Source organism: Burkholderia sp. Ax-1720 (assembly GCF_011753035.1).
Lineage (GTDB): Bacteria > Pseudomonadota > Gammaproteobacteria > Burkholderiales > Burkholderiaceae > Burkholderia > Burkholderia gladioli.
The window spans coordinates 1-54,742 of sequence record NZ_VWWK01000004.1 but is presented as its reverse complement, the minus strand read 5'-3'; the positions used below and the strand labels follow the sequence as shown (position 1 = coordinate 54,742).

Sequence of the window (54,742 nt, the reverse complement as noted above, 5' to 3'; positions counted from 1 at the left end):
CGCGCGCTGATGGCGCAGCGCAATGGCGACGGCACGATCCGCGTTTATGCGGTGTTGCGTGTGGAGGAAAGCTGGCGCGCGCGCGACACCTATGACTGGCAGGACGATGCGCGCGTGCGTCGGGACCTGCTCGCGCAATTTTCCGGCTGGTCGCCAACGCTTGCCGGCTTGCTGGCGAATGCCGAACCGGGTTTCGAGCGCTGGCCGCTCTACTGCATGCCGGCCGCGCAGCAGTGGCTGCCGGCGACCGGCGCAACCCTGCTCGGCGATGCCGCGCACATCATGCCGCCCTTCACCGGACGCGGCGCGAATCACGCCATGCTCGACGCGTTCGAACTCGCGCAACGGCTGGGCTCGGATCGTTTCGCCTCGATCGAGGCCGCGCTGGCCGATTACGAAAGCGCGATGCTGGCGCGGATGGCGCCGGAAATCGAGGCGACGCTGGCATCTCAGGACCTGATGATCGCGCCCGATGCGCCGGCCGGCATCGTGGCCTATCTGCGTGGGCAGACCGGCGAGTGAAGACGAGCTGCCCGCCAGGGCGCCCCGTCTAATCCCGCCGCGCTTTTCTCTCCCGTGTCGCCGCGTTCTTGCGCGGCGCTTTCGGTTCGGCGCCGCGCGCCAGCAGCGCATCGCCGTGGATCTCGGCCCAGTCGCGCAGCGAGCGGAACACGGGCAGCAGGGCCAGCGAGGCCGCGGTCAACGCATATTCCACGCGCGGCGGCACCTCGGCGTGGACGGTGCGCGTCAGCAGCCCGTTGGCTTCGAGGTCGCGCAACTGCACCGTCAGCATGTGCTGGGTGATGCCGGGCAGGGCGCGGCGCAGATCGCTGAAGCGCAGCTTGCCGTCGAGCAGCGCGCAGAGAATGCCGATCTTCCACTTGCCGGCCACCGCTTCGATGCTGGCCTGGAAACGCGCGATGGTCCGGGCCTGCGGTACGCAGGTATCCGGGCAATCCGTGCCTTCCAGCCGCTCAATGGTCTGGTTTTCCATACTCGGTATCTTGAAACATCGTACTTGCGGGAATTCGCCCGACATCGAGAATGGATGCTAGCAGCTCGCGTACTTCATGTATCGCGGCATCGAAACGGGACCACAGGGAGCGTGATGAATCGGGTGCTGGTGACAGGCGGATCGGGATTTCTGGGCGCGCACGCGATCGTGCAGTTGTTGCGCGAGGGATATCGGGTAAGGGCGACGATTCGGGATCCTGATCGAGCCTCGATGGTGAGGGCGATGATCGCGGCGGGCGGCGCGCAAAGCGACGAAGGGCTGGAATTCGCCGTCACGGATCTGATGCGCGACGAGGGTTGGGCCGAGGCGATGCGCGAGTGCGAATACGTGCTGCACATCGCCTCGCCGTTCCCGGGCGGCCCACCGCGCGACGAGGACGAGCTGGTCCGGCCCGCTCGCGACGGCAGCCTGCGTGTGCTGCGCGCCGCGCGCGAGGCGGGCGTTAAGCGCGTGGTGCTGACCTCCTCGTTCGCGGCGATCGGCTACGGGCACGGCGCGCGCGAGGCGATTTGCACCGAACGCGACTGGACCGACCTGGCCGGCCCCGACGTCACGCCCTACATCCGCTCGAAGACGCTGGCCGAGCGCGCGGCCTGGGATTTCATCGAGACCGAGGGCGGGGCGCTGGAGCTGGCGGTGGTGAATCCCGTGGGGATCTTCGGCCCGGTACTGGGCGCGGATTATTCGAGTTCGATCGGCTTGCTGAAGGCGCTGCTCGATGGTGCGATGCCGGCGGTGCCGAGGCTGGCGTTCGGCGTGGTCGACGTGCGCGATGCCGCCGACCTGCATCTGCGGGCGATGCGCGATCCGCGGGCGAACGGGCAGCGCTTCATCGCGGTATCGGGGCCGGTGCTGAGCCTGCATGAGGTGGCCGGGATCCTGCGGCGCCGGCTCGGCGCGGCCGCGGGCAGGGTGCCGCGACATCGCCTGCCGGATCTCGCGGTGCGCGCGCTCGGCGTGGTGTCGCCCGCGATGCGGGCCATGGCGCCGCAACTCGGTATCGTGCGTCGCGCCAGCGGCGACAAGGCGCGTGAATGGCTGGGCTGGGCACCTCGCCCGGCGCAGGAGGCGCTGGTGGCGAGCGCGCAAAGCCTGATCCGCTTCGATCTGTTGAAGCGGCGGCCTTGAACCACGAGTCGCGATGGGGCGCGCGATCGACGCCGACCACGCAACCGATTCAGCGCACGCGAATTCCCGCCATGATGATGTCCACCAATTGGCGCGCCGATTTCTCCCAGCCCGGCTCGCTCGACACGGTGCCCACGCCGGCGATGGCGCGCAGCACGTCGATCGGCGCCAGCCCGAGGCGGATCTCGCCGCTCGCCGTGGCGCGGTCGACGAGATCCTGCAGCGCCCCGAGGATGCAGGTGGCCGAATCCGCGTAAAGCGCGCCGACGCCGCCCGTCACCGAGTTCAGCACCTCGGCCATGCCGTGCTTGGTCGCCATGTAGTCGACGAACAGCAGCAGCCACTGGCGCAGCGCCTCGGCCGGCGCGTGCGTGTCGGCCAGCCGCGTGGCGGCCTCGGCCATCTGCGTCGTCTCGTTGCGATAGAGGCCCGAGATCAAGGCGTCGCGCGTCGGGAAGTGGCGGTACAGCGTGCCGATCCCGACCCCGGCTGTGCGGGCGATCTCGTCGAGGCTCGCGCTCGAGCCCTTGGCCGCGAACACGGTCTTGGCCGCCTCGATCAGCCGCTGGCGATTGCGTTCGCCGTCGGCGCGCGGCTTGCGGGCCGGCACGCCGTTTTCCTTGTCCTGGGTCACCCTCGAAAATTCCCGTTGATAAGCGGAGATATCCTCCGTATATTTATGCGGAGGATCGATCCGCTTATTTTACGCGACGCGGGTGCCGGCGCCGGCACCTGGGCGTCGACACGATCAGGAGCTCTGCAGATGTCCCAAGTATTCGGAGAATTCAGCACCACCGACGACGTGCTGGCCGGCGTCGACCTGCGCGGCAAGCGCGCCCTCGTAACCGGCGTGTCGGCCGGGCTGGGCGTGGAAACCGCGCGTGCGCTGGTCGCGCACGGCGCGCAGGTGGTGGGCGCCGCGCGCGACCTGGCCAAGGCGCGCTCGGCCACCGAGGTGGTGCGCGCGGCCGCGGCCGGCAACGGTGGCGGGTTCGAGCTGCTCGAACTCGACCTGGCCTCGCTGGCCAGCGTGCGTGCCGCGGCCGACGCGCTGCTCGCCGACGGCCGGCCGTTCGACCTGGTGATCGCCAACGCTGGCGTGATGGCCTCGCCCTTCGGGCATACCGCCGATGGTTTCGAGACCCAGTTCGGCACCAACCACCTCGGCCATTTCGTCTTCATCAACCGCATCGCGTCCTTGCTGGCGCCAGGCGCGCGCGTGGTCAACGTGGCCTCGTCGGGGCACCGCATGGCGCCGTTCTCGCTCGACGACCTCGGCTTCGAGCGCACGCCCTACGATCCCTGGGTGGCCTATGCGCGCTCGAAGACGGCCAATATCCTGTTCGCCGTCGAGTTCGATCGCCGCCACAAGGCGCGCGGCGTGCGCGCGGTGGCGATCCATCCGGGCGGCATCATGACCGAACTGGCGCGCCATCTGCCGGACGACGCGCTCGAGGGCATGCTCACCCAGATCAATGCCGACCTGGCCGCGCAAGGCCAGCCCCCGTTCCGCTTCAAGACCGTGCCGCAAGGCGCGGCCACCTCGGTCTGGGCCGGCGTGGTGGCCCCGGCCGACGAGGTGGGCGGGCGCTACGCCGAGAACTGCGGCTTGTCGAGCGTGACCGATGCCGAGCTGAATCCGGCGGCGCCCGGCGTGCGCGCTTACGCGCTCGACCCGGAGCTCGCCAAGGCGCTTTGGGAGAAGAGCGAGCAGATGGTGGGCGAGCGCTTCTGAGCGGAATGGGCGGTGCGATTCGGTAAATATACGGGCGTAGACAAAATCAGCGTCTTGCTCTTATAGTCTGCGCCTGCAGATAGTGGTCGCACCGCCCTTGATGCCAGCGATCAGGACTCCGATGCGCCGGCCGAGCCAGTGTCGCGGATGACGATCGAGATGCTGGCCGGCAAGCGGCATGCGATCCCGTTCGGCGATCGCGGGCCGGGGCTCGCCGGCCGTGATGGCGTTTTTCCTGGCATCGGAGGTGCCGCAATGAAACTCTTGCTGACGGGGGCGACCGGCTTTGCCGGCGGCCAGGTGCTGCGCCAGGCCCTCGACGATCCGACCATCGAGTCGGTCACCGTCTTGACGCGGCGCGCGCTCGACCTCGAGCACCCGAAGCTCAGGCAGGTGCTGCGCGACGATTTCCTCGATTATTCCGATCTCGACCTGGCCGGTTTCGGCGCCTGCGTCTGGTGCCTGGGCGTGTCGCAATCACAGGTGCGCGAGGATGCCTATGTGCGCATCACGCACGACTACGCGCTGGCCGCGGCGCGCGCGCTGTTCGCCGCGAATCCGGCACTGCGCTTCTGTTTCCTGAGCGGGCGCGGCGCCGATCCGGAAGAACGGCAGCGCGCGCTGTACCGGCGCATCAAGGGACGCACCGAACGTTCGCTGGGCGCCCTGGCCGGGAAGGTCTACGTGTTTCGTCCTGCCTATATCCGGCCGACCGCGATCAGCGGGCCGCGCCAGGACATCGGGCGCTGGCTCGCGCCGATCGGCACCGTCATCTCGTGGTTCGGGCCCGGGCTCAGCGTCGATTGCGAGCAGCTCGCCGCTTGCCTGCTCGACGTCGCCAAGTATGGCGCGCGCGAGACGCTGTTCGAGAATCTGGCGATCCGCGACTGGAGTACGTCGCAAGCAAACGAAGCCCGGCCCGGTGCAGCCGGCGGCGGGCGCACCTGAACCGCCTGACCGGATCATCGCGATCGACATCCGGCGCCGCCGTCCTGGCCGGCGCCGCCATCATTGCGCCGGACGTGCCCGGCGCTCGTCCCGCCTCTTGATTACCTTGCTTTCCCGCACCAATCGCGACGCTCCAGCAGCGATTCCGGAACCGCATTATGCTGGCGGGCGAACGCCGCGGAGCCGGCGGATCCATCCCATCTCCAGGAGCCCTCATGTCCGTTTCCCTGTATGACATCTCGATCCCCGTGCTGGTGCGCGGCCTGCGCACGCTGTCGAAGCTGCTCGACAAGGGCGAGGCCCATGCGCGCGAGCAGGGCCTCGATCCCGCGGCGCTGATCGGCACGCGCCTGTTCGAGGACATGCTGCCGCTGAGCAGCCAGGTGCAGCTCGCCAGCGACGCCGCCAAGGGCTGCGTGGCGCGCCTGGCCGGCATCGAGATTCCCTCGTTTCCGGACAACGAGCAGAGCTTCGCCGAACTGCAGGAGCGGATCGCCAAGACCATCGCCTTCGCCGAATCGGTCGACGTGGCGAAGTTCGAGGGCAGCGAGACGCGCACCGTGAGCCTGCCGCTGCGCAGCGGCCCGATCGAGTTCACGGGCCTGGGCTACGTGACCAACTTCGTGCTGCCGAACTTCTATTTCCACGTGACCACGGCCTACGACATCATGCGTCACAAGGGCGTGCCGCTCAGCAAGCTGCACTACCTGAACCTGCGCTGAGCTCGCCGGCGCGAGGGCGGCGCGGGCGCGGCATGTCCCGCCCGCGTCGCCCGAGGCGCAGCGTGAACGGCCGGACGCACCCCCTACATCTCGATCAGGAAGATCCATGCTGAATACCCGCAAGCTGGGCCGCCAGGGCCTCGAAGTCTCGATGATCGGCCTGGGCTGCATGGGCATGAGCCAGTCCTACGGCAAGCCCGACGACGCCGAATCGATCGCCACCCTGCATCGCGCGATCGAGCTGGGCTGCACCTTCCTCGACACCGCCGAGGTCTATGGGCCCTACAGCAACGAGGAACTGCTCGGCCGGGCGCTGCAGGGGCGGCGCGAGGCGGTGACGATCGCCACCAAGTTCGGCTTCCGGATCGGCGCCGACGGCCGCCCGGCCGGCACCGACAGCCGGCCCGAACATATCCGCGAGGTGGTCGAGGCCTCGCTCAAGCGGCTGCGCACCGACCGCATCGACCTGCTCTACCAGCATCGCGTCGATCCGGCCGTGCCGGTCGAGGAGATGGCCGGCGCGGTGGGCGAGCTGATCGCCGCCGGCAAGGTGCGCTATTTCGGCATGTCCGAGGCGGGCGAGGAGGCGATCCGACGCGCCCACGCGGTGCAGCCCGTCTCGGCGCTGCAAAGCGAATACTCGATCTGGGAGCGCAACCTGGAAGGCACGGTGCTGCCGGTGCTGCGCGAGCTCGGCATCGGCCTGGTGCCGTTCAGCCCGCTCGGCCGCGGTTTCCTGACGGGGCAGGTGAAGTCGCGCGCCGAGATCGGCGAGGGCGACTATCGCGCCACCAACGATCCGCGTTTCCAGGGCGGCAACTTCGACGCCAACCTGCGCATCGCCGAGGCCGTCCAGGCGATCGCGGCCGCGCGCGGCGTGAGCGCGGCCCAGGTGGCGCTGGCCTGGGTGCTGCGCGCCGGCGACGACGTCGTGCCGATTCCGGGCACCAAGCGCCGCCGCTATCTGGAAGACAATCTCGGCGCGGCGACGCTGGCGCTCGGCGACGAGGAGGTGGCGCGACTCGACGCGGTGCTGGCCGAGATCGGCGTGGCCGGCGAGCGTTACCTGCCGGCCGGGCTGGCGCTGGTCAATCGCTGAAGCCGAGCAGGTCGCGTGCCGCCTGCCGGCACGCGATCACGCCGAAAACGTGCCGGCCGGGCAGGTCACGGGGCCGGAACGAGCCGAAAGCGGGCCGAAAGCGGGCTCGAAGCAGAGCGGGAGCGCGACGCGCGCGAGACGCGAAAACTCGGCTCAAAAACGGACCGTGGTCCCGCAGGCGCCGCCGGCCCAGCCATTGGTGCCGGCGCCGCTGCAGAACACGCCGCAGCCGCCCAGGCCGAGCAGCAGCGCGGCGGCGGCCAGCCATCGCAGTCCTATCCTGACGGTGTGCATCCTGGTGATCCTTCCCTCGAAATCGAATGGAGAAACCGGCGCCCGGCAAGGGCCACCGGACGATCCGATCGAGCATAACGGTTTTCCTCGATACGCGATTTCGATAGTCGAGCATTTGCTCCAGAGGGCTGGCACTTGCCCAATCCCCTGTTAGAATCGCGAGGCCGCTTTGCCTTGAATTGCTCGAATGAGACTGCTTGATGCCCTGGTCGAACAACGTATCGCTGCCGCTGCCGCGCGCGGGGAGTTCGACGAAATCCCGGTCAACGATGCCCCGCCGGAGCTGGACGACGATTTGCGCGTCCCGGCCGAAGTGCGGATCGCCAACCGGATCCTGAAGACTGCGGGTTTCGTGCCGCCCGCGGTCGAGCAGTTGCGGGCCCTGTGCAACCTGCAGGACGAAATGCGCGCGGTCAGCGACCGTGCGACACGTTGCCGCTTGCAAGCCAAGATGCTCGCGCTCGACATGGCCCTCGAATCGCTGCGCGGCGGCCCGCTGGTCGTGCCGCGCGAATACTGCCGCCGCATTGCCGAACGCCTGTCCGAGCGCGTGCTCGACGATGGCGCCGGCGAAGCGGGAACCGCGTGAACCTGCCTGCCTCCGCCGATCTCCCCGATCCGTCCGATTTGCCCGACTCGTCCGACTCGTTCGACTCGTCTGTTTCCGACGCCGCGCGGCATCCCGATCCGGCCGCCGAGCGCGACCGGCGCTATATGCGCATGGCGCTGGCCGCGGCCGAAGAGGCGCGCGCGGCCGGCGAGGTGCCGGTCGGCGCCGTGATCGTGCGCGGCGACGAGGTGATCGCGCGCGGCTTCAATCATCCGATCGGCGGACACGATCCGTCCGCGCACGCCGAGATGGCGGCCCTGCGCGCGGCCGCCCAGGCGCTCGGCAACTATCGCCTGCCCGGCTGCGAACTGTATGTGACGCTCGAGCCCTGCCTGATGTGCTCCGGCGCGATCATGCATGCGCGGATCGCGCGCGTGGTCTATGGCGCGCCGGACCCGAAGACGGGCGCCTGCGGCGGCGTGGTCGATGCCTTCGCCAACCCGCAGCTGAACCACCACACCAGCGTGACGGGCGGCGTGCTCGCCGAGGAGTGCGGCGATGCGCTGCGCAGCTTCTTCGCCGAGCGCCGTCGCGCGGCCCGCGAAGCGCGGCGCGCGGCCAATGCCGCCGCGGCGCTTCCCGAACCTGGCGAGGCGGCTGGGCAGGGCGTCGCGCCGGATTCCGACGACCTGCCGCCCGCGAACTGAACCAGTCGCCGTGACGCGGTTCTAATCGGGCTGACCCCCATTACCGATACGCGACCGATGGCCCACTCCACACTCAAGCCGCGCAGCATCCGCCTGCTCGGCCCTTCCGGCTACCCGCACGATCCCGACGCGATCCGCCGCGCGCTCGAGCGCTTCGGCGCGCAGGGGCACCAGGTGCAGAACGTCGAGGCGACCGAGCGCCGCCACCTGCGCTTCGCCGGCAGCGACGCCGAGCGCGCGGCCGACCTGAACCGCCTGGCCGATCCCTCGCAGCCTCTGCCCGACATCGGCCTGGCGGTGCGCGGCGGTTACGGCGCGGCGCGAATCCTGCCGCATCTCGACTACCGCGGGCTCGAACGCCTGCGCGACCAGCCGATCGCGCTGTGCGGCCACAGCGACTTCACCGCGATCCAGCTCGCGCTGCTCGCCAGGTCGGGCGTCAAGAGCTTCGGCGGGCCGATGCTGTCGGCCGACTTCGGCGCCGAGACGCCGAGCGAATTCACCATGACGCAGTTCTGGTCGACGCTCTCCCAGCGCACGACCACGATCGTCTCCGAGGTGCCGCAGCAGCAGGGCGCGAACGTCTCGGGCACGCTCTGGGGCGGCAACCTGGCGATCCTGGCCTCGCTGGCCGGCACGCCCTACATGCCGCGCATCGAGGGCGGCATCCTGTTCATCGAGGACGTCAACGAACAGCCGTTCCGCATCGAGCGGATGATCTACACCCTGCATTTCGCCGGGCTGCTGGCCGGCCAGCAGGCGCTGGTGCTCGGCCAGTTCACCGGCGCGCGCGCCTTCGACTACGACAACGGCTACGACATGCAGGCCGTGATCGAGCAGGTGCGCGAGGTGGTGGGCATTCCGGTGATCACGGGGCTGCAGTTCGGCCACGTGCCCGACATGGTGAGCCTGCCGGTGGGCGGCCAGGCACAACTGGTCGCCAACGAACACGGCTTCCGTCTGACCGTCTCCGACTATCCGACCCTGGCCGGATAGGGCGGCGTCGCCGGATTCGATCGGCACGAGGCGGGAAACCGCCTTTTTTTGCGTCCTGATATGCAACTAACGGTCGAATAATTTGGCTGCTGCCAAATTTGTCGTGCCCAATTCAGGCGCATTATTGTTGACAAAAAATTAGGGCAGTCGAGACTGAAAGTCTTGATCGATCTGGCGCTATCCCTCACCAGTGCGCGATTTGGTGCCATGTGCACCGAAAGCAAGCACGTCGATGAACGAGAATTGTGCAAAATCGGCGGGATGGATTGTTGACAATATTTATGTCCGCCCTAGGATGCTGAACATAACGAGATGGCAAACATGACGAAGAAGGAAAGCGTGGCGTCGACGACGACGCCGGAAGCGATCGCTGAACGGATCCGCACGGCGATCCTCGAGCATCGGCTCGCGCCGGGCGCGAAGCTGACCGAGGCGCAGCTCTGCGAGGTGTTCGGCGTCAAGCGCGGGCCGATCCGGCAGGCGCTGGCGCTGCTCGCCACCGACCGGCTGGTCGACCTGGAGCCGAACCGCGGCGCCTTCGTGGCCAGCCCGACGCTGCAGGACGTGCACGAGGTGTTCGAGCTGCGGCGGATCATCGAGCTGGCGGTGATGGAGCGGTTGGCGACGGGACCGGGCGCGAAGCGCCTGAAGGGCGTCGCCGCGATGATCGAGCGCGAGCGCGACGCCTTCGAGCGGCGCGATTTCGCCGCCTGGATCCGGCTCTCGGGCGAGTTCCACGTGGCGCTCGCCGGGCTGACCGGCAACACCACGCTGTGCGACTGCCTGAACGGGCTGGTGGCGCGCTCGACGCTGATGTCGGCGCTGTATGAATCGCACGGTCGCAATGCCTGCTCGTTCGACGACCACGTCGAGATCGTCGCCGCGCTCGAGGCCGGCGACGCGGCGAAGGCGGCGCGGCTGATGGCGCATCACCTGCAGCACGTGGAATTGAGAATGCTCGACCGGCCCGCGCAGGGCACGGTGGATTTGCGCGACGTGTTCGGCGGCGCGGGCTGAGCCCCGCGCGCCGCGCCCGCGCCGATGGACTGACGGAATGCTGACGGCAGCCTCCCCCTGGCTGCCGCACGCGGGCGTGGCCTGACCTCGATGTCCGGCCGCGATTTCAATGACGATCGCGCGGCTCGACCGCGGCAGGCAAGGAGATGTCATGGCTCAGTTCACCATCGCGCCAGGAAGCAGCCCGTATCACGAGGACGGAACCGACGGCGGCGAGCCCGCCGTGCCGGCCGGCTACAGCGAACGTCTCTACAACGAGGATCTCGCGCCGCTCGCGCAGCAGGGCTGGGGCGCCTACAACATCTTCGCGTTCTGGATGTCGGACGTGCACTCGGTGGGCGGCTACGTGTTCGCCGGCAGCCTGTTCGCGCTGGGCCTGACGAGCTGGCAGGTGCTGGTGTCGCTGATCGTGGGCATCGGCATCGTCAACGCGCTCTGCAACCTGATCGCAAAACCCAGCCAGCAGCTCGGCGTGCCGTATCCGGTGGCCTGTCGCGCCACCTTCGGCGTGCTCGGCGCGAACGTGCCGGCGGTAATCCGCGGCCTGATCGCGGTGGCCTGGTACGGCATCCAGACCTACCTGGCCTCCAGCGCGCTGGTGATCGTGGTGCTCAAGTTCGTGCCGCAGTGGATGCCCTACGCGGACGTCCATCATTACGGCTTCCTCGGCCTCTCGGCGCTCGGCTGGGCCGGTTTCATGCTGCTCTGGGTGCTGCAGGCGCTGGTGTTCTGGAACGGCATGGAGACCATCAAGAAGTTCATCGACTTCGCGGGGCCGGCCGTCTACGTGGTGATGTTCGTGCTGGCCGGCTACATGGTCTGGCGCGCGGGCTGGCGCAACATCGGCCTGAACCTCGGCGGCGTGCGCTACCACGGCGCCGAGGCGCTGCCGGTGATGATCACGGCGATCGCGCTGGTGGTGTCCTACTTCTCCGGGCCGATGCTGAACTTCGGCGACTTCTCCCGCTACTGCGGCAGCTACCGCGCCGTCAAGCGCGGCAACTTCTGGGGGCTGCCGGTCAACTTCCTGGCCTTCTCGCTGGTGACCGTGATCACCACCGCCGCCACGCTGCCGGTGTTCGGAGAACTGATCACCGACCCGGTGGCCACGGTGGGCCGCATCGATCATCCGACCGCGGTGATCCTCGGCGCGCTGACCTTCACGATCGCCACCATCGGCATCAACATCGTCGCGAACTTCGTGTCGCCGGCCTTCGACTTCTCGAACGTGGCGCCGCGCCTGATCAGCTGGCGCGCCGGCGGCATGCTCGCTGCCGTCGCCTCGATCTTCATCACGCCCTGGAACCTGTTCAACAACCCGGCGGTGATCCACTACACGCTCGACATCCTCGGCAGTTTCATCGGGCCGCTTTATGGCGTGCTGATCGTCGACTTCTACCTGGTCAAGCGCGGCGCGCTCAAGCGCGACGATCTCTACACGCTGGCGGAGACGGGGGCCTACTGGTATCGCGGCGGCGTGAACCGGCGCGCGGTGTACTCGCTGCTGCCGGCCGCGGCGATCGCGATCGCCTGCGTGATGGTGCCGGCGCTCTCGGGGCTGGCGAATTTCTCGTGGTTCGTCGGCGCGCTGCTGGCCGGCCTGACCTACCGCATCGTGGCGAAATGAGCGCCGGCCCGCGCCGGCCGCAGGCGCGGGCAAGCAGGACCAGCACTACGAGCACGACAAGCAGGACCAGCAATCAGGAGACGACATGAAGATCAAGCTCATCAACCCGAACACCACGCAGCGCATGACCGAGGCGATGGGGCGCTGCGCGCGCGAGGTGGCCAACGCGGGCACGGCCGTGGTGGCGGTCAGCCCGACCATGGGGCCGCCCTCGATCGAGAGCCATTACGACGACGCGCTCGCGGTGCCGGGGCTGCTGGCCGAGATCGCGGCCGGCGAACGCGATGGCTTCGACGGCTACGTGATCGCCTGCTTCGGCGATCCGGGCCTGTACGCGGCGCGCGAGATCGCGCGCGGGCCGGTGATCGGCATCGCCGAGGCCGCGATGCACGCGGCCAGCGTGCTGGCGCCGGGCTTCTCGGTGGTGACCACGCTCTCGCGCACGCGCGGCCTGGCCTGGCACCTGGCCGAGCGCTACGGCATGCAGCGTTTCTGTCGCAACGTGCGCGCCACCGACGTGGCCGTGCTCGAACTCGACCGGCCCGGCTCCTCGGCGCGCCGCCTGATCGTCGAGGAATGCCGCCGCGCGCTCGACGAGGACGGCGCCGAGGCGATCGTGCTCGGCTGCGCCGGCATGGCGGAGTTCGCGCATGAAGTGGAGCAGGCGATCGGCGCCCCGGTGGTGGAGGGCGTGACGGCCGCGCTCAAGTGGGTCGAGGCGCTGGTCGCGCTGCGGCTGGCCACGGCCAAGCGCGGCGAGTACGCGCGCCCGCTCGAGAAGCGCTACGACGGCGAATTCGCGCGTTTCGGCCCCGATGAGGAGGGCCTGCCGGCCGGGGTTCCAGGCGCGGCCGGCAGTGCCGCGAGCGGCCAGGCGGCCGCCCCGCGCGGCGCGGCCGCCACCACGGCCTAGCGCATGCGGCGGGCGCACATACACCGGACGTGACCCGCACTATCCGTTTGGCTGTATGGGCGCTCCCAGGCCTTTTCGCTACACTGGCCCAACCCTCGCATCGGCGCGCCGCGCCGCCTGATCCGCCGCTGATTCATCGCCTGATCCGCCGCCGATTTGCTGCCGGTTCGCCGATGCGAGCACCCTCAAACCCGGGTCTTCATTCGCATCCAACCATGTCACATGATTCCCACTATCCGCGCGACCTGATCGGCTATGGCCGGCACCCGGTGCAGGCCAACTGGCCGGGCCGCGCGCGCGTCGCCGTGCAATTCGTGCTCAATTACGAGGAAGGCGGCGAGAACTGCGTGCTGCACGGCGATGCCGGCTCCGAGCAGTTCCTCTCCGAGATCGTCGGCGCGGCTTCCTACCCGGCGCGCCACATGAGCATGGAGTCGATCTACGAATACGGCTCGCGCGCCGGCGTCTGGCGCATCCTGCGCGAGTTCGAGAGGCGCGGCCTGCCGCTCACGGTGTTCGGCGTGGGCATGGCGATCGAGCGGCACCCGGAGCTGGGGCGCGCCTTCGTCGAACTCGGCCACGAGATTGCCTGCCACGGCTGGCGCTGGATCCACTACCAGGACATGTCGCCCGAGCGCGAGGCCGAGCACATGCGGCTCGGCATGGAGGCGATCGAGCGCGTCACGGGCGTGCGCCCGCTGGGCTGGTACACCGGGCGCGACAGCCCGAACACGCATCGCCTGGTGGCCGAATACGGCGGTTTCCTGTACGACTCCGATCACTACGGCGACGACCTGCCGTTCTGGATGGAGGTGCCCGTCACGGGCGGGGCGAGCCGGCCGCAACTGATCGTGCCGTACACGCTCGACACCAACGACATGCGCTTCGCGACGCCGCAGGGCTTCAACACCGCCGATCACTTCTTCCATTACCTGCGCGACGCCTTCGACGTGCTCTACGAAGAGGGCGACGAGGCACCGAAGATGATGTCGATCGGCATGCATTGCCGGCTGCTCGGGCGGCCGGGGCGGTTCCGAGCGCTGCAGCGCTTCCTCGATCACATCGAGCAGCACGACCGCGTCTGGGTCACGCGCCGCGTCGATATCGCGCGCCACTGGCGCGAACATCATCCGTATTCCACCACCAACCGAGGCGACGAGGCGGCATGAAGGCGATGCAATACACCTTGGCAGAACTGAACGAAATGGCGGAGGACGCGTTCGTCGCCGCCTTGTCGGGAATCTTCGAACATTCGCCCTGGGTGGCCGAGGCGGCGGCGGCGGGGCGCCCCTATGCCAGCATCGCGGCGCTGCACGCGGCGATGTCGGGCGTGGTCGACGCGGCCGGCGGCGAGCGCCAGCTCGCGCTGGTCAATGCCCACCCGGAGCTGGCCGGCAAGGCGGCGGTACGCGGCGAGCTGACGGCCGAGTCGACGCGCGAGCAGAGCGGCGCGGGTCTCGACCAGTGCAGCCAGGCCGAGTTCGACAAGCTGCAGTCGCTCAATCGCGCCTATCGCGAGAAATTCGGTTTCCCCTTCATCCTGGCCGTGCGCGGCTACGACCGTCACGGCATCATCGCGAACTTCGAATCGCGCGTGGCGAACACGCGCGAGCAGGAGCTGCGCGCGAGCCTCGACCAGATCGCCCGGATCGCGCGGTTCCGGCTCGACGACCTGATCGACGCCTGAGTTTCGACCCGCGGCGCACGGCTCGGGCCGCGCGCCGCGGCGCTCCAGTCGCGCCCGTTTCGGCGGGCGCCGCTCTTTTCACGAACTTCCCATAAGGACCTCATCATGGCCATTCCGCTGCTCGATCCCAACGCTCCCGAATTCACGCGTCGCTACGTGAACCTGGCCGATCCGCGTCTGGGGGCGCAGGCACTCGAGGCGAGCGACGACTTCTTCGCGCCGAAGGAGCGGATGCTGAACCCGGAGCCGGCCGTGTTCATCCCGGGCAAGTACGACGATCACGGCAAGTGGATGGACGGCTGGGAGACGCGCCGCAAGCGCACCACCGGCTACGACTGGTGCCTGGTGAAGCTGGCGCGCCCCGGCGTGATCAAGGGGCTCGACCTCGACACCAGCCATTTCACCGGCAATTTCCCGCCGGCCGCCTCGGTGCAAGCCTGCTACCTGCCCGACGGCACGCCGAACCAGAGCACGCACTGGGTCGAGATCGTGCCGTCCACCACGCTGCAGGGCAATAGCCACCATTACGTGGCGGTCGACGACAGCACGCCCTACACGCACCTGCGCGTGAACATCTATCCGGACGGCGGGATCGCGCGGCTGCGCGTCTATGGGCAGCCGAAGCTCGACTGGGAAGGCGCGAGCCGCAGCGAGCTGTTCGATCTGGCCGCGATGGAGAACGGCGGTCACGTGATTGCCGCCAACAACCAGCACTTCGGGCTGGCCTCGTCCATCCTGCTGCCGGGCCGCGGCGTGAACATGGGCGACGGCTGGGAGACGCGGCGCCGGCGCGAGCCGGGCAACGACTGGGCGATCATCGCGCTGGCACGCCCGGGCGTGATCCGCAAGGTCGAGGTCGACACCGCGCACTTCAAAGGCAACTATCCCGATCGTTGCTCGATCCAGGCGGCCCACGTAACGGGCGGCACCGACAGCTCGCTGGTCACGCAGGCGATGTTCTGGCCGGTCCTGCTCGGCGAGCAGAAGCTGCAGATGGACAAGCAGCATTATTTCGAATCGGAACTGGCCGCGCTCGGCCTCGTCACGCACGTGCGCCTGAACATCATCCCGGACGGCGGCGTCTCGCGTCTGCGCATCTGGGGCACGCTCGGCCAATGAAGACGCTGACCATCGAAGCGCTGACGCGCGCCGCGTTCGCGCCCTTCGGCGACGTGATCGAGACCGAGGGCGCCAGGCAGATCCCGATCAATCTCGGCACCACGATCCGCTTCCACGATCTGGCCCGGGTGGATGTCGCCGAGCAGGGCGGCCACACGCTCGTCAACCTGTTCCGCGGCCAGCCGCGCGCGTTGCCCTTCGAGGTGAAGATGCTCGAACGGCATCCGCTCGGCAGCCAGGCCTTCCTGCCCTTGTCGGAGCGGCCTTACCTGGTGGTGGTCGCGCCGGCCGGCGAACTCGATCCGGCGCGGATTCGTGCCTTCGTCTCGAACGGCTGGCAGGGCGTGAACTACGCGAAGGGCGTCTGGCACCATCCGCTGATCGCGCTGGGCGAGGTCAGCGATTTCGTGGTGGTCGATCGCGGCGGAGAAGGCTCGAACCTGAACGAGCAGATGCTCGAGGAATCGCTGTGGCTGACCGAGGAGGCGCTGCATCACGTCGCTGCCTGAGCATGGCGAGGGCGGGCGAGCGAGCCTGGGAGAAACGGGGTGGCAACAAGCAGCGCAGAGGCCTTGCGGACCGAAGGGTTCGCAAGGCCTTTTTGTTGGCGTCGACCTTCGACAGGCGAGCCGCCGCCGGGATGCGATACAGTTTCCTGCCGGATATCGATGCGGTCAGGCAATGGCGAGCAAAAAGGACAGGGAATGAGCGACGACGTACGAACCAGGACGATTTCAAGGGGAACGCCGGAATCCGCGGCGATGGTGGCGAGCGTCAAGCGCGCGATGGCGATCACGGCGGAGCTCAACCGATTGACGTTCGACGATGCGGATGCGGTCCGCGCCCTGTTCCGCGAACTGATCGGCAAGCCGGTCGACGCCAGTTTTTCATTGATTCCGCCGTTCTATTCGACCGGTGGCACCGATATCCGTGTCGGCCGCCAGGTCTTCATCAACCAGAATTGCACCTTCTATGACCTCGGCGGCATCGACATCGGCGACCAGGTGATGATCGGCCCCAATGTCAGCATCCTCACCTCAGGCCATCCCGTCGAGCCCTCGCGGCGGCGCAGCGGCGTGGTGGCCAAGCCGGTGGTGATCGAGAACAACGTCTGGATCGGCGCCGGCGCGATCATTCTCGGCGGCGTGACGATTGGAGAGAACTCGGTGGTCGCCGCGGGCGCGGTCGTCACGCGCGATGTGCCTCGCGATACGCTGGCGGGCGGAAACCCGGCGCGCGTGATTCGCTCGATCGCCGAATAAGCGCATCGCGCGAGCCGCTTCGGACATCGTCGTCCGCCGGCATCCAGGAAGCACGGAACAAAAAAGGGCTCGCGAATCCGCGAGCCCTTCCTTTTCAAGCCGTCCAAGCGACCGGCTGCCTACTTCGCCGCCCCCGCCTCGAACCACGCCGCGATCTTGGTGCGCTCGTCGTCGGTCATGTGCGTGACATTGCCGATCGGCATCGCCTTCAGTTGCACGGCCTGCTGGTAGATGCGCTGCGCGTTCTGCGCGATCTGCTCGGGTGTGTCGAACATCACGCCGGCCGGCGCGCTGCCCATCATGGTCGGCTTGGCCGAGTGGCAGGCCACGCAGCGCTGCTGCAGTACCGGCTCGATATCCTTGATCGAGAGCTTGGGCAGGTTGGCCGCCTCGGCCTGCGGCGCGACCGGGCGCGGCATGGTCCAGACCAGGGCCAGCAGCATCAGCGCGACGCCGCCCAGCGGCAGGTACCAGAGCTGCTGGCCGCGGTGGCGCATCACGAAGAACTGTCGGATCAGCGCACCGGCCAGCATGATGATCACCAGCACGATCCAGTTGTACTGGTTGGCGTAGGTCATCGCGTAGTGGTTCGACAGCATCGCGAACACCACCGGCAGCGTGAAGTAGGTGTTGTGCACCGAGCGCTGCTTGCCGCGCTTGCCGTAGATCGGGTTCGGCGTCTCGCCCTTGAGCATCTTGTCGACCATCTTGCGCTGGCCGGGGATGATCACGAAGAACACGTTGGCCGACATGATGGTGGCGAGCATCGCGCCGACGATCAGGTAGGCCGCGCGGCCCGAGAAGACATGGCAGGCCAGCCAGGCCGCCAGCACCACGTAGAGGCCGACGAAGGCGCCGAGCAGGCGGTCGCGGTTGCCGAGCAGGCGGCAGGCGCAGTCATAGACGATCCAGCCCGCCATCAGGAAGCCGAGCGCGGCCGACACGGCCACCACCGGCCCCATGTCGAGCACGTTGCGGTCGATCAGGTAGGTGTTCGGCGCGAGCAGGTAGAGCACGAAGAACAGGCCGAAGCCGGACATCCAGGTGGTGTAGGAAGGCCACTTCGACCAGTGCAGGTCCTCCGGCATCTCGGGCGGCGCGACCGTGTACTTCTGCATGTTGTAGAAGCCGCCGCCGTGCACGTGCCAGAGCTCGCCGAACACGCCGCGCTGGCGCTGGTTCGGATCCTTGGGCGGCTTGAGGCTGTTGTCGAGGGCGACGAAGTAGAACGATTCGCCGATCCAGGCGATCGCGCAGATGACGTGCAACCAGCGAATCGCGAGATTCAGCCAGTCGGTGATGAAACCTTCCATGAAACTCCTCCAGACAGACTCGAGTCCTTGTTATCGAATGTGGGGCGGGCAGGGCCGATGCGTTGTCAGCTGCCGCGATAGGTGCTGTAGGACCAGGGCGAGACCAGCAGCGGCACGTGGTAGTGCGCGTCGGGGTCGGCCACGCCGAAGCGCAGCACCACGCGGTCGACGAAGCGCGGCGCCGGCAGCTCGACGCCCAGCGCGGCGAAATAATCGCCGGCATGGAACACCAGTTCGTATTCGCCGGCGAGCAGGGCCTCGCCTTCGAGCAGCGGGCGGTCGCAGCGGCCGTCGCTATTGGTGGTGGCGGTGAGCAGCGCGCGGCGCGTGTCGCCGTCGATCGCATGCAGTTCGATGCGGATATCGGCACCGGGGCGGCCGTGCGCGGTGTCGAGTACGTGGGTAGTCAGCTTTCCCATTCGCTTGGTCCTTGTGTGAATGCGAAGAGTAAACGCGGCCTCGATCCAGGGATGGCGGCGGATCGAGGCTCCACGTCGGTGGCTACATACCCGTCGGCGGATCGAAGCGAGCGCCGAGTCGTCATTTTAAGAATGCCGGGGACGCGAATCGGCGCGCGATAGCGAAGATAAGCCGTCGCGCATGAGCGGCGGGGCCATGCCGGCCGGTCGATTCGCTGGCCGGCGCATCGGATCCAACTTATCCCATCATATTGCCGGCGTGAAGCGCGGTATTCGACGACAAGCCTTGCGTTCGGGACGCGCCTGCGCGATGCTCGACCAGTTCGCACGCGGCCAGGCCGCGCGGCGAGCCCCGAAGACGGCGAGCAAGCCGGGTAACCGGGCCACGGGCGTTCGACAGGACGCGGCGGCACGGTTTCCGGCGCCGCCGCTCCCGGTCGGATGCCGCCAGGCCGCCCAGGCGGCGCCACCGAACGGAGAACCACCATGCAGGACCCGATCGCGCGCCATGCCGCGCAAGCTTCCTCCTCCTTCCATTCCAACACCGGCCGTCCCGGCCGCACGTTGCTGGTACGCCATGCCGAGGTGCTGGTGACGATGGACGGCGAACGGCGCGAAATCCGCGACGGCGGCCTCTACGTCGAGGACAACCGGATCGTCGCGGTCGGCCCGACCGACACGCTGCCCGAGACGGCCGACGAGGTGCTCGACCTGCGCGGCCACCTGGTGATCCCGGGCCTGGTCAATACCCATCACCACATGTACCAGAGCCTTACGCGCGCCGTGCCGGCCGCGCAGGACGCCGAGCTGTTCGGCTGGCTGACGAACCTGTACCGGATCTGGGAGAACCTGACCCCGGAGATGATCGAGGTCTCGACGCTGACGGCGATGGCGGAATTGCTGCTCTCGGGCTGCACCACCTCGAGCGACCACCTCTATCTCTATCCGAACGGTGCCCGGCTCGACGACAGCATCGGCGCCGCGCAGCGGATCGGCCTGCGCTTTCATGCCAGCCGCGGCAGCATGAGCGTCGGCCAGCGCGACGGCGGCCTGCCGCCCGATTCGGTGGTCGAGCGCGAGGACGCGATCCTCGCCGACACGCAGCGCCTGATCGAGACCTGGCACGACGAGGCACGCTACGCGATGCTGCGCATCGTGGTGGCGCCGTGCTCGCCGTTCTCGGTGAGTCGCGACCTGATGCGCGAATCGGCGAAGCTCGCACGCGCGCATCGCGTCTCGCTGCACACGCACCTGGCCGAGAACGTCAACGACGTCGCCTACAGCCGCGAGAAATTCGGCATGACGCCGGCCGAATATGCCGAGGATCTCGGCTGGGTCGGCCCCGATGTCTGGCACGCGCACTGCGTGCAGCTCGACGAGGCCGGCATCGCCTTGTTCGCGCGCACCGGCACGGGCGTCGCGCATTGCCCGTGCTCGAACATGCGGCTCGCCTCGGGCATCGCGCCGGTGCGCCGGATGCGGCTGGCCGGCGTGCCGGTCGGGCTCGGCGTGGATGGTTCGGCCTCGAACGACGGCGCGCAGATGGTGGCCGAGGTGCGCCAGGCATTGCTGTTGCAGCGGGTTGGATTCGGGCCGGATGCGATGACGGCGCGCGAGGCGCTGGAGATCGCCACGCTCGGCGGCGCGCGCGTGCTCGGCCGCGACGACATCGGCGCGCTGGCGCCGGGCATGGCCGCCGATTTCGTCGCCTACGACCTGCGCCAGCCCTTGTTCGCCGGCGCGCTGCACGACCCGGTCGCCGCGCTGGTGTTCTGCGCGCCGTCGCAGGTGGCCTGGAGCGTCGTGAACGGGCGGGTGCTGGTGCGCGAGGGGCAGCTCGCGACGGTCGATCTCGGGCCGCTGGTGGAGCATCACAACCGGCTCGCGCGGCAGTTGCTGGAAGCGGCGCGCTAAGGCGGGTTCGGACAAGGCTCGCGGCGCGCACCGCGCTCTGCGTGGCCGGCGACGCGCCGAGGCGCCGCCAGCCGCGCAGGCGCTTCAAGCGTCGATCAACGTGCGGGTGGCCTCGGCCACCAGGCTGCGCAGCCAGCGCACCTCGTCCGAGTAATGGCAGCGTTCGTGCCAGAGCTGGTAGTACTGCATCGGCGGGAAATCGAGCGGGGCGGGCACCACCGACAGCGGCAGGAATTTCGCGTAATGGTCGGCGAACAGCCGCGTGGTGGTGAAGATCAGGTCCGACTTCACCAGCACATAGGGCGCCAGGTTGAAGTAGGGCAGCGTGACGACCACGTGCCGCTTGAGCCGCTCGCGCGCCAGGTGCACGTCGATCGCGCCGCGCTGGCCGACCGAGTAGGGCGTGGGCGCCAGGTGCGGCGCGTTCAGGTACTGGTCGAGCGTGAGCCCGCCGCGCTTGGCGAACGGATGCGTGTTGCTCATCAGGCAGACGATCTTGTCGACGAACAGGTTCGACAGGTGGAGCTGCTCGGGCGGCTCGGGCCAGTTGCCGATCACGATGTCGAGCTTGCCGTCCTCCAGCGCCAGCTCGTAGTCGAAGGCGGGGCCGAGCGAATGGAATTCGAGCGTCGCGTTCGGCGCCGCGTGGCGGAAGCGCTCCACCACGGTCGGCACGAACAGCACGTTCAGGTAGTCGGGGCAGCCGATCCGGTAGCAGCGGATCGAGGTGGCGGGATCGAAGTTGTGCTGCTGGAACTTGATGCGCTCGATCTCGCGCAGCGCGTTCTGCACCGGCTCGAGCAGGCGCAGCCCGTATTCGGTCGGGACCATGCCCGACTTGCCGCGCACCAGCAGCGGATCGCCGGTGATGTCGCGCAGCCGTCGCAACGCGGCGCTGATCGCCGGCTGCGACTGGTTCAGCTTGACCGCCGCGCGCGTCACGCTGCGCTCCATCAGCAGCGTGTGCAGGACGCGCAGCAGGTAGGTGTCGATCGCCTCGCGTTGTTGGCTCATGTTTTCTCCGGGTTATATATCTTCAGGCTGATCGATTGATCATGGGGATATATGATTTTTAATATGGACAGAAATGAGCGTCAAGCGGGCGTAAACCGCAGTAGAGCGGGGTTTCGAGATATTTGAAGGGGAATAACGCCGTGGCGGGATCGTTGACGGCGGTGCGATCCGCAAGCGCGGCACCTCGCTGTCGAGGTGTCGCGCGCAAGACCGCAGTGGCGAAGCAGCGGGGTTCAGTCGTCGAGGCGGATGCCAACCTTCAGCGTGACCTGCCAATGCATGACCTGGTCGCCCTCGATATGGCCACGCGTTTCGATCACCTCGAACCAGTTCAGGCCATGCAGTGTCCTGGCGGCCTTGGCGATGGCGTTGCGGATGGCATCGTCGCTCGATTTCTGCGACGAACCGGTGAGTTCGATCAGCTTGTAGACATGGTCGCTCATGATTCCTCCGGAGTCAGTGGACGCATGCGCGAGAGCCGGCAGCGCTGCCGAGTGCCCGCGCATCTAGGAGTGATCGGTATGATGGGCGCCGAGTTCAATTCGATTGCGGGGAACGACGTGGAAGCAGGATTTTGCGGGCCGGGACTGATGGGCGCGCCGATGATTCGGCACTGGCTGCGCGCGGGGCACCAGGTGCAGGTCTGGAATCGCACGCGTGCCAGGGCCGAGGTGCTGGCGGCCGAGGGCGCCAGCGTGGCGGATACGCCGCGCGAGATGGCCGGGCGGGTCGAGACGGTGATGCTGTGCGTGCTCGACGCGGCCGCGGTCGGCGAGGTGGTGTTCGGCGCGCATGGGCTGCTGTCCGGCGAACCGGAGCGGCGGCGCCTGCGCCGGATCGTCGATCATTCCTCGATTCCGCCGGCCGCCACGCGCGACTACGCGGCGCGCGCCGCGCAAGCGGGGGTGGCCTGGATCGACGCGCCGGTCTCGGGTGGCGTGCCGGGCGCGCAGGCCGGTACGCTCGCGGTGATGGCGGGTGGCCCGGCCGACGAGGTCGAGGCGGTTCGTCCGCTGATCGCCGCCTATGCCTCGCGGCTCACGCATCTGGGCGAGGCCGGCGCGGGACAGACGGCCAAGCTCTGCAACCAGGCGATCGTCACTGCCACGGTGGCCGCGATCGCCGAGGCGGTCGGGCTCGCCCAGGCCAGCGGCATCGATGCCGCGCGGCTGTCCGAGGCGCTGGCGGGCGGCTGGGCCGATTCGGTGCTGCTGCAGACCTTCGTGCCGCGCATGACTTCGGCCGGGCACGCGCCGCTCGGCGCGCTCTCCACCTTCAGGAAGGATGCCGAAACAATCGCCGATGCCGCGCGCGAGGCGGGCGCCGCGATGCCGGTGGCGGGCGCCGTCCAGCAATTGCTGCGCCTGGGTTCGGCGATGGGCCTGGCCGATGCCGACTTCTCGGCCTTCATCGATATCGTGCGCCCGGGCGGGCGCGCCTGAGGGACATCGCGCAAGGGGATGGCGGCGCGTCGCCGTCGTGGTGCTCGTCGCGCGGCGGGAGCGCCGGCAGGCGACCCGGATCGTCAGCCGATACGAAGCGGGCCGCGGTCCTGATCGACTCGCGGCCCGTTCGGGTCCGGCGGCTCAGAGCGAGCGGGGCGTGGTGTCGCCGGCGTTCTGCCGGCTCGCGCTGCGCTCGCCCGCCGGGCCGCCGGCGAATTCCGGCAGGATGCGGGCCCGCGCTCGGCTGGCGAACACCAGGAAGCCGAAGCCGTTCGCCTCGTACCAGTAGCCGCCGTTCTCCAGCCCGTCGAGCGGCTGCTCGAGCGCATGACTGATCGACTCGACGCAGCGCTTGCGCAGGTCGGCGATGGCGGGATAGGGCGGATGCGCACCGCGCACGGTGCAGAGCAGGACGTCCAGGCCCGGCAGCACGTGCGCGTACAGCACCGGCTCGTCCTGAGCCCTGGCGCGCGCGATCTTGGTATCGAGCTGGGCGAACGGTTTCGCATGGCGCAGGACGGCGAGAAACGACTCGTGACCGTCGTCCTGCCCGCGTCGGCGTTTTTTCGGAAAGGACATAAACACTCGCGTCAAAAACGATTGCAAGATTTGTGGCTTTGTCATGCGACCCACCCCCAAACCGGCTCGAGCGCCGCATGCCGATCTTTTATAGCATACGAAAATGCCGGCTTCACGAAGTTCGACGCGACGGCTTCGATCGAGCCGCGATACGCCGGACAGCTGAATGCCCACGATCGTCATGTCGGCGCTGTTTGCGCCTGTGTAATGTCATTGCTAGCTTCATGATAGTCCCGCGAACGCGGCGCGTGCAGGCCTGATTCATAAAAAAGCCTTGTTTCGGTGGCCGAATCGATGAGTGTTTTCCCGCGTATCGCCGCGTGATTTTCGCGTGCGCCGCACAAAAGAGGACGCAAAAAAGCCCGCGCTCGGCGGGCTCGATCGGGCTGGAAGCGCGGTGGGTGATCAGCGGCGTTTCAGTTCGTCGCGAATCTCGCGCAGCAGCATCACGTCCTCGGGCGTCGGAGCCGGCGCGGCCGGCTCGGCCACTTCCGGGCGACGCAGCTTGTTGATGAAACGCACCATCAAAAAGATGATGAAGGCCAGGATGATGAAGTTGATCAGCACGGTGATGAACGAGCCGTAGCCGAACAGGGCGACGCCCGCCGCCTGCAGATCCTTGTAGGAATCGGGATTGCCCTTGAAGCTGGCGGGGATGGGTCCGAGCTGAATGAACTTGTTCGAGAAGTCGAGGCCGCCCGTGACCACGCCGATCACCGGCATGATCAGGTCCTTGACGATCGAATCGACGATCTTCGAAAACGCGGCGCCGATGATCACACCGACGGCCAGATCCATCACGTTGCCCTTGACGGCGAACTCCTTGAATTCCTTGATCATGCTCATAAGCGGGTTGCTCCAGGGAAGGGGATAGAAACGGGAATGTGCGGCGGCAAGGCCCGCACGGCGATGGCGGACATCATAACGAACCCGATCGGACACCGATAGTTCGTCTGAAAAATGTTAACAAAGTCCCGGCCTGCCGGCAGCCCATGAAAAACGGGCCGTCGCCGGCCCGTTCGATGTTGCTGCTGCGCGCTCGCAGCCCGCGTTGCCCGGCATGATCCCGGGCAGGCGCCCTCAGCTGTTGTTCCAGTCGTCGTCGTTGCTGCCCAGGTCGACGCTGCCGCTGTCGCCGCTGTCGGTGCTCCAGCTGTCGCCCTGGCCGACATCGAAGCCAGCATCGTTCCCGCCGCCGTTGTTGCCGAGGTCGAAACCGCCGCCGCCCGAGCGCTGGCGCTGGTCGTCGACGATCACGTCGCGCTCGACCACGCGCTCGCGGCCGCCCGAGAGCGCCTCGCCGAGCAGCACGCCGGTCAGCAGGCCGCCCATGCCGCCGCCGAAGCCGCCGCCCTGCTGCACGATCACGGGCGGCTGCTGCGGTTGCGGCGGATAGGGCGACTGCGGCGGATAGGGCTGGTACGACGGCGGATACGGCTGCTGCGGCTGGCTCAGGCGATCGGCCTCCTGAGCAAACACCGAACCCGAAGCGGCCGCCGGCGCGGCCGGTGCCGCGTTCGGATCGGGGCGGCCCTCGACGCGTGCCTTCAGGCTCGCGAAACGTCGCTCGAGCTCCTCGACCTGGTACGGCGCCACCGGGTTCTTGCCTTTCGAGAGCGTCTCGACCAGGCCGAGCGCATCGCTCTCGACCGCCTCGATCTCGCCGGTCAGCGCCGACGCGCCCGGTGCCGTGGAGATGCGCGCATCGAGCTTGAGCGGGCGCACCTCGTTGAGCAGGTCGGTGGCGCGCTTCAACTGCGCGCGCCGTTCGTTGTCGGCTTCCTGGTTGCCGGCCGCGCGCGAACGGTTCAGCGTGCGACGCAGCACCAGCACGACCACCACGATCACGGCGATCAGGCCGAGCCAGGCGATCATGCCGGGGCCGTGATGCGCGGGCTTGGCGGCCGGCGCGAGCGAGGAAGTCTGCATCGCGCTCGGCGGCGTGGCGCTCGGCATCAGCGCGCCGCCGGCGGTGGCCGAGCGACGTTCGCCCGAGGCGCGGTTCGCGTCGGCGCGCAGCCTGGACTCGGTCTGCGCGAAGGCGCTCGGGGTGGTGAAGTGCAGCGTCGGATCGAGCGAGCGGGCGCGCTCGATCGCGGCCAGCGCGTCGGCCGGGCGGCCTTCGCGGTCGAGCACCTGGCCATACAGATAGTGGGCGCGCGCGTTGTCGGGATGAGCGGCGATGACCTGGCTGAGCTGGCTGTCGGCGCGTTGCCAGTTCTGCTGGTTGATCGACTGGATGACTTGCTGGAGCGAGGGCACGGCCGCGAACACGCTCGCCGAGGCGACGAGCAGGGCGATGCCGGCGGCAGCGACGAATTTCTTCATGATGGACCAGGCGGCGAGCCTGCCTCCTTGAGGGGAGAGGCCGCGCGGGCGGGAAGGTCCCGGTGCCGCGCGGCGGCCGGTGCGCGTGTTACTGCGCCGGCGTGTTCAGTTGCTTCTTCAGCGCTTCGAGACGATCGTCGACCGAGGGGCCGCGGTTCAGCGCGGCGAGCTTGTCGTCGAGCGCCTTGCCGCTGTTGTTGTCGGCCGAGTTCAGGCGCGCGTCCGAGCGTGCGTTCGACAGCGCGACCTTGTCCTCCAGCTTCTGGAAGTCGGCCGACAGGTCCTTGCCGCCGATCCCGCCCAGCGCGGTGGCCGCGACGTCCTTGGCCTGCGCGATTTCCTGCTTGGCCTGCAGGATGTTCGAGCGCGTGTTGAGGTCGTTGCGGCGCTGGCGCATGTCGGCGATCTGCGCCTTGAGCTTGTCGACCGACGGCTCGAGCGCCTCGAGTTCGTGCGCGAGCGCATCGCGCTCGACCTCGGCGTTGGTCTGCGCCGTCAGCGCCTCGCGGGCCAGCGATTCGTCGCCCGATTGCAGCGCGCGCTTGGCGCCGTCCTCGTACTTCCTGACCTTGTCGGCGGCCGCGTCGCGCTTGCTGCGCTGGGTGGCCACCTGGGCTTCGATCTCGATCAGCGAGTTCTCGGCCCGGGCGATGCTGTCGTCGAGCTCCCGCACGATCTGGCGTGCGTCGCGCGACGGATCCTGCACCGAGTCGGCCGCGTCATTCAGCAGGCCCTTGAGCGTGCGCGAAACAGAGTCGAAAAGCGACATGAAACCCTCCATGGATGAAAAACGAAGTGGTCGGCGACCACCTCAGCCGCGCGGCGCGTTCGCGCCCGACATGCCGGCGGATATTACACCACCGGATCGCTTAAACGCCGCTTAAACACGGCGTTTTGCGAGGGAGCGCAGCTCGCTTCGCGCGACGGGAAAATACGGTCGAAGGGGGCATTTCCAAGGGGGCGAACACAGATGGATACAATGCTTTCGCGATTGAAAGGCTCGTTATGCAGACAAGCGTGCTCGATGCGTCGAAGCGGGCCGTCGAGATGGGCACTGAATCGCGCCGCGCGCCCCAGGACGGGGCAAATAGAGGAAATTCTTACAAAAAAACGCCGGGACGCCGGGGCGATTTCATTAAAATGCGCTGTCACGTCGCGGGAACGGATCCCTGCGTGCCGGGGTCTGTCGACGTGCTACGCTCCATCCTCATCGCGTAAAGCCTGACGTATCGATCCACACGCGCGTCACTGCAGTCCAACCGCGCACGCCCACGGTGCCGCAGCCGCGCCCGCCATTCCGACATGCCGATCATCAAACGCCCGTCCGACTCCGAACCCAATTACAAGTTACGCCGCTCGCCTTCCGGTGCGTTCTACGCGGATGAGTCCGATCGCCATGGCGGCGACCACCGTCGCGACCGCGATCGCGACGATCGCGAGCCCCGCCGCCGCTCGATCGGCACGCGCATCGCGCTGTGGTTCGCCGGGCTGTTCGCGGTGGCCGGCGTGATCGGCGCGCTGATCGTCGGTTATGCGCTGGTGGTGATGGCCCCGCAGCTGCCCTCGCTCGACGCGCTGACCAACTACCAGCCGAAGGTGCCGCTGCGCGTCTACACGGCCGACCACGTGCTGATCGGCGAGTTCGGCGAGGAGCGCCGCAGCCTGGTGCGCTTCCAGGACATTCCCGACGTGATGAAGAAGGCGGTGCTCGCGATCGAGGACTACCGCTTCTACGAGCACGGCGGCGTCGACTTCGTCGGCATCCTGCGCGCCGGCGTGGCCGACCTGATGCACGGCGGCGCGCGCCAGGGCGCCAGCACCATCACCATGCAGGTGGCGCGCAACTTCTTCCTGTCGAGCGAGAAGACCTACACGCGCAAGATCTACGAGATGCTGCTCGCGTACAAGATCGAGAAGACCCTGAGCAAGGACCAGATCCTCGAGCTGTACATGAACCAGATCTACCTGGGCCAGCGCGCCTATGGTTTCGCCGCGGCCGCGCGCGTGTATTTCGGCAAGGACCTCAAGGACATCACGCTGGCCGAGGCGGCCATGCTGGCCGGGCTGCCCAAGGCGCCCTCGGCCTACAACCCGGTGGTCAATCCCAAGCGCGCCAAGGTGCGCCAGGAGTACATCCTGCAGCGCATGCGCGATCTCGGCTACATCACGCCGCAGCAGTATGACCAGGCCGTGAAGGAGGAGATCCACACGCGCACGCCGGGCAACCAGTACGCGGTGCATGCCGAGTTCATCTCGGAGATGGTGCGCCAGATGATGTACGCGCAGTACAAGGACGAAACCTATACGCGCGGGCTGACGGTCACCACCACCATCAACTCGGCCGACCAGGAGGCGGCCTACCAGGCGGTGCGCCGCGGCATCCTCGACTACGAGCGCCGTCACGGCTATCGCGGCCCGGAAGGCTTCATCGCGCTGCCGGCGCCCGGCGATTCGCGCGACGAGGCGATCGACGACGCGCTGGCCGACCATCCCGACAACGGCGACCTGCAATCGGCGGTGGTCACCGCGGCCTCGCCCTCGGCGGTGCAGGTGCAGTTCGTCGGCGGCGAGAGCGCCACCGTGAACGGCGCGAACCTGCGCTTCGTGGCGGCCGCGCTGAGCCCGCGCGCGAGCGACGCGCTGCGCATCAAGCCCGGCTCGATCGTGCGCGTCACCAAGGACAGCAAGGATGCCTGGCAGGTCTCGCAACTGCCGCAGGTGGAAGGCGCGCTGATCGCGCTGACGCCGCAGGACGGCGCGATCCGCTCGCTGGTGGGCGGCTTCGATTTCAACAAGAGCAAGTTCAACCACGTCACGCAAGCCTGGCGCCAGCCCGGTTCGAGCTTCAAGCCCTTCATCTACTCGGCCTCGCTCGAGAAGGGCCTGGGGCCGGCGACCATCATCAACGACGCGCCGCTGTACTTCCCGCCGAGCACGCCGGGCGGCACCGCCTGGGAGCCGAAGGACGACGACCAGCCCGACGGCCCGATGTCGATGCGCGATGCGCTGCGCCGCTCGAAGAACCTGGTCTCGATCCGGATCCTGGCCTCGATCGGCACCAAGTACGCGCAGGATTACGTGACGCAGCGCTTCGGCTTCGATCCGTCCAAGACGCCGCCCTACCTGCCGATGGCGCTCGGCGCCGGGCTCGTCACGCCGCTGCAGTTGGCGGGGGCCTACTCGGTGTTCGCCAACGGCGGTTTCCGCGTCGATCCCTACCTGATCGCGGAAGTGGACGACGCGCACGGCCAGCCGCTGCAGAAGGCGCAGCCGGCGATCGCCGGCAGCAACGCGCAGCGCACCGTCGACGCGCGCAACGCCTACGTGATGAACAGCCTGCTGCACACGGTGGCCACCGCCGGCACCGGCGCCGGTTCGAACGTGCTGGGCCGCGGCGACCTGCAGGGCAAGACGGGTACCACCAACGACGCCAAGGACGGCTGGTTCGCCGGTTACCAGCAGTCGCTGGTGGCGGTCGCGTGGATGGGCTACGACCAGCCCAAGAGCCTGGGCAGCCGCGAATTCGGCGCCCAGCTGGCCCTGCCGATCTGGGTCAGCTACATGCGCACCGCCCTGCGCGGCGTGCCCGAGCAGCAGATGGCGATGCCCGACGGCCTGACCACCATCGACGGCGAGCTGTACTTCGCCGATCACACGCCGGGCAACGGCTTCGTCTCGAACGTCGACATCAACGAGGCCGGCAACCCGATCAATGCCAATGACGCGCTCGGCGCGGCGGGCGCGGCGGGTCTCACGCCGCCGCCGGTCACGCAGCAGGAACGGCAGCAGATCATGGACATGTTCGAGGGCAACAAGCCCTGACGAAAGAAGGTGCCCGCCGCGGCAGGCGGGCGCCGCGAGAAATGGCGAAAGCCCGGCAGATCCTGCCGGGCTTTTTTTCGTCCCGGCGCTTTGCGCGGATGCGCCTGGAGGCAGCCGCGCGGGGCGGGACGCGATCAGAACGCCGCGCAGATATCCGTGACGAGCAGCCCGACCGATTGCTGCCGGAAGCGCTGCTTGTAGGCGTCGCGCACGTCGTCGAGCGCCTGGCGCGTGGTGGAGGTGGGCGGTGCGACCAGGCGGATCACGAAGGAGGCTTCGCGCACGATCGCGCCGGTTTCGCGATCGCGCCAATGGCCCTGCGTATCCCATTGCGTGAGGCCGTCGGGGAAGCGCGGCGTGACGATCTCGGCGACGAAGGCGCTGCGCTCGGCATCGGTGACCGGGCCGCGGCCGGCGATATCGCGGCCGAACATCAGTTCGGCCTGCCAGGCGGGATGGGTGCCGGCCGCATCGCAGGCGGGCGGGTTGTCGGGCGCGGCGCCCGCCTGCGAGGTGGCCGGCAGCGGCGCGCAGGCGGCGAGCCAGCCCGCGCTCGACAACACGATGGCGAGGCGCAGCGAGCGGCGTGCCGCGGGTAGGGAGGGCGAGGCCGAGGTCGACCTCGGGCTCGACGCGGAAACCGGATCACGGCGGGACGGCTTGACGAGCATCGCGAGACTCCTTTCTTTGGCGAAGGCTGGATGGCGATACCGGTTCGCATGGCGCGGCGCACCGGCTCGTGCTGCGAGTCTGCTCTCGCGCGGGCAGGCGGTCGACGGCCTCGACCGATGCTGCGCGATTTATCCACAGTTTGTGTTGAGATCCTTGTTGATAAGCCCGGGGAAGGCGCCCCAAGCCCTTGAGCGCACAAGGAATTTCCGGCGAGGATGCGGCACGGGCAGGGGCCGCGTCAAGCGCGGCGCGAAACCGGCCGCGGCGGCGCCCTGCGCATTTCGTGACCGATTCGAGGCAGCGCGGCGAAAGCCTGACCGATCAAGCACTTGGCTCGCTTGTCAGGCGCTTGTCCACAGGTTCTTCAACACAAGCTGGGGATATCGTCGCGCCCCTGGCGCTCAGTGGCCGCGCCGGGCGTCCTCGAGATGCGCGGCGAAGCGCGGCGCCTCGATGTTCGAGCCGGCCAGCAGCACGCCCACGCGCCGGCCCTGCAGGGTTTCGCGCAGCGGCCCGAGCAGGGCCGCGATCGGCGCGGCGCAGGCCGGCTCGACGGCGGTCTTGAGATGCGTGAACAGGTACAGCATGGCCGCGCGCAAGGCATCGTCGTCGACCGTGACGAGCCGCTCCAGATGGCGCCGGCACAGCTCGTAGCTGTATTCCTCGGTGTGCGTGGCCGCGGCCAGCGCGTCCGCGATGGTGCGCGGCGCGCGCGCCTCGACCGGCCGGTTGGCCGCGAAGCTGCGGCTCATCACGTCGGCGCCGGTGGGTTCGACGCCGTATACGCGCACCCGCGGATTGGCCAGCCGCAGCGCGGTAGCGAGGCCGGCCGCCAGGCCGCCGCCGCCGACCGGCACGATCACCGCGTCTAGGTCGGGTGCCTGGGTGGCCCATTCGTAGCCGAGCGTGGCGGTGCCGAGGATGGTGCGATAGCCGTTGAAGGGATGGATGAACTGCCGGCCTTCCTCGGCCTCGATGCGCCGCACCAGCTCGAAGGCGTCGGCGCGGCCGGCCGCGAGCACCACCTCGGCGCCGTACTGGCGGCACAGCGCGAGCGGCGCGGCGCCGGCGCTGTCGAGCATCACCACCTTGGCGCTCAGGCCGAGCCGCATCGCCGCGTAGGCGACGGCGGTCGCATGGTTGCCCGATGACACGCAGGTCACGCCGATGCGCTTTTGCGGCTCGCTCAGCGCCAGCAGGTTGGCGAAGGCGCTGCGCAGCTTGAAGCTGCCGCTGGCCTGCAGCAGCTCGAACTTGAGGTTGACGTGGGTGCCTTCCAGCGCCGGCAGGTCGGCACGCTCGAACACCGGCGTGCGCGAGACCCAGGGCGTCAGCGCGAAGTGCTCGGCGGCGATGTCGTCGAGCGTGGGGATCGGTTCGCCGTTGATGGCGGCGTGGGCGGTAGGGGGAGCGAGAGTCGACATGGCGGCGGGCGGGGCACCCGCCGCGAACGGCGAGTGCCGTATCGGGCGGATCAGGCGAGGGTCATGCTGTAGATGAACTTGCGCAGGAAGCGTTCGCAGCCGTCGAGCTGGGCCAGCTCGACGTATTCGTTCGGCTTGTGCGCCTGCTCGATGTTGCCGGGCCCGCAGACCACGCTCGGGATGCCGGCATTGGCGAACAGGCCCGCCTCGGTGCCGTAGGCGACCTTGCGCTGCGACTGGTCGGCGCTCAGCGCGCGCACCAGCTGCGTGATCGCGGCCTGCTCGTCGGCGTCGAGCCCCGGCGCCGAGGCGATCTTCGAGATCTCGATGGCCGCGTCGGGATGCTCGCGGCGCATCTTCGGCAGCAGCGTATCGCGCGCATAGGCGTCGATCTTCGCGAAGATCGCATCGGGATCGAGCGTCGGCAGGTTGCGGAATTCGAAGGAGAAACGGCATTCGGCCGGCACCGTGTTGATCGCGTTGCCGCCCTGGATCTGGCTGGTCTGCGCGGTGGTGAACGGCACGTCGTAGAGCTCGTCGAAGGGGCCCTTGGCGCGGAATTCGTCGGCGATGTCGCGGATATGGCAGATCAGCCGCGCCGCGTATTCGATCGCGTTGAGCCCCTTGGGCGTCAGCGAGGAATGGGCGGCGTGCCCGCGCACGCAGCAGCGATAGGTATTGATGCCCTTGTGGGCGATGATCGGGCGCATGCTGGTCGGCTCGCCGACGATGCAGCCGCTGGGGTTGAGGCCGCGCTGCTTGAGGTCGGCGATCAGCAGCGGGGCGCCGGCACAGCCGATTTCCTCGTCGTAGGACAGCGCGAAATGGATCGGCTTGGCGAGCCTGGCGGCCTGCATCTCGGGCACCAGCGCGAGCGCCGCGCCGATGAACCCCTTCATGTCGCAGGTGCCGCGGCCGTACAGCCGGCCGTCGCGGATCGCCGGCTTGAACGGGTCGCTGTCCCAGTCCTGGCCGTCGACCGGCACCACGTCGGTGTGCCCGGACAGCACCACGCCGCCGTCGGTGGCGCCGTCGTGGGCGGGGATCGTCGCGAACAGGTTGGCCCAGCCCTCGCGCTTGTCGTGTGTCAGCGTCGAGGCGATACCGCGCTCGGCCAGCGCGTCGCGCACGGTTTCGATCAGGCCGAGGTTCGGTACGCGGCTGGTGGTGTCCATCGCGACCAGGTCGCGGACCCAGTCGAGGCTGATGGGGCTATCGGCGGCGGGAGCGGCGGTGTGGGCGGGCGGCGCGGCGGCGTCGACGGAACGCATGGTGAAACTCCGGATGGCAATACGAAAATCATACGTCAAAAACGCCGCGGCCCGCGTTCGCGGGCCGCCTTGCGCTGCAGCACGATTTTCGCCGGGCCAGCGGACGATCCGCCATTTCCGGCGCGGGCGGCGGGATTCGCCGTTGGCGTCGGGACCCGTCGTCGCTCGCCACCCGCCGCCGCCGTCCGTCGCGGATTCGCCGTTTCAGCGTGCGCCGGCTTTCTGTCCGCCCGAGGGCAGGCCCAGCGCGCGCAGCGTTTCCTTGACGGTCGACACGCGGATCGCCAGGTCGGGCGTGCGCGTCTCGATGCGCAGCTTGTCCTGGCCGGCGAGCTTGACGTGCTTGTGCTTCTGCACCATCTCGATGATGCGCATCGGATCGATCGGCGGGCTCGGCACGAACTGCAGGCCGATCACGGCCTCGCTCGCGTCGATCTTGCTGATGCCCAGCGGCTTGGCCGCCAGCCGCAGCCGGTGCGTCTCGACCAGCGCGTTGGCCTGCTGCGGCAGCTTGCCGAAGCGGTCGATCAGCTCCTCCTGGATCGCGTCGATCGACTCGCCGTCCTCGCAGTTCGCCAGGCGCTTGTAGAGCGACAGGCGTTCCTGCACGTCGGCGCAGTAATCGGCCGGCAGGATCGCCGGCGTATGCAGGTTGATCTCGGTGGTGGCCGCCAGCGGCGCGAGCAGGTCCGGCTCGCGGCCGTTCTTGAGCGCCTTGACCGCGTCGTTGAGCATGTCGGTGTAGAGCTGGAAGCCGATCTCGTGGATCTCGCCCGATTGCTTGTCGCCGAGTACCTCGCCGGTGCCGCGGATCTCCAGGTCGTGCATCGCCAGGTAGAAGCCCGAGCCGAGTTCCTCCATCTGCTGGATCGCCTCGAGCCGGCGCTGCGCCTGCTTGGTCAGCGACTGCGGATCGTGCACCAGCAGGTAGGCATAGGCCTGGTGGTGCGAGCGGCCGACGCGCCCGCGCAACTGGTGCAGCTGGGCCAGGCCGAACTTGTCGGCGCGGTGCATGATGATGGTGTTCGCGCTCGGCACGTCGATGCCGGTCTCGATGATGGTGGTGCAGAGCAGGACGTTGGCGCGCTGGCCGACGAAGTCGCGCATCACGCGCTCGAGTTCGCGCTCGTGCATCTGGCCGTGGGCGATCGCGATGCGCGCCTCGGGCACCAGCTCCTCGAGCATGGCCTTGCGGTTCTCGATGGTCTCGACCTCGTTGTGCAGGAAGTAGACCTGGCCGCCGCGCTTCAATTCGCGCAGCATCGCCTCGCGGATCACGCTGTCCTCCTCGCGCCGCACGAAGGTCTTGATCGCCAGCCGCTTCTGCGGCGCGGTGGCGATCACCGAGAAGTCGCGCAGGCCTTCCAGCGCCATGCCCAGCGTGCGCGGGATCGGCGTGGCGGTCAGCGTCAGCACGTCGACCTCGGCGCGCAGCGCCTTGAGCGCCTCCTTCTGGCGCACCCCGAAGCGGTGCTCCTCGTCGATGATCACCAGCCCGAGCCGCTTGAACTGCACGTCCGAGGACAGCAGCTTGTGGGTGCCGATCACGATGTCGACGCTGCCCTCGTTGATCTGGCCGATCGCGGCATTGACCTCCTTGGTCGACTTGAAGCGCGACAGCTCGGCCACCCGCACCGGCCAGTCGGCGAAGCGGTCGATGAAGGTCTGCGTATGCTGCTCGGCCAGCAGCGTGGTGGGCGAGAGCAGGGCCACCTGCTTGCCGCCCATCACGGCGATGAAGGCCGCGCGCAGCGCCACCTCGGTCTTGCCGAAGCCGACGTCGCCGCACACCAGGCGGTCCATCGGCTTGCCGCTGGTCATGTCGCCGATCACGGCCGCGATCGCGGCGGCCTGGTCGGGCGTTTCCTCGAAGCCGAAGCTTTCGGCGAACTTCACGTAGTCGCGCGGCTCGAGCGCGAAGGCATGGCCCTCGCGCGCGGCGCGGCGCGCATAGAGGTTGAGCAGCTCGGCCGCGGTATCGCGGATCTGCTGCGCGGCCTTGCGCTTGGCGCGCTCCCATTGGCCCGAGCCCAGCGAGTGCAGCGGCGCGCTGTCGGGATCGGCGCCGCTGTAGCGCGAGATCACGTGCAATTGCGAGACCGGCACGTAGAGCTTGCTCTCGCCGGCGTATTCGAGATGCAGGAATTCGGTGTCGCCCTCGCCGAGATCCATCGACACCAGCCCCATGTAGCGGCCGATGCCGTGCTGCGTATGCACCACCGGATCGCCGACCTTGAGCTCGGAGAGGTCGCGCACCATCGCGTCGACGTTGCTGGCCTGCTCCTGGCGGCGCCGGCCCGCGCGGCGGCCGGTGGCGCCGTACAGCTCGGTTTCGGTGACGATCGCGTAAGCCTCGCCGGGCACCGCGAAGCCGCTGGTCAGCGGCGCCACGCCGAGCGCGAAACGCTCGTCGCTGGCGAGCCACGAGGCGTAGCTGTCGTTGCCGACCGGGCGCAGCCCGTGCTCGGCGAACAATTGCGCGATGGTCTCGCGACGGCCCGCCGATTCGACCGTGAACAGCACGCGGTTGGGCGTGCTCGCGAGGTAGGCGCGCAGCGTGGCGAGCGGATCCTCGGCCTGGCGCTCCAGCGCCAGCGGCGGCAGCGCGGTGGCCCAGCCGCCCGGCGCCTGGGCCGGCAGCACCACGCGCGCGAAGGGCTTGGCGAGCGTGTAGAAATCGTCGTCGGACAGGAACAGGCGCTGCGGCTCGAGGATCGGCCGCTCGCGGTCGTGCGAGAGGAAGTTGTAGCGCTGTCTGGTATCGGCCGTGAAGCGGCGGATCGCGGTGTCCAGGTCGCCGCTGAACACCAGGTGCGCGCGCGGCGGCAGGTAGTGGAACAGCGTGGCGGTGTCCTCGAAGAACAGCGGCAGGTAGTACTCGATGCCGGCCGAGGGCACCCCGTTGCCGATGTCGCGATAGATCGGCGCGCGGCTCGGGTCGCCCTCGAAGGTCTCGCGCCAGCGGCTGCGGAAGGCGGTGCGGGCCGCCTCGTCGAACGGGAATTCGCGGCCCGGCAGCAGGCGCACGTCGCGCACCGGGTAGAGGCTGCGCTGCGTGTCGGGATCGAAGGCGCGGATCGAGTCGACCTGGTCGTCGAACAGGTCGATCCGGTAGGGCAGCGGCGAGCCCATCGGGAACAGGTCGATCAGCGAGCCGCGCACGCAGTATTCGCCCGGGCGCACCACCTGGCTGACGTGCTCGTAGCCGGCCAGCGTCAGCTGCGCCTTGAACCTGGCCTCGTCGAGCCGCTCGCCCTGGGTGAAGGCGAAGGTGTAGGCGGCCAGGAAGGCGGCCGGCGGCATCCGGTAGAGCGCCGTGGTGGCCGGCACCAGCAGGATGTCGCAGCGCCCCTCGCCGAGGTCGTGCAGGGTGGCCAGCCGCTCCGAGACCAGGTCCTGGTGCGGCGAGAAGGTGTCGTAGGGCAGGGTTTCCCAATCGGGCAGGAGGCGCACGCGCGCGTTCGGCGCGAAGAAGCCGATCTCCTGCGAGAGCCGCTGCGCGTCGACGGCATTGGCGCAGATCACCGCGACCAGCGGCACCTCGCCCTGGTGGGCGGACAGGTAGCGGGCGATCGCGAGGGCGTCGGCGGAGCCGTGCGCGCCGTCGAAGGCGAAGCGCTGGCCCGGTTTCACGAGTGCGACGGGGGACGACGGGGTGCTGGCGTTTTCTGGCATGGACGAGGCTGGAATGGCGTGCGCCGGGGCGCGGCGAGCGGCACGGCGGCCGAGGCGAAAGACCTATTATAAAATCCGTGATTCGATTTCCCTATTACCGGCGTTCGCTCTCGTGACTCCCCGACTTTTCGCCCTGATTCCCTGCGCCGGCACCGGCAGCCGCTCCGGCTCGGCGCTGCCCAAGCAGTACCGCACGCTCGCCGGTCGCGCGCTGCTGCACTATACGCTGGCCGCCTTCGACGCGCTCAGCGAACTCGCGCAGACCCTGGTGGTGATCTCCCCCGACGATCCGCATTTCGACGCGCGTCGCTTTTCCGGCCTGCGCTTCGCGGTCAGCCGCTGCGGCGGCGCCTCGCGCCAAGCCTCGGTGCTCAACGGGCTGATGCAGCTCGTCGAATTCGGCGCGACCGACGCGGACTGGGTGCTGGTGCACGACGCGGCGCGCCCCGGCATCACGCCGGCGCTGATCCGCACGCTGATCTCCACGCTCAAGGACGACCCGGTGGGCGGCATCGTCGCGCTGCCGGTGGCCGACACGCTCAAGCGCGTGCCGGCCGGTGGCGACGAGATCGCCCGCACCGAGGCGCGCGACGGGCTGTGGCAGGCACAGACGCCGCAGATGTTCCGCATCGGCATGCTGCGCGAGGCGATCCTCGCCGCGCAGCGCGACGGCCACGACCTGACCGACGAGGCCAGCGCGATCGAATGGGCCGGCCACGCCCCGCGCGTGGTGCAGGGCAACCTGCGCAACTTCAAGGTCACGTACCCCGAGGATTTCGACCTGGCCGAGGCATTCCTGTCGCGGCCGGCGAACGCCTCCTGATCCACCTTCACCACGAACCAGACCCAGCATGGACATCAGAATCGGACAAGGCTACGACGTACACCAACTGGTTCCCGGCCGGCCGCTCATCATCGGCGGCGTGACCATCCCCTACGAGCGCGGCCTGCTCGGCCACTCGGACGCCGATGTGCTGCTGCACGCGCTGACCGACGCGCTGTTCGGCGCGGCCGCGCTCGGCGACATCGGCCGGCACTTCTCGGATACCGACGCGCAGTTCAAGGGCGCCGACAGCCGCGTGCTGCTGCGCGAATGCGCGAAGCGCGTCGCCGCGGCCGGCTTCGCGATCCGCAACGTCGATACCACCGTGATCGCCCAGGCGCCCAAGCTCGCGCCGCATATCGACGCGATGCGCGCCAATATCGCCGAGGATCTGGGCCTGCCGCTCGACCGCGTCAACGTCAAGGCCAAGACCAACGAGAAGCTCGGCTATCTCGGCCGCGGCGAGGGCATCGAGGCCCAGGCCGCCGCGCTGCTGGTGCGCGAGGGCGACTGAGCCTCGCGCCCGGCCGGCATCGTGCCCCGCCCTGGTGCGCGACGCCGGCCGGCTTTCCCGCCGGCCGTCCATATTCCGCCATCCCCCATCGATACAGGCCGGGATTCGCCGCGGCCAATTCACGCCTGATTTCGCCCGGGCCCGCCTGATTGGGCCGCGCGCCCGCTTGCTCACGCCTGGCCCGCCCGCAGGGCATCGAGGATGCGCAGGATCTCCTCGGGATTGCGTCCCACCTCGAGCCTGTCCACCGAGACATGCTGGATCGTGTTGTCCGGATCGACGATGAAGCTGGCGCGCAGCGCCACGCCGGCATCGTGGTCGCGCACGCCGAGCTGGTCGATCAGTTCGCCCTTCACGTCGCCGAAGGCGTGATGGTTGAGCCGGTCCAGCGCCGGATGTTCGCGGCGCCAGGCCAGCTTGACGAATTCGTTGTCCGAACTGCCGCCCAGCAGCACCGCGTCGCGTTCCTCGAACTGCCGCTGCAACCGCGCGAACGCGGCGATCTCGCTCGCGCAGGCCGGGCTGAAATCGCGCGGATAGAAGTACAGGATCTTCCACTTGCCCGGAAACGAGGCTTCCGTGAGGGTTTCGAAGGCCGACTGGCCGTTTTCATCGTGATGATTGAAGCCCGGCCGCGCGGCCGTGACCGTGAAGGCTTCGAGAATGTCGCCGACGGTTTTCATGCGCCTGCTCCTGCCGTGAGAGGGGCGGGCTGCCGGGGTGGCGCAAGCGTCGTCGCGGTGCCGGGGCGGCAGCGTGAATTACGACTGTAGTTCTATCGAACGACAATTCCAGTAGAAATTGTCTATTGAGAGGCGTGGAGAGTTGGCGGGGACGATGGCCGGGGCCCCGGCCATCGTCGTGAATCGGACGCTCAGGCCGCCACGCGGGCCGCCTTGCCGGTCGGGAAGTCGATCGAGGCTTCCAGCCCCGGCTCCGGCGCGCGATTGCGCAGCTTCAGCGTGCCGCGGTAGCGGCCCACGATGCGCAGCACGATCGCCATCCCGAGCCCGGTGCCGTCGGCCTTGCTGCGCGCGGCGTCGACGCGGTAGAACGGGCGCATCACCAGCGGCAGCTGATCGTCGGGGATGCCCGGGCCCTCGTCGCGCACGATCACCTCGATGCGAGCATGCGAGGCGCGTGTCTCGACGGTGATGCGCGCGATGCCGTCGCCGCGGCTCAGGCCGTACTTGCGCGCGTTCTCCACCAGGTTGCCGATCACGCGGCGCATGTCGGTCTCGTCGGCCTCGATCACGGCGGCCGGCGCCAGCACGGTGCGGATCTGCACGCCTTCCTCGTTGGCCAGGCGCGCGGCCACGTCGTGCGCGACCAGCGAGAGATCGACCGGCTCGAGCGAACGCGGCTGCATCGGCCGCGCGTAGTCGATGAAGGCGGCGATGATGCGGTCCATCTGCTCGATGTCGTCGACCATCGCGTCCTTGGTGGCCTGGTCCGAGGGGCTCATCTCGGTTTCCAGGCGCAGCCGCGCCAGCGGCGTGCGCAGGTCGTGCGAGATGCCGGCCAGCATCAGCGCGCGGTCGGCGTCGAGCTGCTCGAGATCGCGCACCATCTGGTTGAAGCTGCGATTGGTTTCGGCGGCCACGCCCATGCCGCGCTCGGGCAGCGGCTCGGGCATCTGCCCGGCGCCCACCTTGCGCGCGGCCAGCGCGAGCCGCGAGAAGGGCTGGTTCACCAGGCTGGTGATGAAGGCCGAGCCGAGCAGCGACAGCGCCAGCGCGAACAGGCCCCAGCCGGCCCATTGCAGGCCCGTGACGGTGTCGAGCTGGTCGCGGTCGAGCGCCACCCAGTAATCGTCGTCGTCGATCTTGAAGCTGATCCAGACGCCGGGGATGTCGTTGACCGACTGCGCGATCACGGTATCGTCGCCGAGCCGGCTGCGGATATCGTGCTCGATCAGGCGATTGAGCGATTCGTCGGGCTGGAGCTTGAATTTGTCGGTGGTTTCGCGCGGGTAGACGCGCACGCCCTCGTTGCTCTCCAGGTCCTGGAGCAGCGCGCGGCGCAGGTCCGGATCCGAATAGAGCAGGGCGGTGCGCGTGAGCTTGACCACCGCGACGAGCTGCAGGGCCACGCGCTGCGCGCGCGGCTCGCGCTCGATCACGCGGAAGCTCTGGAACCACGCGGCGAGGCTGACCGCGATCAACAGCGCGATCAGCAGGAAGGTGCGCCAGAACAGCCCGCCGAATACGAGCGTCAGGAGGCGCCGGTCAATGCGCATAGGGCGGACTGTCCAAGCAGGCAGGGCGGCGGGTTCCGGCACGCGCGAACGCGCGCCGGGACCACTCAGGCGGCGCCGTCGGGGATGAATACGTAGCCGAGGCCCCAGACGGTCTGGATGAAGCGCGGGCTGCCCGGATCAGGCTCGATCAGCTTGCGCAGGCGCGAGATCTGCACGTCGAGGCTGCGGTCGAACACTTCGTATTCGCGGCCGCGCGCGAGTTCCATCAGCTTCTCGCGCGACAGCGGCTGGCGCGGATGACGCGCGAAGACCTTGAGCACCGAGAATTCGCCGGTGGTCAGCGGAATCTCCTGGCCGGACTTGGTCAGCGTGCGGGTGGCCAGGTTCAGCGAGAACTCGCCGAACTCGAACACCTCGGTGGTTTCCGAGGGCGCGCCCGGCAGTTCGGCCGGCGCCTGGCGGCGCAGCACCGCGTGAATGCGCGCGACCAGCTCGCGCGGATTGAAGGGCTTGGGCAGGTAGTCGTCGGCACCCATCTCGAGGCCGACGATGCGGTCCACGTCCTCGCCCTTGGCCGTGAGCATGATGATCGGCGTGCGATCGTTGCTGCCGCGCAGGCGGCGGCAGATCGACAGGCCATCCTCGCCGGGCAGCATCAGGTCGAGCACCAGCAGGTCGAAACGCTCGCGCACCCAGAGCTTGTTCATTGCCGTCGCATTTTCGGCGACATATACGTTGAAGCCCTGCTCGCCGAGGTAGCGGCGCAGCAGGTCGCGCAAACGGGGATCGTCGTCGACGACGAGGATTTTCGAGGGATTTTTGGTTTCCATGGACGGCATCTTATCTCGATTACGAAGGCGCGCACGGGCGCGGGATTTTGCGAGTAACAGTCAGTTACAAAATTTACCCGGGCTGCGATGCTGAGTAAAGACACTCGTTAGAGACTCCTTTACTTGGCGCGGAAATTCAGTGGATACTCCACCCACTCGATATTTCGTAGTTCGTTTGCCCGATATTCGCCGGGTTTGTTCAAGTACCAGAGGTTAGACGGTTGCCGCGTGACGAAGGGAACAAATCGACCAGAGAAGCGAGAACAGTGATGCGACCCACCCGGATTGCGTGCGCACTGACGATCGTGTTCGCCGGTCTCTTTGCATCGAACTTCGCTTGCGCCCAACGCCCCGAGCGGGGCGGGTCGTCGCACAAGGCCTCGCGTCCCCGCATGCCGCCGCCCCCGCCGCGCGATGCGCAACTCGATCGCTTCGACGAGCCTGGCCGTTCCGCCGTGTCCCCCGATCTCGACCAGCGTCGCCGCGACGGCCACATGACGCCCGAGGAACGCCATCTGCTGCGCCAGCATATCGAGGACGCGGTGCGCGAGCTGTACAAGCGCTGAGCCGTCTTTCGCTGTCTTCCGTTTTTCTCCCCTAGCCTGCTTTCATGTCCCGCCGATGGCGGAATCATCTGCGCGCGCGCGTCAACGTCGCGCGGGCGTGGTCCGTTGTTGAGGTTTGAACACCGCCGGGAACGATACGCGTGTCGCATCTCTCGCCGGTTTCTTTCCAGGCAGCTTTCGGGAGCGGCGCGGCCATGCCTCGATTCGATACCGATGTCCCTCCCGCGCAGCCGCCGGCAGCGCATCGCGCGCATGGCATGCGTGCGCATGCGGGCTCGCATGCCGGCGACGCATGGCCGAGCGCGATGCTCGCGCCGCTCGATGCCGACGACGCGCGTTTCCTGCTCGCGCGCACCGGCTTCACGGCGCCCCCGGCCGAGGTGGCGCGTTACGTCGGCATGACACGCGCGCAGGCCGTCGAGCGCCTGCTGGACGGCACGCATCGCGACAGCGTCACGCCGCTGCCGGCCTGGGTCGACGAGATGCCGCCGCCGCGCGCGATCCGCAACGCCTGGACGCCCGAGCAGCGCCGCGACGACCAGCGCCTGCAAGGCCAGCGCTACGACGCGCTGCGCGCCTGGTGGCTCGGCGAGATGCTGGTCACGCCTTCGCCGCTCACCGAACGCATGACGCTGTTCTGGCATCGGCACTTCACCTCGGGGCAGGACAAGGTGCCGTATGCGCGCACCATGGCGGTCCAGCACCGGCTGCTGCGCGGCGAGGCGCTCGGCAATTTCGGCACCATGCTGCACGCGGTGGCGAAGGATCCGGCGATGCTCCAGTACCTCGACGGCGCGAGCAATCGCAAGGGCCGGCCCAACGAGAACTTCGCGCGCGAGGTGATGGAGCTGTTCACGCTCGGCGAGGGCCATTACACGCAGCGCGACGTGACCGAGGCGGCGCGCGCGCTGACCGGCTGGGGGCTCGATCCCGATACCATCGAAACGGTTTGGCATCCGAATCTTCACGACGATGGCGTGAAGACCGTGCTCGGCGTGACCGGCCCGCTCGATACCGATCGCGTGCTCGACGTGCTGCTCGCGCAGCCGGAAACGGCAGGCTTCGTCGCGGCGAAGCTGTGGCGTGAGTTCGTCTCCGATACGCCCGATACGCCCGATGTGGCCGAGCTCGACGGCATCGCCGCGCGCTTTCGCGACAGCGGCTATGAGATTCGCGCGCTGCTGGTCGCGCTGTTCTCGTGCGAGGCGTTCTGGAGCGATCGCGTGCGCGGCCTGCATGTGAAGTCGCCGGTCGAGTTCGTGGTGGGCAACCTGCGCCTGTTCGAGATCGATTACGGCGATGCCGCGCAGTTCGTGCCGGTGGTGCGCGGGCTCGGCGAGAACCTGTTCGCGCCGCCCAACGTTAAGGGCTGGCCGGGCGGCACGCTGTGGATCAACAGCGCGACCCTGCTGGCGCGCAAGCAATTCATCGAGCGCATGTTCCGTTCCACCACGGCGAGCATGAAGCCGACCGCGCGAGTTGCCGGGATGGCGGCGAAGCCGGCGACGCTGCGCTTGGACCTCGATGGCTGGCTCGCGCGCTTCGGCACGGCGCCGCAGGCCAGGCCCACGCTGTCGGCCGAGCTGCAGCTCCAGCACGCGGTGCTGCCGCTCTCGCCGGTGGCGGCGATCGATGCCGATGCGAACGGCGCGGCCTATCTGCGCGCGCTGTTGATGGACCCGGTCTACCAGTTGACCTGAAGCGCGCGAGCGGCGCGGCGAGGAGGACGGCATCATGAAGCGACGCGATTTCCTGGGCCTGACGAGCGCGGCCGGCATGGCCGGCGCCGCGGGCCTGCCGCTGTGGACGCCATCCACGGCCTTCGCGGGCGAGCCCCTGGCGAACCCCGGCGCCGCGCACTACGAGCGCTTGCTGATCCTGGTCGAGCTGAAGGGCGGCAACGACGGCCTGAACACGGTGGTGCCCTACGACGATCCGCTCTACCGCGAGATGCGTCCCACCCTCGGCCTGCGTCGCGAAGCTGTGCTGCCGCTCGACCAGCACGCGGCCCTGCATCCCGCGCTGGCGCCGCTGCTGCCGATCTGGCAGGCGCACGAGCTGGCGGTGGTGGAGGGCGTCGCCTATCCGCAGCCGAACCTCTCGCATTTCCGCTCGATCGAGATCTGGGATACCGCCTCGCGTTCCGACGAGATCCTCGGCGAGGGCTGGCTCACGCGCGCCTTCGCGCATGCGCCGGTGCCGCCCGGTTTCGCGGCCGACGGCGTGGTGTTCGGCAGCGCCGAGATGGGGCCGCTCGCGAACGGCGCGCGTGCGATCGTGCTGGTCAACCCGGCGCAGTTCATCGGCGCCGCGAAGCTCGCGCATTCGGTCTCGCTGCGCGAGCGCAATCCCGCGCTCGCGCATTTGATCGACGTCGAGAACGACATCGTCAACGCGGCGGCGCGGCTGCGTCCGCGCGAGGGTGCCTTCGGCTTTGCCACCGCGTTTCCCGCCGGGCCGTTCGGCACCTCGGTGAAGACCGCCATGCAGGTGCTGTCGAGCTGCGAGTCGCCGCAGCGGCGCCCGCTCGCGGGGCAGGGCGTGGCGGTGCTGCGGCTCACGCTGAACGGTTTCGACACGCACCAGAACCAGGCCGGGCAGCAGGCCGCGCTGCTCAAGCAACTGGCCGAGGGCCTGGTGGCGATGCGCTCGGCCCTGATCGAGCTGGGCCGCTGGAACGACAGCCTGGTGATGACGTATGCCGAGTTCGGCCGGCGCGTGCGCGAGAACCAGAGCGGCGGCACCGATCACGGCACTGCCGCGCCGCACTTCGTGATGGGCGGACGCGTGCGCGGCGGCCTGTATGGCGAGCGGCCCGCGCTGGCGCGGCTCGACGGCAACGGCAACCTGCCGGTGGCGGTCGATTTCCGGCAGCTTTACGCCACCGTGCTCGGGCCCTGGTGGGGGATGGATGCGGCGGCGGTGCTGCGCGGGCGTTTCGCGCCGCTGCCCTTGCTGCGCGCCTGAGGTGTGAATGCCGGCGCGAGCCGTTGCCCGCGCAAGCGCCGGGCCTGGGCTAGCGTCGTCGCGCGGCGCGCCAGGCCACCCACAGCTTGCGGATCGGCGTCAGCGAAATGCGCTGGTGCAGCACCTGGTAGTCCTCGCCCTCGATCTCGTCGAGCGTGGCCAGCGAGAGCGCGGCCAGTGCCCGCAGGCTGCGCTGCGCGCGCCGCTCGGCGGCGGGAATGGCCTCGAGCGCGGCATGCAGCGTCTCGCGCGCGCGCGTGGCCTGGAAGCGCATCAGTTCGCTGAAGGCGGGGCTGTAGCGGCGGTGCATCAGGTCAGCGGCCGTCACCTCGTAGCGCTGCAATTCGTCGATCGGCAGGTAGACGCGCCCATGGCGCGCATCGTCGCCGACTTCCTCGACGATCTGCGCGAGCTGCAGGCCCTCGCCGAGCGAGGCGGCCCAGGCGGGCGCGGTATCGGCGATGGTGGGGCCGGCCGCGGCGCGCGCCACCAGGCCCGCGAAACCGCCGCCCACGCGCTCCACGTAGCGGCGCAGGTTGGGCCAGTCCAGGTAGCGCGCCTGTTCGAGATCCATCGCGAAACCGTCGGCCAGCGCCTGCAGCGCGGCATGGTCGCGCGCGATGGCGCCGGCATGCCGGGCCAGTGCCTGCGAGACCGGATGCGAAGGCTGGCCCTCGGCCAGCGCGGCGAGCTCCTTGCGCCACCAGGCCAGCTTGGTCTGGCCGATGGTCGGCTCGCTGGTCTCGCGCGTGGTTTCCTCGAGTTCGCGGCGCAGCGCGAACAGCGCGCTCAGCGCGCCCTGGCTGGCGAGCGGCGCCTGGCGCAGCGCGTAATAGACGCTGGAGCCGGGGGGCGCGGCCTTCTGCTGGCAATAGTCGTCGAAATTCACGGGCGGGATGGCGGCGAGTGGGTTCGCAGTGGTGGGGGCGGGCGGCGTTACCGCGTGGCGGGCGCCGCGTCTCGGAACAAATGCGCAGGCAAATGCGCGGCGATTCTAGCACCGCCTCGCGATCGATGCGGCGGCTAGAGACAAGCGCGGGGAGATCGGTTAGAATCTCGCGCTCGCGCTTTCCGGCGGCCGTCCGACTCCAGGGATGGCGTGCTCGCGGAACGCGCCGGCCGCCTCGCGGCGGCGGCGTTCGCGAACATCGATGTGCGTGAGTGGCGAAATTGGTAGACGCACCAGGTTTAGGTCCTGACGCCCGCAAGGGTGTGCCGGTTCGAGTCCGGCCTCACGCACCACCCCCGTTTGCATTCCTCGGCATCCTCGTTCTGATTCCCCCGTTTTCCGCCCGATACCGCGCAGCCCGAATCCGCCGCGCGGCGCGCGTGTTCACGTCTTGCGCGAGCTGGTCAGCACCGTCTGCACGATCACCGCGATCAGCAGGAACACGCCGCTGGCGAGGTTCTGGTAGTAGGGGCTCAGGGTGCCGACCTGGTTGATCACGTTCTGGATCACGCCGAGCAGCAGCACGCCGGCCAGCGGCCCCGCCATGGTGCCGACGCCGCCGGTGAGCAGCACGCCGCCGATCACGGCCGCCGCGATCGACTGCAGCTCGTAGCCGCTGCCCGCGCCCGACAGGCCCGAGTCCAGGTGCGAGGCCAGCAGCGCGCCGGCCAGGCCCGCCAGTGCCCCGCTCAGCCCGTAGGTGAGGATCTTCACGCGCTCGACGCGCACGCCGAGCATGCGTGCCGCTTCCTCGTTGCCGCCGATCGCGAACAGGGCCGAGCCGTAGGGCGTGGCGTTCAGCACCACGGCGCCGATCAGGTAGGCCAGCACCAGCAGCCAGATCAGCGAGCTGACGCCGAGGATCGAGCCGTTGGCGATCTGCGTGAAGAAGCCGGGGTTCTCGATCAGCAGGTCCTGGCTGGCCAGTACCAGGGCGAGGCCCTTGAGGCCGAGCAGGGCGGCCAGCGTGACGATGAAGGGCGCCATGCGCGCCCGCGCGATCAGCACGCCGTTGACCAGCCCGACCACCAGCCCCGCGACGATCGGCGCGAGCATCGCCGCGCCCCAGCCATAGGGCGCCGCGTAGGCGGCGATCACGGTGCCGAGCCCGACCATCGAGCCGACCGACAGGTCGAAGCCGCCCATGATGATCACCAGGCTCTGGCCGATCGCGATCAGGCCGAGGAAAGAACCTGCGGAGACGATGTCCGCCAGGTTGGCGGGACGCAGGAAATCGGGAAAGACCGCCCCGGCCACCGCGCAGACCAGCACCAGGATGCCGATCGCGCCGCGCGACTGGATCAGCCCGAGCAGGCGTGCGCGGCGTGCCTTGCCGGCGCGCAGCGGCGCGGCGGATGGCGGCGGGGAGCCGGGAGCGGGCGTGTCGACGCGCGCGGGCGGCGCGCCGTTGCGATCGAGGTCGGTGCGCGCGTTCATTCAGCCTCCCTGGCGCTGCAGGTAGAGCGCGACGACGATGAACACGGCCTTGAGGATCTGCGCATAGGTGAAGCTGACGTTGTTCATGATGAAGCTGGCATCGAGCACCTGCAGCAGCAGCACGCCGAACACGGTGCCGACGATCGAGATGCGGCCGCCCGAGAGCGGCGTGCCGCCGATCACCGAGGCGGCGATCGCGTCGAGTTCGAAGTTCACGCCGACGTAGTTCGGGTCGGACGCGCCGAGCCGGGCCGAGGCGAACACGCCGGCCAGGCCCGCCAGCGTGCCGCTGGCGGCATAGACCAGGAACAGCGTGCGGCGCACCGGGATCCCGGCGAGATAGGCCGCCGCGCGGCTCGCGCCGATCAGCACGGTGTAGCGGCCGAAGGTGGTGCGCTGGACCACCAGCATCACCAGCACGGCCAGCGCGAGCGCGATCAGCATCACCACCGGCAGCGGGCCGAGCGAGCCGGTGCCGAGCAGGTCGAAGGCATCGGCGCCCGGCAGGCTCACGCGCGAGCCGCCCACCAGGGCCTGCGCGAGCCCGCGCGCGGCGACCAGCAGCGCCAGCCCCGAGATCAGCGGGTCGATGCGCAGGATCGAGACCAGCGCGCCGTTGAAGAGGCCCACCAGCAGGCCCGCCGCGATGCCGGCCGCGATCGCCGTGCCGGTGCCGGCATCGAGGCAGACCGCCAGGGTCGCGCTGGCCAGCGCCATCACCGAGCCGACCGACAGGTCGATGCCGCGCGTGGCGATCGCGAGGTTCTGGCCGAGCGCGATCAGCACCACCGGCGCGGCCTCGAACAGCAGGCTGCGCGCGGCGAGCGGATTGGAGAAGCCGGGCGTGATGGCCAGGTTGATCAGCACCAGCAGCGCGAGCGCCACGTAGACGCTGTGGTCGCGCGCCCAGATCAGCGCGGCATGGCCGGCCGCGTTGCCGGCCGGACGTTGCACGGGAGAGTTCGACAGGCTCAAGCGATCCTCGCGAGTGGGTTGGAGCAGCCCGGCGCGGAGCCGGACACGGCGATCGAATTGACGATGGAAGCGGCGATCGAAGTGACGATATAAGCGGCGATGCGCATGGCGGTCCGCCGGCCGGCGCGGCGAGCGCGCATCACGGCCGGTTCATCCTCGGCGAGGCGCATCGTCGGGCGCGAGCTCGGCGGCATCGACGTCGCGCGGCTCGTCCTGGGCGCTGCGCGCGAGGATCGCCAGCACGTCGTCGGAGCTGGCGCCGCGCGTCTCCAGCGAGCCGGTGGTCACGCCCTCGTTGAGCACCACCAGGCGATCGGTCAGCTCCAGCAGTTCCTCCATCTCGGAGGAGGTCACCACCACCGCGAGCCCGTCGTCGGCCAGGCCCCGCACCACGCGATGCACCTCCTCCTTGGCGCCGACGTCGATGCCGCGCGTCGGGTCGTCGAGCAGCAGCACGCTGGGATGGGTGGACAGGCAGCGCGCGATCAGCACCTTCTGCTGGTTGCCGCCGGACAGCGTGGAGATTGGCGCGCCGGGCCCGGCGGTCTTGATGCCGAGCGCCTCGATGTAGCGGGCCACCAGTTCGTCCTGGCGGCGCGTCGAGATGAAGCCGAAGCGCGAGATGCGCGGCAGCACCGAGGCCACCAGGTTGTCGCGCACCGACAGGCGCGGAAAGATGCCTTCGGAGCGGCGGTCTTCGGACAGGAAGGCCAGGCCGCGCTCGATCGAGCGGGCCGGCACGGCATGACGCAGCGGCTGGCCGTCGCCGACGCGCACCTCGCCGCCCTCGGCCTTCTGCGCGCCGAACACGGCCTTGAAGGTCTCGGTGCGGCCCGAGCCGAGCAGCCCGGCGAGCCCGACGATTTCCTTCGGCGCGATGCGCAGCGAGACGTCGCGCACCCGCGTGCGCCAGCGCAGCCGCTCGACCTGCAGGGCGGGCGCGGCCTGCGTGGCGCAGGCGGCTGCGGGCCGCTCGACGCGGCCGCCATGGCCCTTGCCCTCGCGGCCCAGCATCGCGGCGATCAGGGCCGCGCGCGGCAGCTCGGCAGGCGTGCCGGTCTTCACGATCGCGCCGTCGCGCATCACCGTGAAGCGGTCGCAGAGCCGGTAGCATTCGGACAGCCGGTGGCTGACGAACAGCAGGGCGATGCCGTCGGCGCGCAGCCGCTCGACCACCCCGAACAGCACCTCGACCTCGGCCCCCGACAGCGCCGAGGTGGGTTCGTCGAGGATCAGCACGCGCGCGCCGAGCGAGACGCCACGCGCGATCGACACCATCTGCTGCTCGCCGAGCCCGAGCGCGCTGAGCTTGGCGGCCGGGTCCACGCTCAGGCCGTAGCGCTGCACGATCTCGCCGGCCAGCGCGTTCATGCGGCGCCGATCGATCAGCAGGCCGAAGCGTCGCGGCTCGTGGCCGATGAAGATGTTCTCGGCCACGCTGCGCTCGGGGATCAGGTTGATTTCCTGGTAGACCGCGCTCACGCCCCGGCGCTGCGCGTCGCGCGGCGAGGCGAAGGCGACCGGCTCGCCGTCGAGGTGGACCGCGCCCTCGTCGAGCGGATGAAAGCCGGTCAGCACCTTGATCAGCGTCGATTTGCCGGCGCCGTTCTCGCCGATCAGGCCATGCACCTCGCCGGCGCGCAACGTCAGCGAGACATCGCGCAGCGCGCGCACCACGCCGAAGGTCTTGGACGCGTGACGCGTCTCGAGCACGATCCGGCCCGCCTCGCGGGCGGGCCCGGCGGCCGGGCTTGGTGAGGCCGCTGCTGTCTTGGCCGGGTCGTTCATCGCGGGGCCTCCGGGGCGTGATGGCGGGAGCGGGCGGGGCGTCAGTACACGGCGCCGACGTCGAGCGACTGCTTGGCGTTGCTCTTGTCGTAGAGCGCGTCCTTCATGATCTGCTTCTGCGGCACGGGCTTGCCGGCGAACCAGTCGGACAGCGACTGGATGGCGAGCGGCCCGAAGCGCGGATTGGTCTCGACATCGGCCGCCACGGTGCCGGCCGTGATGTCGCGCACCACGTCCTTGGTGCCGTCGATCGAGACGATCGTCACGCCCTTGAGCTTGCCGGCCTGGCGCAGCGCGGTGATCGCGCCCAGCGTCATCACGTCGGCATGCGTGTAGACGGCGTTGACGTCGGGATGCGAGAGCAGGATCTGCTCCATCACCTTCTGCGCCTCGGTGGTCGACCAGTTGGCGGTCTGCGCGGCGGCGATCTTCATGTTCGGGTACTTCTTGAGCCCTTCGGCGAAGCCGTCGGTGCGCTGGCTTTCCACCGTGTTGCCGTAGCCGCCCTGGATCTCGGCGATCACCGCCTTGCCGCCGGTGGCGTCGGCCAGCGCCTGCGCGGCGCGGCGGCCCTGCTCGAAGAAGTCGGAGCCGAGGAAGGTGATGAAGTCCTCGCAGAAGGTGCCGGCGGTCTGGCGGTCGATGGTGACCACCGGGATACCCTTGGCCTTGGCCTGCGCGAAGGCCGGCTGCAGGCCCGTGGAGTTGTTAGGCGCCACGATCAGCGCCTGCGCGCCCTGGTTGATCATGCTCTGGATGTCCGACACCTGCTTGGCCGGGTTGTTGTTCGCGTTGGTGTAGAGCAGGCGCTTGACGCCGGCGGCCTTGGCGGCGGCGCGCACCGAGGCGGTCTCGGTGGCGCGGAACGGATTCTGTTCGTTTTCCGACTGCGAGAAGCCCACCACCAGGTCGCCCAGCTTGAGGCTGCCCGGTTTCGGGTTGGTGCAGGTCTCGTTCGAGCTGTTGCCGACCTTCTGCGCGGCGGTGTCCTGCGCGAGCGCGGCGGCCGACCACGCGCCGGCCAGGCACAGCGCCAGGGTGACGAGATTGCGATGCAGCGAAGCAGTTGACATGCTTGTCTCCGTTTCTTGTTGACCCAACACGTTTCACGACGAGGTGTGGTTGGCGCCTCCGGCGCCGGCGATCGAATTAATATTAACAGTCATGAATTAAAAATATTACCTCGGGTATCCCCGAGGTCGGCGGCCGGTTCCGCTCCGGATTCCGTCCCGGTTTCGGCGCCCGCCGGCGCGCCCACCGAGCCGCGCTCGATCAGCGGCCCGTCGAGCTTGACGGTGCGCTGCCGGAACGGTGCGCCGGCATCGCGGTTTTCGTGCTCCTGCAGCAGCGTCTCCACCGCCCAGCGGCCCAGCTCGTAGTTCGGCAGCACCACGGTGGTGAGCGGCGGGTGCGTGTGGCGGGCGATTTCCTGGTCGTCGTAGCCCATCACCGAGACGTCCTCCGGCACGCGCAGGCCGAGCTGCTTGAGCGCCTCGATCGCGCCGATCGCGGTCAGGTCGTTGGCGCAGAAGATCGCGGTGGGCGGATGCGGCTCCTTCATCAGCGACAGCGTGTGCTCGAAGCCCTTGCCCGAGCTCCAGTCGCCGTCGCGCACCAGGTTCGGGTCGAAGCGCAGGTCGGCGGTGGCCAGCGCCTGGCGGTAGCCCTTGAGCCGGTCCTTGGCCGCGTCCTGCCAGGTTTCGCCGTTGATGAAGGCGATCCGGCGATGGCCCGCGGCGGTCAGGTACTCGGTGGCGGTATGGCCGCCGGCCACCTCGGCCGGCACCACCGAGGACAGCGGCCGCTCGCTGCTGTAGCAGTTCAGCAGCACGGTGGGCACCTTGAGCAGGGCGGCGGGCACCGTCACCTTGCGGGTATAGACCGTCGCGTAGATCACCCCCAGCACGTTCGGGCTCGACAGCGCCTGCTGCAGCACCCGCTGCTCGATCTCGGCATTGCCGTGGGTGGAGTACACCGCCAGCAGGCAGCCGTTGTTCCAGGCCGCGTCGCGCGCGCCGTCGATGCTGACCACCGGGTGCGGGCTGGTCGAGATCTCGTCGGCGACGTAGACGATCTGGTGGCGTTCGCCGGGCGCGGCCGGCGCGCTGGCGCGGGTCGGCAACTGGTAGCCGAGTTCCTCGGCGGTCTTGAGCACCTTCTGGCGCGTGTCGTCGGAGAACTTGGCGCCGACCGCGCCGTTCAGCACGAGCGACACCGTGGATTGCGATACGCCGGTGATCTTGGCGATATCGGTCATGGTCGGACGGCGCTGGGTCGATTTTTTCATTCGGGAGCTAAGGCGGGATACGGGGGCGCATCGGCTGCGCCGTTCATTGACGAATTATTAGTAATAAATTGACGGAAATGCAATGCCTATGCGACGCTGCTGCGGTGCGGGCAGGCCCGGGCGTCCAGCTCGATCAGGATGCCAGCTCGACCGCCAACCTGCCGTCATGGGAGTCATCGTCTTGAATAGCCGGCCCGAAGCCTCGTCGTTTCCCTCCTCCTCGTGTTCCCTGATCGCGCCCGCGGCCTCGCGAGCGTCCTCCCGGCCCGCCCGCGAGCGGCCCGAGGATCCCGGGCTGCTGGTGCTGAGCGAGGGCGCGCGGCGCGTGCTGGTGGCGCCGGCGCTGGGCGGCTCGCTGGCCGGGTTCCACGACGAGACGCCGGCCGGGCCGGTGCACTGGCTGCGCCCGACCGGGCAGGCCGCGCTCGACAGCGGCGATCCCCTGCTGCTGGCCAGTTTCCCGCTGATGCCGTATTGCAACCGGATTCGCGACGGGCGGTTCCGTTTCGAGGGACGGGAGTGGCAGTTGCCGATGGGCGACGGCGCGTTGCGCCATGCGCTGCACGGCCATGCCTGGCAGCGGCCCTGGCAGGTGATCGAGCAGGACGACGCGAGCGTCGAGCTGGCCTTCGAGTACGAGCCGGAAGCCGGCGCGGGTACCGCGCAGCATCCCGGCTGGCCGTTTCGTTATGCCGCCACGCAGCGCATCGAGCTCGGCCCGCTGGGCCTGAAGCTGACGCTCGCGGCGCGCAATCTCGACAGCCGGCCGATGCCGTTCGGCTTCGGCCATCATCCCTACTATCCGCGCGGCGCGAGCACGCGGATCCGCACCGAGGTGGCGGCGATGTGGCATAGCGACGGCGAATTGCTGCCGGTCTCGCTCGGCGCCGATCCGGCGGTCGATGCGCTCGCGCGCGGCGTGGCCGTCGAGGCGGTGCCGCGCGACAACAACTTCGTCGGCTGGCGCCGCGAGACCGTGATCGACTGGCCGGAGGAGCGGCGCCGGCTGACCATGCGCGCCGATGCGCCGCTTGACTGCTTCGTGCTCTATTCGCCGCGCGGCGAGGCCTTCTTCTGCGCCGAGCCGGTCAGCAACACCACCGACTGGCTCAATCTCGACCTGCCGGAAGGCGCGCGCGGCGGCTGCGTGCTGGCGCCGGGCGAAACCATCGAGGCGAGCATCGTCTGGTTGCCGGAACGGGATGTCTGAGCGGGGAGGGGAGGCAAAAAGATGCGCGGTGCACCGCCTTTCGGCAATGCACCGCGCCATGCGCAATCAGAAAATGTGCGCGATCAGGTAGATCACGATCAGGAGCCCGATCGGCACGCCCAGCAACCAGGCGATCAGGTATTTACCCATCTCGGTCCTCCTTGTGCGGCGCGGCTTCACCGCTTCGGTGCGCCGCGCCCGTCAGTCGTTTACAGCGTACGGTCGAAGTCGTTCAACTGCTTGTCCACTTCGTCGCGCGCGATGCCGTAGCGTTCCTGGATCCGGCCCGCCAGGTATTCACGGTTGCCGTCCAGCACCTTCAGGTCGTCGTCGGTGAGCTTGCCCCACTTGGCCTTGAGCTTGCCCGCGAGCTGCTTCCACTGACCCTTGATCTTGTCTTCGTTCATGATGCGTTCCTCCCTTGAGGGTTGCCGGATGTCGGCGCCGCGAGGGCGGCGCCGTCGGTCACGCCTGCTGGTTCAGCCCTGCATTAACCCTGCGACTTCAGGCCCGAGTCGTCCACCTGCTTGACGCCCTTGACGGCCTTGGTGACGGCCACCGCCTTCTTCACGGCGACCTTCGAGGGCAGCACGCCGGTCAGCGTCACCACGCCGTCGACGGTCTTCACGTCGACTTCCGTGCTCTTCACGCCCTTGGTGGTGGCCAGCTGGGTCTTCACCTTGGTGGTGATCCAGGTATCGCTGACCGGCTGGTCCGACTTCATCGCGCTGTTGCTGTCGGCCGCGGAAGCCTGCGCATAGGCGGCCGGCATGCCGGCGGTACCCAGCAGCAGGGCGGCGCTGACGGTGAGGATCGAAGCCAGGGTGGTCTTGTTGGTGTTGTTCATGATGTCGTTCTCCGTTGAGTGGATGATGTCGTCGATGACAATAAGGATCGATTCGAGGGCCGATTCCGCGTCAACCGCGCGGCGGGTCGGGAATCGGCGTCACGGGCGGCAACCCCGGCGGCGGCACAGGCACGTCCGGTTGCGGCTTGCCGGGCAGGTCGCGGCCGGGCAAGGGATCGCCCGGTGGCGGCTGCGGCTCGATCGGCTGCGGATCGGGCGTGGTATGGAGTTTCATTGCCTGTCTCCTTCACGGAAGTCGGAGTCAGTCCAGAATACGAAGATCCGCGTGCCGCCAACAGGGCCAAATGCACGGGGCTTTCTAGTGCGTTTGCCCTGAGCGGCGCCGTCACGTTTTGTTACCGGTCGGCGGCGCGCGGGACCCGCTGGGTCGGTCGCAGCCGCGCCGCGTCGGGCCGCGCCGCCGGTAAGCATTTGTGTCGGCAAGGTTGCGGACGCAACTTTTTGGCGAGGTGCGGGGACCGGGCGCCTGGCTCATCATCGAGACTTTCTCTCTATCGAGGAGTGCCGCGCATGAAGAATTCACCGCAGAAGGTCACCGTGGTCGGCCTGGGCGCGATCGGCGGGCTGCTGGCCGCGGCGCTGGCGCGCGCGGGCTGGTCGGTCGCGGCGCTGGCACGCGGCCATACGCTGGCC

Annotated in this window: 55 protein-coding genes and 1 tRNA gene (1 of these 56 cut by a window edge); 28 read left to right on the top strand and 28 right to left on the bottom strand. The window is 68.8% G+C overall.

All coding sequences use genetic code 11. The features are described 5' to 3' along the window. Positions 1-522 carry the final stretch of an NAD(P)/FAD-dependent oxidoreductase gene (locus tag F3J18_RS02355; protein ID WP_166911133.1) on the top strand. 690 nt of this gene lie to the left of the window's left edge, so the window shows 522 of its 1,212 coding nt (coding positions 691-1,212); the start codon falls outside the window, past its left edge; it ends in the stop codon at positions 520-522. A 28-nt stretch (positions 523-550) separates the two neighbouring features. Here F3J18_RS02355 and F3J18_RS02350 read toward each other — a convergent pair whose 3' ends face one another. Next, positions 551-1,039, bottom strand: coding sequence for a helix-turn-helix domain-containing protein (locus F3J18_RS02350; RefSeq protein ID WP_240154612.1), 489 nt, complete (start codon positions 1,037-1,039; stop codon positions 551-553). Positions 1,040-1,048: 9 nt separating this feature from the next. Between F3J18_RS02350 and F3J18_RS02345 the strand changes: the two genes are divergently transcribed. Further along, entirely contained in the window at positions 1,049-2,143 is a 1,095-nt protein-coding gene (locus tag F3J18_RS02345; protein ID WP_345891823.1) for an aldehyde reductase, read from the top strand. A 49-nt stretch (positions 2,144-2,192) separates the two neighbouring features. On the opposite strand, the gene F3J18_RS02340 is transcribed toward F3J18_RS02345, so the two are convergent. Then, positions 2,193-2,777, bottom strand: coding sequence for a TetR/AcrR family transcriptional regulator (locus F3J18_RS02340; RefSeq protein ID WP_166911129.1), 585 nt, complete (start codon positions 2,775-2,777; stop codon positions 2,193-2,195). Between the two features lie 129 nt (positions 2,778-2,906). Between F3J18_RS02340 and F3J18_RS02335 the strand changes: the two genes are divergently transcribed. The 4 genes from F3J18_RS02335 to F3J18_RS02320 all read left to right on the top strand — a co-directional run bounded on the left by F3J18_RS02335 (position 2,907) and on the right by F3J18_RS02320 (position 6,647). Beyond that, the gene (locus F3J18_RS02335) at positions 2,907-3,878 is read left to right on the top strand and encodes an SDR family NAD(P)-dependent oxidoreductase (protein ID WP_166911127.1); all 972 of its coding nucleotides are present in this window, start codon (positions 2,907-2,909) and stop codon (positions 3,876-3,878) included. 255 nt (positions 3,879-4,133) lie between these two features. Beyond that, complete coding sequence (locus tag F3J18_RS02330; RefSeq protein WP_166911125.1) at positions 4,134-4,826, top strand: epimerase; 693 nt, start codon at positions 4,134-4,136, stop codon at positions 4,824-4,826. Between the two features lie 215 nt (positions 4,827-5,041). Next, positions 5,042-5,548, top strand: a complete 507-nt coding sequence (locus F3J18_RS02325) for a DUF1993 domain-containing protein (RefSeq protein ID WP_025096705.1) — start codon at positions 5,042-5,044, stop codon at positions 5,546-5,548. A 106-nt stretch (positions 5,549-5,654) separates the two neighbouring features. Next, positions 5,655-6,647 (top strand): aldo/keto reductase, encoded by a 993-nt coding sequence (locus tag F3J18_RS02320; protein WP_166911119.1) that lies wholly within the window; start codon positions 5,655-5,657, stop codon positions 6,645-6,647. A gap of 153 nt (positions 6,648-6,800) precedes the next feature. Here F3J18_RS02320 and F3J18_RS02315 read toward each other — a convergent pair whose 3' ends face one another. After that, positions 6,801-6,941, bottom strand: coding sequence for a hypothetical protein (locus F3J18_RS02315; protein ID WP_164465581.1), 141 nt, complete (start codon positions 6,939-6,941; stop codon positions 6,801-6,803). Between the two features lie 187 nt (positions 6,942-7,128). Here F3J18_RS02315 and F3J18_RS02310 point away from each other — a divergent pair, with 187 nt between their 5' ends. The 11 genes from F3J18_RS02310 (at position 7,129) to F3J18_RS02260 (ending at position 16,819) form a co-directional block, all read left to right on the top strand. Then, a complete protein-coding gene (locus F3J18_RS02310) occupies positions 7,129-7,530 on the top strand; it encodes a DnaJ family domain-containing protein (protein WP_025096707.1) in 402 nt (133 codons plus the stop codon). Positions 7,531-7,532: 2 nt separating this feature from the next. Continuing rightward, positions 7,533-8,198, top strand: a complete 666-nt coding sequence (gene tadA, locus F3J18_RS02305; RefSeq protein WP_205195267.1) for a tRNA adenosine(34) deaminase TadA — start codon at positions 7,533-7,535, stop codon at positions 8,196-8,198. Positions 8,199-8,255: 57 nt separating this feature from the next. Beyond that, a complete protein-coding gene (ldcA, locus tag F3J18_RS02300) occupies positions 8,256-9,194 on the top strand; it encodes a muramoyltetrapeptide carboxypeptidase (protein WP_025096709.1) in 939 nt (312 codons plus the stop codon). A gap of 321 nt (positions 9,195-9,515) precedes the next feature. Next, positions 9,516-10,211 carry a GntR family transcriptional regulator gene (locus F3J18_RS02295; RefSeq protein WP_013698391.1) on the top strand — a complete coding sequence of 232 codons (696 nt, stop codon included), beginning with the start codon at positions 9,516-9,518 and terminating at the stop codon, positions 10,209-10,211. 151 nt (positions 10,212-10,362) lie between these two features. Continuing rightward, a complete protein-coding gene (locus F3J18_RS02290; RefSeq protein ID WP_043277866.1) occupies positions 10,363-11,838 on the top strand; it encodes an NCS1 family nucleobase:cation symporter-1 in 1,476 nt (491 codons plus the stop codon). An 85-nt stretch (positions 11,839-11,923) separates the two neighbouring features. Continuing rightward, the gene (locus F3J18_RS02285) at positions 11,924-12,751 is read left to right on the top strand and encodes an aspartate/glutamate racemase family protein (RefSeq protein WP_166911115.1); all 828 of its coding nucleotides are present in this window, start codon (positions 11,924-11,926) and stop codon (positions 12,749-12,751) included. Between the two features lie 215 nt (positions 12,752-12,966). Then, on the top strand, positions 12,967-13,920 hold the full coding sequence (puuE, locus tag F3J18_RS02280) for an allantoinase PuuE (protein ID WP_025096712.1): 954 nt from the start codon (positions 12,967-12,969) through the stop codon (positions 13,918-13,920). Beyond that, positions 13,917-14,438 (top strand): 2-oxo-4-hydroxy-4-carboxy-5-ureidoimidazoline decarboxylase, encoded by a 522-nt coding sequence (uraD, locus tag F3J18_RS02275; protein WP_036040080.1) that lies wholly within the window; start codon positions 13,917-13,919, stop codon positions 14,436-14,438. The genes puuE and uraD overlap by 4 nt, the downstream gene beginning before the upstream one ends. A 105-nt stretch (positions 14,439-14,543) precedes the next feature. After that, entirely contained in the window at positions 14,544-15,557 is a 1,014-nt protein-coding gene (gene alc, locus F3J18_RS02270) for an allantoicase (protein WP_025096714.1), read from the top strand. Beyond that, a complete protein-coding gene (locus tag F3J18_RS02265; RefSeq protein ID WP_166911114.1) occupies positions 15,554-16,066 on the top strand; it encodes an ureidoglycolate lyase in 513 nt (170 codons plus the stop codon). Before alc ends, F3J18_RS02265 begins: the two co-directional genes overlap by 4 nt. Positions 16,067-16,261: 195 nt before the next feature. Continuing rightward, positions 16,262-16,819, top strand: coding sequence for a sugar O-acetyltransferase (locus F3J18_RS02260; RefSeq protein ID WP_166911224.1), 558 nt, complete (start codon positions 16,262-16,264; stop codon positions 16,817-16,819). 119 nt (positions 16,820-16,938) lie between these two features. Here the strand turns inward: F3J18_RS02260 and F3J18_RS02255 are convergent, their stop codons facing one another. Both F3J18_RS02255 and uraH read right to left on the bottom strand, forming a co-directional pair. Beyond that, a complete protein-coding gene (locus F3J18_RS02255; protein WP_013698384.1) occupies positions 16,939-18,132 on the bottom strand; it encodes a urate hydroxylase PuuD in 1,194 nt (397 codons plus the stop codon). Positions 18,133-18,197: 65 nt separating this feature from the next. Beyond that, positions 18,198-18,551: a hydroxyisourate hydrolase gene (uraH, locus tag F3J18_RS02250; RefSeq protein WP_013698383.1), complete on the bottom strand. Its 354-nt coding sequence runs from the start codon at positions 18,549-18,551 to the stop codon at positions 18,198-18,200. A 486-nt stretch (positions 18,552-19,037) separates the two neighbouring features. Here uraH and F3J18_RS02245 point away from each other — a divergent pair, with 486 nt between their 5' ends. Further along, complete coding sequence (locus tag F3J18_RS02245) at positions 19,038-20,465, top strand: 8-oxoguanine deaminase (protein ID WP_240154536.1); 1,428 nt, start codon at positions 19,038-19,040, stop codon at positions 20,463-20,465. 84 nt (positions 20,466-20,549) lie between these two features. On the opposite strand, the gene F3J18_RS02240 is transcribed toward F3J18_RS02245, so the two are convergent. Continuing rightward, positions 20,550-21,479, bottom strand: coding sequence for a LysR substrate-binding domain-containing protein (locus F3J18_RS02240; protein WP_013698381.1), 930 nt, complete (start codon positions 21,477-21,479; stop codon positions 20,550-20,552). A gap of 233 nt (positions 21,480-21,712) precedes the next feature. After that, the gene (locus F3J18_RS02235; protein WP_166911112.1) at positions 21,713-21,922 is read right to left on the bottom strand and encodes a dodecin; all 210 of its coding nucleotides are present in this window, start codon (positions 21,920-21,922) and stop codon (positions 21,713-21,715) included. A 78-nt stretch (positions 21,923-22,000) separates the two neighbouring features. On the opposite strand from F3J18_RS02235, the gene F3J18_RS02230 reads away from it, so the two are divergent. Continuing rightward, positions 22,001-22,921: an NAD(P)-dependent oxidoreductase gene (locus F3J18_RS02230; RefSeq protein WP_181162936.1), complete on the top strand. Its 921-nt coding sequence runs from the start codon at positions 22,001-22,003 to the stop codon at positions 22,919-22,921. Between the two features lie 144 nt (positions 22,922-23,065). Here the strand turns inward: F3J18_RS02230 and F3J18_RS02225 are convergent, their stop codons facing one another. The 4 genes from F3J18_RS02225 to F3J18_RS02210 form a co-directional block, all read right to left on the bottom strand. Beyond that, positions 23,066-23,503, bottom strand: coding sequence for a hypothetical protein (locus F3J18_RS02225; protein WP_013698378.1), 438 nt, complete (start codon positions 23,501-23,503; stop codon positions 23,066-23,068). 405 nt (positions 23,504-23,908) lie between these two features. After that, entirely contained in the window at positions 23,909-24,349 is a 441-nt protein-coding gene (mscL, locus tag F3J18_RS02220; RefSeq protein ID WP_013698377.1) for a large conductance mechanosensitive channel protein MscL, read from the bottom strand. 234 nt (positions 24,350-24,583) lie between these two features. Further along, positions 24,584-25,831: a tetratricopeptide repeat protein gene (locus F3J18_RS02215; RefSeq protein WP_036040065.1), complete on the bottom strand. Its 1,248-nt coding sequence runs from the start codon at positions 25,829-25,831 to the stop codon at positions 24,584-24,586. 88 nt (positions 25,832-25,919) lie between these two features. Beyond that, on the bottom strand, positions 25,920-26,600 hold the full coding sequence (locus F3J18_RS02210) for a PspA/IM30 family protein (RefSeq protein WP_013698375.1): 681 nt from the start codon (positions 26,598-26,600) through the stop codon (positions 25,920-25,922). 533 nt (positions 26,601-27,133) lie between these two features. Here F3J18_RS02210 and F3J18_RS02205 point away from each other — a divergent pair. Next, positions 27,134-29,653 (top strand): penicillin-binding protein 1A, encoded by a 2,520-nt coding sequence (locus tag F3J18_RS02205; RefSeq protein ID WP_025096719.1) that lies wholly within the window; start codon positions 27,134-27,136, stop codon positions 29,651-29,653. A gap of 134 nt (positions 29,654-29,787) precedes the next feature. Here the strand turns inward: F3J18_RS02205 and F3J18_RS02200 are convergent, their stop codons facing one another. The 4 genes from F3J18_RS02200 to mfd form a co-directional block, all read right to left on the bottom strand. Continuing rightward, the gene (locus F3J18_RS02200; RefSeq protein WP_240154535.1) at positions 29,788-30,324 is read right to left on the bottom strand and encodes a DUF3574 domain-containing protein; all 537 of its coding nucleotides are present in this window, start codon (positions 30,322-30,324) and stop codon (positions 29,788-29,790) included. A 402-nt stretch (positions 30,325-30,726) separates the two neighbouring features. Beyond that, positions 30,727-31,749 carry a threonine/serine dehydratase gene (locus tag F3J18_RS02195; protein WP_025096721.1) on the bottom strand — a complete coding sequence of 341 codons (1,023 nt, stop codon included), beginning with the start codon at positions 31,747-31,749 and terminating at the stop codon, positions 30,727-30,729. A gap of 50 nt (positions 31,750-31,799) precedes the next feature. Then, positions 31,800-33,020, bottom strand: coding sequence for an acetylornithine deacetylase (argE, locus tag F3J18_RS02190; RefSeq protein WP_166911110.1), 1,221 nt, complete (start codon positions 33,018-33,020; stop codon positions 31,800-31,802). Between the two features lie 204 nt (positions 33,021-33,224). Then, positions 33,225-36,695, bottom strand: a complete 3,471-nt coding sequence (mfd, locus tag F3J18_RS02185; RefSeq protein ID WP_025096722.1) for a transcription-repair coupling factor — start codon at positions 36,693-36,695, stop codon at positions 33,225-33,227. A 112-nt stretch (positions 36,696-36,807) separates the two neighbouring features. Between mfd and ispD the strand changes: the two genes are divergently transcribed. After that, positions 36,808-37,518, top strand: a complete 711-nt coding sequence (gene ispD, locus F3J18_RS02180) for a 2-C-methyl-D-erythritol 4-phosphate cytidylyltransferase (protein WP_025096723.1) — start codon at positions 36,808-36,810, stop codon at positions 37,516-37,518. 28 nt (positions 37,519-37,546) lie between these two features. Continuing rightward, positions 37,547-38,032 (top strand): 2-C-methyl-D-erythritol 2,4-cyclodiphosphate synthase, encoded by a 486-nt coding sequence (gene ispF, locus F3J18_RS02175; RefSeq protein WP_025096724.1) that lies wholly within the window; start codon positions 37,547-37,549, stop codon positions 38,030-38,032. Between the two features lie 170 nt (positions 38,033-38,202). Here ispF and F3J18_RS02170 read toward each other — a convergent pair whose 3' ends face one another. The 3 genes from F3J18_RS02170 to ompR form a co-directional block, all read right to left on the bottom strand. Then, positions 38,203-38,715 carry a redoxin domain-containing protein gene (locus F3J18_RS02170; protein WP_025096725.1) on the bottom strand — a complete coding sequence of 171 codons (513 nt, stop codon included), beginning with the start codon at positions 38,713-38,715 and terminating at the stop codon, positions 38,203-38,205. Positions 38,716-38,906: 191 nt separating this feature from the next. Next, positions 38,907-40,271: an ATP-binding protein gene (locus F3J18_RS02165; protein ID WP_013698366.1), complete on the bottom strand. Its 1,365-nt coding sequence runs from the start codon at positions 40,269-40,271 to the stop codon at positions 38,907-38,909. A gap of 65 nt (positions 40,272-40,336) precedes the next feature. Then, positions 40,337-41,062: a two-component system response regulator OmpR gene (gene ompR, locus F3J18_RS02160; RefSeq protein WP_004199523.1), complete on the bottom strand. Its 726-nt coding sequence runs from the start codon at positions 41,060-41,062 to the stop codon at positions 40,337-40,339. Between the two features lie 269 nt (positions 41,063-41,331). Between ompR and F3J18_RS02155 the strand changes: the two genes are divergently transcribed. From F3J18_RS02155 to F3J18_RS02145, 3 genes are all read left to right on the top strand, one after another. Then, positions 41,332-41,628, top strand: coding sequence for a hypothetical protein (locus F3J18_RS02155; protein ID WP_013698364.1), 297 nt, complete (start codon positions 41,332-41,334; stop codon positions 41,626-41,628). A 257-nt stretch (positions 41,629-41,885) separates the two neighbouring features. Further along, positions 41,886-43,328 carry a DUF1800 domain-containing protein gene (locus F3J18_RS02150; RefSeq protein WP_166911218.1) on the top strand — a complete coding sequence of 481 codons (1,443 nt, stop codon included), beginning with the start codon at positions 41,886-41,888 and terminating at the stop codon, positions 43,326-43,328. Positions 43,329-43,362: 34 nt separating this feature from the next. Continuing rightward, positions 43,363-44,595, top strand: a complete 1,233-nt coding sequence (locus tag F3J18_RS02145; RefSeq protein ID WP_166911108.1) for a DUF1501 domain-containing protein — start codon at positions 43,363-43,365, stop codon at positions 44,593-44,595. Between the two features lie 49 nt (positions 44,596-44,644). On the opposite strand, the gene hpnD is transcribed toward F3J18_RS02145, so the two are convergent. Further along, entirely contained in the window at positions 44,645-45,493 is an 849-nt protein-coding gene (gene hpnD, locus F3J18_RS02140; RefSeq protein ID WP_345891735.1) for a presqualene diphosphate synthase HpnD, read from the bottom strand. 257 nt (positions 45,494-45,750) lie between these two features. On the opposite strand from hpnD, the gene F3J18_RS02135 reads away from it, so the two are divergent. Continuing rightward, a tRNA-Leu gene (locus F3J18_RS02135) sits at positions 45,751-45,837 on the top strand. A 91-nt stretch (positions 45,838-45,928) separates the two neighbouring features. Here F3J18_RS02135 and F3J18_RS02130 read toward each other — a convergent pair. From F3J18_RS02130 to F3J18_RS02105, 6 genes are all read right to left on the bottom strand, one after another. Next, positions 45,929-46,981, bottom strand: coding sequence for an ABC transporter permease (locus F3J18_RS02130; protein WP_240156346.1), 1,053 nt, complete (start codon positions 46,979-46,981; stop codon positions 45,929-45,931). Next, positions 46,982-47,935, bottom strand: a complete 954-nt coding sequence (locus F3J18_RS02125) for an ABC transporter permease (RefSeq protein ID WP_042283141.1) — start codon at positions 47,933-47,935, stop codon at positions 46,982-46,984. A gap of 17 nt (positions 47,936-47,952) precedes the next feature. Further along, positions 47,953-48,126, bottom strand: coding sequence for a hypothetical protein (locus tag F3J18_RS02120; protein ID WP_161783255.1), 174 nt, complete (start codon positions 48,124-48,126; stop codon positions 47,953-47,955). After that, positions 48,107-49,744, bottom strand: a complete 1,638-nt coding sequence (locus F3J18_RS02115; protein WP_105851272.1) for a sugar ABC transporter ATP-binding protein — start codon at positions 49,742-49,744, stop codon at positions 48,107-48,109. The genes F3J18_RS02120 and F3J18_RS02115 overlap by 20 nt, the downstream gene beginning before the upstream one ends. Before the next feature lie 41 nt (positions 49,745-49,785). Then, entirely contained in the window at positions 49,786-50,817 is a 1,032-nt protein-coding gene (locus F3J18_RS02110) for an ABC transporter substrate-binding protein (RefSeq protein ID WP_166911103.1), read from the bottom strand. 89 nt (positions 50,818-50,906) lie between these two features. Next, on the bottom strand, positions 50,907-52,031 hold the full coding sequence (locus F3J18_RS02105; protein ID WP_166911101.1) for a LacI family DNA-binding transcriptional regulator: 1,125 nt from the start codon (positions 52,029-52,031) through the stop codon (positions 50,907-50,909). Positions 52,032-52,212: 181 nt separating this feature from the next. Between F3J18_RS02105 and F3J18_RS02100 the strand changes: the two genes are divergently transcribed. Then, positions 52,213-53,241, top strand: coding sequence for an aldose 1-epimerase (locus F3J18_RS02100; protein WP_345891779.1), 1,029 nt, complete (start codon positions 52,213-52,215; stop codon positions 53,239-53,241). Between the two features lie 209 nt (positions 53,242-53,450). Here F3J18_RS02100 and F3J18_RS02095 read toward each other — a convergent pair whose 3' ends face one another. The 3 genes from F3J18_RS02095 to F3J18_RS02085 all read right to left on the bottom strand — a co-directional run bounded on the left by F3J18_RS02095 (position 53,451) and on the right by F3J18_RS02085 (position 54,323). Beyond that, positions 53,451-53,648: a CsbD family protein gene (locus F3J18_RS02095; protein WP_013698354.1), complete on the bottom strand. Its 198-nt coding sequence runs from the start codon at positions 53,646-53,648 to the stop codon at positions 53,451-53,453. A gap of 83 nt (positions 53,649-53,731) precedes the next feature. Then, a complete protein-coding gene (locus F3J18_RS02090) occupies positions 53,732-54,088 on the bottom strand; it encodes a BON domain-containing protein (protein ID WP_025096734.1) in 357 nt (118 codons plus the stop codon). A 70-nt stretch (positions 54,089-54,158) separates the two neighbouring features. Then, positions 54,159-54,323, bottom strand: a complete 165-nt coding sequence (locus F3J18_RS02085) for a hypothetical protein (protein WP_164465580.1) — start codon at positions 54,321-54,323, stop codon at positions 54,159-54,161. 296 nt (positions 54,324-54,619) lie between these two features. On the opposite strand from F3J18_RS02085, the gene F3J18_RS38035 reads away from it, so the two are divergent. Continuing rightward, positions 54,620-54,742, top strand: a 123-nt coding sequence (locus F3J18_RS38035) for a 2-dehydropantoate 2-reductase N-terminal domain-containing protein (RefSeq protein WP_275691827.1), incomplete at its 3' end; no start/stop codon positions are given.

Bases quoted from the DNA above. Each gene is read 5' to 3' on its own strand.
- F3J18_RS02350 (WP_240154612.1), bottom strand. From the start codon at position 1,039: ATGTCGGGCGAATTCCCGCAAGTACGATGTTTCAAGATACCGAGTATG.
- F3J18_RS02345 (WP_345891823.1), top strand. From the start codon at position 1,049: ATGCTAGCAGCTCGCGTACTTCATGTATCGCGGCATCGAAACGGGACC.
- F3J18_RS02335 (WP_166911127.1), top strand. From the start codon at position 2,907: ATGTCCCAAGTATTCGGAGAATTCAGCACCACCGACGACGTGCTGGCC.
- F3J18_RS02330 (WP_166911125.1), top strand. From the start codon at position 4,134: ATGAAACTCTTGCTGACGGGGGCGACCGGCTTTGCCGGCGGCCAGGTG.
- F3J18_RS02325 (WP_025096705.1), top strand. From the start codon at position 5,042: ATGTCCGTTTCCCTGTATGACATCTCGATCCCCGTGCTGGTGCGCGGC.
- F3J18_RS02320 (WP_166911119.1), top strand. From the start codon at position 5,655: ATGCTGAATACCCGCAAGCTGGGCCGCCAGGGCCTCGAAGTCTCGATG.
- F3J18_RS02315 (WP_164465581.1), bottom strand. From the start codon at position 6,941: ATGCACACCGTCAGGATAGGACTGCGATGGCTGGCCGCCGCCGCGCTG.
- F3J18_RS02310 (WP_025096707.1), top strand. From the start codon at position 7,129: ATGAGACTGCTTGATGCCCTGGTCGAACAACGTATCGCTGCCGCTGCC.
- ldcA (WP_025096709.1), top strand. From the start codon at position 8,256: ATGGCCCACTCCACACTCAAGCCGCGCAGCATCCGCCTGCTCGGCCCT.
- F3J18_RS02295 (WP_013698391.1), top strand. From the start codon at position 9,516: ATGACGAAGAAGGAAAGCGTGGCGTCGACGACGACGCCGGAAGCGATC.
- F3J18_RS02290 (WP_043277866.1), top strand. From the start codon at position 10,363: ATGGCTCAGTTCACCATCGCGCCAGGAAGCAGCCCGTATCACGAGGAC.
- F3J18_RS02285 (WP_166911115.1), top strand. From the start codon at position 11,924: ATGAAGATCAAGCTCATCAACCCGAACACCACGCAGCGCATGACCGAG.
- puuE (WP_025096712.1), top strand. From the start codon at position 12,967: ATGTCACATGATTCCCACTATCCGCGCGACCTGATCGGCTATGGCCGG.
- uraD (WP_036040080.1), top strand. From the start codon at position 13,917: ATGAAGGCGATGCAATACACCTTGGCAGAACTGAACGAAATGGCGGAG.
- alc (WP_025096714.1), top strand. From the start codon at position 14,544: ATGGCCATTCCGCTGCTCGATCCCAACGCTCCCGAATTCACGCGTCGC.
- F3J18_RS02265 (WP_166911114.1), top strand. From the start codon at position 15,554: ATGAAGACGCTGACCATCGAAGCGCTGACGCGCGCCGCGTTCGCGCCC.
- F3J18_RS02260 (WP_166911224.1), top strand. From the start codon at position 16,262: ATGAGCGACGACGTACGAACCAGGACGATTTCAAGGGGAACGCCGGAA.
- F3J18_RS02255 (WP_013698384.1), bottom strand. From the start codon at position 18,132: ATGGAAGGTTTCATCACCGACTGGCTGAATCTCGCGATTCGCTGGTTG.
- uraH (WP_013698383.1), bottom strand. From the start codon at position 18,551: ATGGGAAAGCTGACTACCCACGTACTCGACACCGCGCACGGCCGCCCC.
- F3J18_RS02245 (WP_240154536.1), top strand. From the start codon at position 19,038: ATGCAGGACCCGATCGCGCGCCATGCCGCGCAAGCTTCCTCCTCCTTC.
- F3J18_RS02240 (WP_013698381.1), bottom strand. From the start codon at position 21,479: ATGAGCCAACAACGCGAGGCGATCGACACCTACCTGCTGCGCGTCCTG.
- F3J18_RS02235 (WP_166911112.1), bottom strand. From the start codon at position 21,922: ATGAGCGACCATGTCTACAAGCTGATCGAACTCACCGGTTCGTCGCAG.
- F3J18_RS02230 (WP_181162936.1), top strand. From the start codon at position 22,001: ATGATGGGCGCCGAGTTCAATTCGATTGCGGGGAACGACGTGGAAGCA.
- F3J18_RS02225 (WP_013698378.1), bottom strand. From the start codon at position 23,503: ATGTCCTTTCCGAAAAAACGCCGACGCGGGCAGGACGACGGTCACGAG.
- mscL (WP_013698377.1), bottom strand. From the start codon at position 24,349: ATGAGCATGATCAAGGAATTCAAGGAGTTCGCCGTCAAGGGCAACGTG.
- F3J18_RS02215 (WP_036040065.1), bottom strand. From the start codon at position 25,831: ATGAAGAAATTCGTCGCTGCCGCCGGCATCGCCCTGCTCGTCGCCTCG.
- F3J18_RS02210 (WP_013698375.1), bottom strand. From the start codon at position 26,600: ATGTCGCTTTTCGACTCTGTTTCGCGCACGCTCAAGGGCCTGCTGAAT.
- F3J18_RS02205 (WP_025096719.1), top strand. From the start codon at position 27,134: ATGCCGATCATCAAACGCCCGTCCGACTCCGAACCCAATTACAAGTTA.
- F3J18_RS02200 (WP_240154535.1), bottom strand. From the start codon at position 30,324: ATGCTCGTCAAGCCGTCCCGCCGTGATCCGGTTTCCGCGTCGAGCCCG.
- F3J18_RS02195 (WP_025096721.1), bottom strand. From the start codon at position 31,749: ATGTCGACTCTCGCTCCCCCTACCGCCCACGCCGCCATCAACGGCGAA.
- argE (WP_166911110.1), bottom strand. From the start codon at position 33,020: ATGCGTTCCGTCGACGCCGCCGCGCCGCCCGCCCACACCGCCGCTCCC.
- mfd (WP_025096722.1), bottom strand. From the start codon at position 36,695: ATGCCAGAAAACGCCAGCACCCCGTCGTCCCCCGTCGCACTCGTGAAA.
- ispF (WP_025096724.1), top strand. From the start codon at position 37,547: ATGGACATCAGAATCGGACAAGGCTACGACGTACACCAACTGGTTCCC.
- F3J18_RS02170 (WP_025096725.1), bottom strand. From the start codon at position 38,715: ATGAAAACCGTCGGCGACATTCTCGAAGCCTTCACGGTCACGGCCGCG.
- F3J18_RS02165 (WP_013698366.1), bottom strand. From the start codon at position 40,271: ATGCGCATTGACCGGCGCCTCCTGACGCTCGTATTCGGCGGGCTGTTC.
- ompR (WP_004199523.1), bottom strand. From the start codon at position 41,062: ATGGAAACCAAAAATCCCTCGAAAATCCTCGTCGTCGACGACGATCCC.
- F3J18_RS02155 (WP_013698364.1), top strand. From the start codon at position 41,332: ATGCGACCCACCCGGATTGCGTGCGCACTGACGATCGTGTTCGCCGGT.
- F3J18_RS02150 (WP_166911218.1), top strand. From the start codon at position 41,886: ATGCGTGCGCATGCGGGCTCGCATGCCGGCGACGCATGGCCGAGCGCG.
- F3J18_RS02145 (WP_166911108.1), top strand. From the start codon at position 43,363: ATGAAGCGACGCGATTTCCTGGGCCTGACGAGCGCGGCCGGCATGGCC.
- F3J18_RS02130 (WP_240156346.1), bottom strand. From the start codon at position 46,981: ATGAACGCGCGCACCGACCTCGATCGCAACGGCGCGCCGCCCGCGCGC.
- F3J18_RS02120 (WP_161783255.1), bottom strand. From the start codon at position 48,126: ATGCGCCTCGCCGAGGATGAACCGGCCGTGATGCGCGCTCGCCGCGCC.
- F3J18_RS02115 (WP_105851272.1), bottom strand. From the start codon at position 49,744: ATGAACGACCCGGCCAAGACAGCAGCGGCCTCACCAAGCCCGGCCGCC.
- F3J18_RS02110 (WP_166911103.1), bottom strand. From the start codon at position 50,817: ATGTCAACTGCTTCGCTGCATCGCAATCTCGTCACCCTGGCGCTGTGC.
- F3J18_RS02105 (WP_166911101.1), bottom strand. From the start codon at position 52,031: ATGAAAAAATCGACCCAGCGCCGTCCGACCATGACCGATATCGCCAAG.
- F3J18_RS02095 (WP_013698354.1), bottom strand. From the start codon at position 53,648: ATGAACGAAGACAAGATCAAGGGTCAGTGGAAGCAGCTCGCGGGCAAG.
- F3J18_RS02090 (WP_025096734.1), bottom strand. From the start codon at position 54,088: ATGAACAACACCAACAAGACCACCCTGGCTTCGATCCTCACCGTCAGC.
- F3J18_RS02085 (WP_164465580.1), bottom strand. From the start codon at position 54,323: ATGAAACTCCATACCACGCCCGATCCGCAGCCGATCGAGCCGCAGCCG.